This is a genomic window from Janthinobacterium sp. GW821-FHT03A03 (genome assembly GCF_059421435.1).
Genome location: NZ_JBWKUZ010000031.1, coordinates 1 through 41,893, shown reverse-complemented (window position 1 = coordinate 41,893; position 41,893 = coordinate 1). Strand labels below are relative to the sequence as shown.

Here is a 41,893-nt window from a genome sequence, read left to right as displayed (position 1 = left end):
CCCGCGTCCAGGCCGGCGGCGCGCGCGCCGGGCGACAGCGACGTCGCCTTGCTGACGGCGCTGGTGGCGCATGCGCACCGCCAGGAAGGCGCAGCAAAGCCCCTGCGCGACGTCGTCGTGCGCAAGGACGACGAGGAGACGAGCGACTTGCTGCAGCGCTGCAAGCAGCTGGGCATGATAGAGGGCATGCTGTGCCGCGCGCGCATCTGCTCGGGCCGCTGGGACAGCGATCCCGCCTGCCATTGACGGGGGTTGATGCAACTCAGGCGCGCTCGGCCACCTCGACCAGGTTGCCGTCCGGGTCGCGCAGGTAGACGGAGCGGATGGGCCAGTTGGCGCCCGTGCGGGCCACCGGTCCCTCCTCGATGGCCACGCCGGCGCGGGCCAGGTGGGCGATGAAGGCATCGAGCGGCACGGCGGCGATGAAGCACAGGTCCAGCGAACCGGGCGTGGGCAGCGCCGCCTTGGGCAGGAATTCCTTGCCGTATTCATGCAGGTTGATTTTCTGCGCGCCGAACTTGAAGGCCTGGCGCCCGGCGCCAAAGGTTTCCAGCTGCATGCCCAGCACGCGCGTATAGAAATCGATGCAGGCCGCCTTGTCGCGCGTGGTCAGCACCAGGTGGTCCAGGCGGGAAATCATGGCGTCCTCGCGTGGTGCGGCGTGTCCATGCGTCCGTGCAGGAAGCCTTCCATCAGCGCCAGCAGCGCCTGCGGCTGTTCCTGGTGCGGCGTGTGCCCGCACTGCTCGACCATGGCCGGCATGGCGTTGAGCGCCTGCGCCACGATGGTGTCGACCTGGGCCGCGCTGCCATACTGGTCTTCCGTGCCCTGCACCACCAGCACCGGGCATTCGACGGAAGGCAGCAGGTATTCGATATTCCAGAACTGGAAACCGTAGCTGAGCCAGGTGTCGGACCAGGCCTTGAAGATGGACTCTGTTTTTTCTCCGTGGTACTTCGCCAGCGCGCGCAGCTTGCCCGCGCCAAACGCCGCGTCCGCCGTGCGGATGCCATCGAGGGTCACGCCTTCGACGAACACGTGCGCCGCCTCGGTGATGATGCCGCGCAGGCGGGGCGGCTGCTGCGCCGCATGGATCAGGGCGATGCTGCCGCCATCGGAGTGGCCGATGAGAAAATAATCCTGCCCGGGAATCAGCGAAGCAAGCACTTGCTGCAACTCGCGCAGCGCATAGTCGTGCAGGTAGTGGATGTGCCGGCGCGCCGACAGCGGCGAGGACTGCCCGTAGCCGAGACGGTCATACACGAGGCCGCGGCAGCCCGTGGCCTGGCACAGTTGCTCGGGGAAATCCTTCCACATGGCGCAGCAGCCGAGGCCCTCGTGCAGGAACACCAGCCAGGGCCTGGCGGGATCGCCCTCGATCTGCTCGTAATAAATATCGTCTTCGGCGCTCAGGTTCAGTATCGGCATAGGCTAGGCTCGCAACGGTTTTTGCATCGGCAGGACAGGCCGGCCTATTGTGCCATCGTCCGCAACAGCATGCTCGCCGTACACGAAAAAATAGCCACCTGGCAAATACCCGGGGCACTGTCCGCACGCTGTTTGCGTCAGCGCAAATGCCCTCCGTTTTTCCCCGTCCTGGCGGCCCTTTTCGCCACGACACAGGCCTAGAATTGGCTTCTCCCCCCTCGGAGCAGACGGCTACCTTATCAGCCAGGACGTGACACTGGCCGTCACGGCAACAGATAGGGCGTCTTGCCGCACGACGTCAGCTGCGGTGTCCAAACTATCGATCAGGAGTACATCATGGAAATGAAAGTTGAAGACCGGACCGGCAGCAATCTGGCCGAACAAGAAATCACCGACTTGCCCGTCCAGCAGGAAAGCAAAACGGCAAAAGGCACGGCCGCCAAGGATCTGAACCTGAGCGGCAACGCCTTCACCACGTATTACACGTGGCGCGCCAACGGCGTTTTCCACGCGGTGAATTTCGTCAACGGCAACGTGAATGCCAATTCGCGCGTGTTCCTGAACATCAGCGAATTCAGCACGGATGCGCAGCACCGTTTCATCGGCGCTGCCCGCATGGCGGTGTACAACATCGCTCCGTACAACGGCGGCTTCCTGGCCTGGGTAGAAATTTCCTGGGGCAGCCCGCTGAATATCCGTTTCGACGTGTTCGTCGATCCCTGATCCAGGGAAACGGCACGCCGCTGCCGCCGGATACCCTCAGGCGTAAGGGACGGCGTCGTGCCGGCGGTATGTGGCATGGCAAGGTGTAGCACGGAGATTTTGCGCGCGCGCAAAACAAAAGGGCCACGTGTTGCCACGTGGCCCTTTGCTACTACTTGTTCTGGCTCCCCGACCTGGACTCGAACCAGGGACCTGCGGATTAACAGTCCGTCGCTCTACCAACTGAGCTATCAGGGAAAGGAGGCCGAATTATATACGTCAAAATTTTACCTGTCCAGTTGCAATCTGCGCGGCGGCCCAAAACAGGGCGGCCTGGCTCGACGGGGTATTAGCGCATGGACGATGGCGCAGCCGTCTGGCGCGCGTGCACCGGACGGACCGCTTGCGGCAAAGGGCGCCAGCCTGCGGGCAGCGGCTGCGTGCGTCTGCGCGCCGCGACGCAGCACGCAGCACGAATAGAACAGGCCGGCCGTCGCCGCATCGGAGGCGCTGAACGGCATGCCGGCAGCGACGCCCCCGGCCAGCGCCATCGGCATGTGCCCGCACAACTCGTGCTTGCCCCTGGGCGGCGGCTCTTTCCTGACATGAGCGCATCCGGCGCAGCCGCGGCGGCAAAGTCCCGTGGCAGCGCGCCTGATGGGCGAGCACCTGGCGCACGTGGAAGCGGCCTTGCGCTTCGACGGCAGGGCCGGCAAGGCCTGGAAAGACGTGCTGGCCACGCTGCCGAGGCAAGCCGTGCCAAAAGAAAAGGCCGCCCCTGCAGGTGCGCGGGCGGCCTTGTCACATGCTTGCCGGCAAACCGGCTATTCGCCCAGGTAGATGAACTTGAACAGGAAGATGGCGGCGATGATGTAGGCCACCACCGATACTTGCTTGCCCTTGCCCGTCAACAGTTTCAATACGGCGTAGGTGATGAAGCCGAAGGCCACGCCGCTGGCGACCGAATACGTAAATGGCATCATCAGCGCCGTGATGGCGGCGGGAATGCTTTCCGTGCTGTCATCCCAGTCGATGAAAGTCAATTCGCGCAGCATCAGGCATGCCACGTACAGCAGCGCGGGCGCCGTCGCGTACGGCGGCACCGTGTGCGCCAGCGGGGCGAAGAACAGGCTGCCCAGGAACAGCAGCGCCACGGCGACGGCCGTCAAGCCCGTGCGGCCGCCGGCCTGCACGCCGGCCGCGCTTTCCACGAAGGCCGTGGTGCTCGAGGTGCCCAGGCAGGCGCCCGCCGCGATCGCCGTGCTGTCCGCCAGCAAGGCCTTGTTCATGCGTTCCATCTTGCCGTCTTTCAACAAACCGGCGCGGTTGGCCACGCCCATCAGGGTGCCTGTCGCATCGAACAATTCCACCAGGAAAAATACCAGCACCACGTTGACGATGCCGATCGACAATGCGCCCATGATGTCGAGCTTGAACAGGGTCGGCTCGATGGCGGGCGGCGCCGAGACGATGCCGTTGAACTCGTTGCCGCCGAAGAAGAAACTGGCAACGGTGATGACCAGAATGCCGATGAGGATGGCGCCCGGCACTTTCAGGCGGTCCAGCGCGACGATGATGAAAAAGCCGAGGATGGCCAGGATGGGCGCCGCCTTGTGCAAGTCGCCCAGCGCGATGATGGTGGCGGGATTCGACACCACCACGCCCGCGCTCTTGAGCGAAATGATGGCCAGAAACAGGCCGATGCCGACCGTAATCGCCGTGCGCAGCGCTGGCGGGATGCTGTTGATGATCATCTCGCGTATCTTGAACAGGCTCACCAGGATGAACAGGCAGCCGGAAATGAAAACGGCGCCCAGCGCCACTTCCCAGCTCATGCCCATGCCCTTCACCACCGCATACGAGAAATACGCATTCAGGCCCATGCCCGGCGCCAGCGCGATCGGATAGTTCGCATACAGGCCCATGATCAGGGTGCCGATGGCGGCCGCCAGGCAGGTGGCAACAAAGACGGAGTCTTTCGGCATGCCGGCATCGCCGAGGATGGTCGGGTTGACGAAGATAATGTAGGCCATCGTCAGGAACGTGGTCAGGCCGGCCAGCAGCTCCGTGCGCACATTGGTCCCGTTGTCCTTCAGTTTGAAATAGCGTTCCAGGAACTGCATGATTAACCCCTTGTATTGGTAGAACCGGGCGCCCGCGTGTAGCCAGCGCCTCTCTTTTATGACCGTATGACTACTTTCCCGCGGCGCCGGCCGGCTTGAAGGCCCACCAGCGGCTGCCTGCAAAATTCCACAGCAGGCCGATGCCCGTCGCCAGCACCTGCGCCAGCCAGTAGTACCAGCCCAGCTGGTGTACCAGCAGCCACATCAGCCCCGTATTGATGCACCAGCCGATGCCCAGCAGGGTGAAGTATTTGGCGGCCGCCTCGCCGTGTCCCTTGTCGCTTTTAAACGTGAAAAAGTAATTGAGGATGTAATTGACGACCGAACCCATGATGTAGCCCAGGCCGGAAGCGGCGGCGGCGCTGACGCCGGCCAATTCCACGCCGCACCACAGCACGGCATACTGGACGGCCGTGCCGGAAGCGCCGACGGCGGCGAAACGCAAGAATTGGTGATGCAGGGCGTGCGAGGTGGTCGGTTCAGACATAGTCGATTTTCAAATGGGCGGCAGCCGGGGCCAGGCAAGAATAAAAAATGGCTACGATTGCTCGTAACCATTTTTCAGCCTGCATTTTACTGCAAGTTGCGCCCAAGGTTCAGATTTACGCCCGATTTGCCGCGACAGCGCGATGCCGGCGCCGGCGCCGCAGCCACACGAACAGGGCGGTCAGCAGCAGGATGCCGGCGATGCCGCCCGGCAGCATGAACGGTTGCGCCCGCGCCAGCACGGGTTTCTCGCCGCCGTTGCGCGCCTGCGCCACGTAGGCGGGCGTCACCGACACGTCCGGGTTGCCATACTGTTTCAATACATAATTGGCGATCGAGGCGACCTGCTCGTCCGTCAAGGGCTGCACGTAGGAACGCTGGTCGAAACGGGGCATGAACGCTTCATGCTCCTCCCCTTCGATCTTGCGCTCGACGCCAAACAGGATGGCCGATACCAGGTTGGCCGGCGTGGCGCCGCCCGTCGCCGTGTTGTTGAACAGGGCCGGATAACTTTGCCCCGTGCTGCCGGCGCCGCTGGCCGAATGGCAGCTGGCGCAATAAGCGGAAAACAGCACGGCACCGCTATTCAAGGAATGATGCTCGGTGGCGCCGGCCATGCCGCGCAGCGCAACTTCCTCGCTGGCGGCGCTGCCGTGGCTGTAGGCGGCCTTGCTCTGCCCCGGCGTGCGCACGGGCGGCACCGTGCGCAGCCACGCCACGATGGCGGCCACGTCGTCGTCGCGCAAGAACTGCAGGCTGTTCTGGATGGCTTCGGCCATGCCGCCCGCCGCCTGCCCCTTGCCTTCCACGTGGCCCGTCTTCAGGTAAGCCGTCAGCTCCGCATCCGTCCACGCGCCAATGCCGCTGACCTTGTCGGACGTGATGTTCGGTGCATGCCAGGAGCCAAGCGCGGCGCCCGCCAGGGTCTGGCTGCCGATTTCCGCCATCAGCGCGTTGCGCGGCGTGTGGCAGGCGCTGCAGTGCGCCAGGCCTTCGGCCAGGTAGGCGCCGCGGTTGATCTGCGCGCTCTTCGCCGGATCGGGCACGAAGCGTTTATTGTCGAGGAACAAGGTGTTCCAGCCCAGCATGGACAGGCGCACATTGAACGGGAATGGCAGGGCCGTCTGGCGCGCCGGCTCGTCGACGGGCCGGACGGCCTGCATGAAGTAATAATACAGGTCGCCCACGTCCGCATCCGTCAGCTGCGCATAGCTGGTGTAGGGCATGGCTGGATACAGGTGGCTGCCGTCGGCGCGCACGCCTGCGCGCAGCGCGCGGGCAAAGTCGGCTTCCGTGTAGTGCCCGATGCCGCCTTTTTTCGATGGCGTGATATTCGTGGCATAAATCGTGCCCAGCGGCGAATCGATGGCGTAGCCGCCCGCATACGGCTTGCCGCCGGCTGCCGTATGGCAAGCCATGCAGTCGGCGGCGATGGCCAGGTAGCGGCCCCGCTCCAGCCGTGCGTCGGGGCTGGCGGCCACGGGCGCGGCCGGACGGTCCGGCGTCAGGGTGACGGGCGGCGCCGGCGGCACAGGTGGTAAAGCACGCGCGGCCAGCGGCAAGCCGGCCGCCAGGGTCAGGCCCAGCAAGAAACGGCGCATCATGCGGCCTCCCTTGCCAGGGTGCGGGCGATGTCGTCGGCCGCGCGCAGGCCCAGCGCGGCCATGCTGAGGGTGGTGTTGACGACGCTGGCCGACGGCATGGCGCCGCCGCCCGGCAGCCACAGGTTGGCGTGGTCGTGGGCGCGGCAATTGCCGTCGACGACGGAGTCAAGACGGTTGCTGCCCATGATCACGCCGCCCATGATGTGGTTGTTCGCATTCAGGCTGTCGGTGATATGGAATTCCACGGCGCCGAACAGCTTGCCGATGTGTTCCAGTTGCGCATGCGCGGCCTTCGCGCCTTCGCGCACGTAGTCGCCCACGTCATAGTAGATGTCGGGACAGGCCAGCCCCAGCGGATCCTTGCGCGTCTTGCTCAAGGTCAAGCGGTTGTGCGCCTCGGGCAGCGGCTCCAGGCTGATCGACAGGTCCACGCCGAACGCGGCGCGGCGGCGGATCTCGTCGTCGAGATCCTTGCCCACCAGGCCCAGCTTCAGGGATTGCTGGGTGGCAGGTCCGACCCTGGTGATATTGTTCAGGATCATCTTGTTGGCCGAATACTGCGCGCGGAAGGCGCCGTCACGCGGACCCACCAGGCAGCTGCTCTGCGCGGGGCCGCGGCCCGTCCAGATCGGTTCATTGGCGAGGAAGGTACAGTGGAAACCCGAGTGGTCCATCATGTTGCGGCCCACCTGGTCCGAACTGTTGGCGATGCCGTTCGGATTGTTCTGGTTGGCCGCCAGCAACAGCAAGCGCGGCGTTTCGATGCCGTTGCAGGCAATCACGAAGGCCTTGCCGGTCGCCATGTGGGACTGTTTCTTGGCGTCATACCAGTGCACGGCGGTCACGCGGTTGTGCTGGTCCGTGTCGATGCGGTAGACGACGGCCTCGGCCAGCACGCCAGCGCCCTTCAGCTCGGCCCGCTCCACATGGTGGATGCCGTTGTACATGGCGCCGATGGGGCAGATCGGCTGGCAATTGTTATTGCCGCAGCAAGTGGGACGGCCCTGCCACGGGCGCGTCGAGCGCCCCTGCGGGATCGGCACGGAGCGGTAGCCGTGCGGGTTGACCACTTCGGCGAAACGCTTGTCGCCATAGCCCCAGGGCACCATGTCCATCGGGTACGGGGCGCTGCGCTCGCTGGGCGACTGCAAGGCGGGATCGTTGGGGCCGGCGACGCCCATTTCCTGCTCGGCGCGGCAATAATAGGGTTCCAGTTCCTCATAGGAAATGGCCCAGTCGCGTCCGACGCCGTAATCGCTCTTCATGCGCATGTCGGACGGCAAATGGCGCCAGCACGACGCAGCCCAGTGCCAGGTCGTGCCGCCCACCGTGCGCAGATAGCCCTGCTGGAAACTGCTGCCGCTGGGGCCCGACAATTCCACATAGTTGTTCTTTGGAAAGTACAGGGGCGCGGGCGCATTGTCCGCCTGCGGATACAGGCCCTGGAAGTCGGAGCCGACACGGTTCTCGAACGGCATGTTGCGCCAGTTTTCCACGGCTTGCCCCCGCTCGATGCGCAGGCCCGCTTCCAGCATGATCACGGAATGGCCTTGCGCGGCCAGCTGGTCGGCCATCATCGCGCCGACCACGCCCGTGCCGACGATGACGACATCGGCGACGACGTCGCCATTGCTCTTGAATTGCGGTGATTTCATTTTGCTTGCTTGCCTTTCGGTTCGGGAGTGCCGGTGGTGGCCGGGGCCGGTACGGGTTTGGGCGCCACGGGTGCGGAGACGCGCACGGCCGGCGGCGCCTTCAGCCACCACAGGGGGCCGTAATTGCAGTACGTGGGCACGACCTGGCCGTCGGCCACCGTGCGGTACATCAAGGCTTCCGCATAGGCGACGACGATGGACTTGGTGCCCTGCTCGGGATGGCCGGCCACGGTGCCCGTGTACCAGGCGGCAACGATGGCCAGCGCCAGCTCGCGCAAGCCCGCATCGGCGGCGGTGGCGGCCGCCAGCAGGGTCTTCGCCTCCTGCCCGGTGACGAGCAGTGCGCCCAGCCGCGGCAGGCGCTCGGCAAAGCCGGGCACGTTGCTGCGCATGGCGTGTTCGATGCGCGCCGCCGTGCCGGCGGACAAATCGCGGTGGCCCGTGATGGTTTGCGACAGGGTGTAGAACAGCATGCTGCCGGGCGCCGGGCCCGCAGCGGGCGCGCTGGCCGGAGGCTGCATGGCGGCCGACAGCGGATTGCTCCAGAAACCGGCCTGCGCCAGCAGGGCGGCCAGGCCGACCAGGGCGTGGCGGCGGCTGATGCGGGGAATGGAGGGGAATGCTTCAGAGGGGGCGCTGCCTGGATGTTTCATGAGACTCCCGCAAGACTTGTTATTTTGTTGACTACGATGATTGCGTTAAATCACATTTGAACAAATGCAATCCGTGCCGTCATTATCCTACATAAATAAATTGTTTGCCAATGTAGTATTACTACCCTCGCAGCAAGGAAGCCGATAAGCAGGCGCGGCCGCGCCATCCAGGCCCGCCGGCGCAGGCTGCACGCTGATTCCTCTTAAAAAGATTGCAAGCTTGCCTAAAAATTGGCAGCATGGCCCATGCGCAAACGGCCGCAGCAAGCCTGGCGTGCACCTATCAGCTGTCCCCATGCGGCGCGTGATGCGCCGATGCAATCAACCTGAAACTGATGACAAGACCATGATAAAAAAAATGACGTTTTTAGTGCTATTGACCGCCCTGATTCCATTTTCTGCATGCCAGGCGCACAACACGCAGGAAACACCACCCCCAAGCCTCCCCGCCTACGCCAGTACCACTCTGACGCCTGAAATCGGCGGCATAAAACAGGTCATAGAAATCAAAACCGACGACGCCAGCAAACCCGTGCTCCTGTTTTTATCGGGCGGCCCGGGCAGCTCCATGATCAAGGGGGCGGATTCCTTTACCAGCATCCTGAAAGACAGATACACGCTGGTGCAATGGGACCAGCGGGACGCGGGAAAAACCCTGAAACTCAATCCATCCCCCACCCAGCCGTCCGTCGCGCAGATGGAACAGGATACGTATCAGGTCATACAATTTCTGCGAAAGGAATTAAAGCAGGACAAGATATACCTGCTGGGCAGCTCCTGGGGCAACGTGCTGGGCTTTTATATCGTCAAGCATCATCCGGAACTGCTACATGCCTATTTCGCGTCCAACCCTGTCGTAAGCCAGCTGGAGAGCGAGAAGGAATTGCTGCAGGCCTTGAAAGTGCACTTCAAGGACCATGCCCTCGCCAGCCAGGAGCTGGACAGCGTCAGTTTTCCGTTTGCCAGTGACGAAAGCATGTTTTATTTGAGGAAGTGGCTTTTTTACAAGGATGGCAAGGAATTTGCAACGAGTGCGGGTTTCAAGACGGGATTTTTGCAATGGTCGAAGACCTGGTCGCCCGTGTGGAACGAGGTCATGAACATTGACTTGCCCAAGACCTTGAAGAGCGTTGACTGCCCCATCTATTTCTTCGTTGGCAAGAACGATATCCAGACCTCGACCAGGATCACGCAAGCGTATTTTGAGACGTTGCAGGCGCCAAGGAAAGGCTTGTTTCTGTTTGAACAGTCCGGACATCAAATCCATCAGGATGAAGCCGAGAAATTTCAACGTGCCATCATCCAGGTGCTCGATGCGGCCGATCAGTCCTGATATGGGCCGTCGACGATAAGCGGACGGCCCCGGCGCCCGCCACGCCACCGGCGCAGTGCGGGGCGCCGATCGGCCGCCCCGGGTATTTCTTGCCTATGCAGCCGCCGGCAAAGCCTCAACGGCTTTCCTGATCAGTGACGCCACCGCATCCGCCCGGGAGAGGTAGACGGCGTGGCTGGCAGCAACTTCAACCACCCTGGCGCCCGCACGTTTGGCCATGCCCCGTTGCGCCACGGGTGAAATCATCCTGTCCTCGGTGGCCACCAGGTAGCTGCAGGGCTTGCTCTTCCATGCCGGCGCCGTGACCACGCCGGTCAAGGCAGCCATGCCCCACGGCACTTGCGACGCCGCCATGAAGCGCGCCTTCTCCGCGGGGATATCGGCGGCAAAGGCCGCCGCAAATTTTTGCTGATCGAGCAATAAAAAACCATCGCGTGGCGGCAAGATCGGCGGCACCGGCGCACCTGGCGGGGCATGTTTGATCAAAGTATCGACGGATTCGCCTTGATCCGGCACAAATGCCGCAATGTAGACGAGGCTCTTGACCTGGAGATCATTCCCCGCTTCCGTGACCACGGCGCCGCCGTAGGAATGCCCCGCCAGGATCACCGGCCCCGGCGCGGCAGCAATGACCCGCCGGGTCGCGGCCACGTCGTCCGCCAGCGATAGCGTTGGATTTTGCACGATGGACACGCGGCATCCCTGCTTGTGCAGCGCCCTGTAGACGCCCTCCCAGCCCGATCCATCGACAAAACCACCATGCACCAGCACGATCGTTGGCGGCGCAGCACTTGCAAGCTCATCCATTTCAGCTGCTCCAGGAAGTTGAGGGCGATGACAGTGCCGCTGAGGCCCTGCTTCCTCCAGCTTAGCACCGGATGCCTGGCGCTCTGTGCGGTGGATCAAGAATCGGTGACCACGGCGCGCCATGCCGCAACGAACGGCCCCTGAAATGCAAAAAGCCCAAGCGGATGAGGGCTGGGCTTTCTGCTGCTGCATGTTCTGGCTCCCCGACCTGGACTCGAACCAGGGACCTGCGGATTAACAGTCCGTCGCTCTACCAACTGAGCTATCAGGGAAAAGAGGCCGCATTTTATAGGGCAAACTTTCAGATGTCCAGACTTCCCTGGGAGAAAATGCATTTTTCCCCGCGCTCGCCGCGCTCGCCGATCAACCGGGATGGTCTTGCGGGCTGTAGTCAACGACCAGCACCCGTCCCAGCCATGGCTTGAGCAGTTCGACAAAGTCCAGGTGAGCCGGATGGGTCAGGTACACGTCGCGCGCGCCGGCCCCGGCAAAGGTGAGGCTGAAGCAATCGGTAAAACCATCGTCGAGGCCTTCCGGGCTGACGTTCGGCCCCCACTCGAATTGCAGGATGCCGGGAATGTGGTGTTTCAGCTGGGAAAATTCATAGACAAGCTCGGCATGCTTGGCGGAAGTGATGCCATCGAGAAAGTCGCACAGGACGATATGGCGCAAGGCGGAGGTACAAGTCATGGGAAGATGCTCCTGAAGTGATGCCTTCAGGATAGCGCAAAACGCGATCACGCACCGGCCGGCCCCGTGGAAGGGGCCGGAAAACAAAAAAGGCCATGTTTTTCAACATGGCCTTCCGAATTCTGGCTCCCCGACCTGGACTCGAACCAGGGACCTGCGGATTAACAGTCCGTCGCTCTACCAACTGAGCTATCAGGGAAAAGAGGCCATATTATATAGGCCAAACCTGGCGCTGTCTAGATTTCCATAGGGAAATCTTATCCCGGCATCGCGCGGCCTACCGGCGGCGCAAAAAAACAAAAAAGGCCATGTTTTTCAACATGGCCTTTCGAATTCTGGCTCCCCGACCTGGACTCGAACCAGGGACCTGCGGATTAACAGTCCGTCGCTCTACCAACTGAGCTATCAGGGAAAAGAGGCCATATTATATAGGCCAAACCTGGCGCTGTCTAGATTTCCATAGGGAAATCTTATCCCGGCATCGCGCGGCCTACCGGCGGCGCAAAAAAACAAAAAAGGCCATGTTTTTCAACATGGCCTTTCGAATTCTGGCTCCCCGACCTGGACTCGAACCAGGGACCTGCGGATTAACAGTCCGTCGCTCTACCAACTGAGCTATCAGGGAAAAGAGGCAATATTATATGTCGCTTGCTCCATATTTGCAAGACGGATACTGCGTCCCGACAAACACGGCCATCGCCGACTTTCCACTGCCATCAGCGCCGCACTTGCATGCAGCGCCGAAGAAGCAAGATATTAAAGTACTTTGGCGATCGCGTCAATAACGATGTCGATGTTGCGCGAATTCAATGCTGCCACGCAGATACGGCCCGTGTCGACGGCGTAGATCGATTGCTCGCGCAACGATGCCACCTGCTCCTTGGTGAGGCCCGAGTACGAGAACATGCCGATTTGCTGGCGCACGAATTCGAAGTCGTGGCCTGGCGCCTTGGCTTTCAGCTTTTCCACGAAGGCATTGCGCATTTCGCGGATGCGCACGCGCATGCCGGCCAGCTCCTCTTCCCACAGCTGGCGCAGTTCCGGCGTGGCCAGGACGGTAGCGACCACCTTGCCGCCATGCGTAGGCGGGTTCGAGTAGTTGGTGCGCACGACGCGCTTCAGCTGCGACAGCAGGCGGGCCGCTTCATCGGCGCTCGAGGCGACGACGCTCAGGGCGCCCACGCGCTCGCCATATAGCGAGAACGATTTCGAGAACGAGTTCGACACCAGCAGCGGGCCGCCCGCGTCGGCAAAGCGGCGCACCACGGCGCCGTCTTCGGCGATGCCGTTGGCGAAGCCCTGGTAGGCCATGTCCAGGAACGGCACCAGGCCGCGCGACGTGACGACAGCGATGATCTGGTCCCACTGGGCGACGCTCAGGTCGGCGCCGGTCGGGTTGTGGCAGCAGGCGTGCAGCACGACGATGGAGCCGGCCGGCATGGCGTTCAGGCTGGCCAGCATGCCGTCGAAGTTCACGCCATGGGTGGCGGCATCGTAGTACGTGTAGTTATTCACAACGAAACCGGCGTTCTCGAACAGCGCGCGGTGGTTTTCCCAGCTCGGGTCGCTGATGTAGACCTGGGCGCCCGGCGCGAAGCGCTGCAGGAAGTCGGCACCAATCTTCAGTGCGCCCGTGCCGCCGATGGCTTGCACGGTGACGGCGCGGCGCTCTTGAATAACGGCGCTGTCGGCGCCAAATACGAGTTCCTGCACCGCCTTGTCATAGGCAGCCAGGCCTTCGATCGGCAGATAGGTGCGTGGGGCGGCCTGTTCGATCAGGATGGCTTCCGCCTTGCGTACGCAAGCTAACAGAGGCACCTTGCCGTTGTCGTCATAATAGACGCCAACGCCCAGATTGATTTTGGCGGGATTCTGGTCCGCGTTAAATGCTTCGGTGATGCCCAGGATCGGGTCGCGTGGGGCCATCTCGATGGCGCTAAACAGACTGGCAGAAACAGTTGGGTTCGTCATGATAAGATTGGATTCGATTGGAAGCAGGTTCACAGCGGAGTTGTAGACAACAGCGCCCCGAATACAACGCCAGGGCCGCCAGCAGAGCACTATTCTAACAAAGGTCTGATTCACATGCCCGAATTATCTACCGCCAGCGAGGCGGAAAGCGCAATTATCTCTTTCCCGGATTCCCCCTTCAAGCTGCACCAGCCCTTCCCTCCGGCCGGCGATCAGCCCACGGCAATCGCCCAGCTGTCCGAGGGCATCGCCGACGGACTGGCCTTCCAGACCCTGCTGGGCGTGACCGGTTCGGGCAAGACCTACACCATGGCCAACGTCATCGCGCGCATGGGCCGGCCGGCCATCGTCTTCGCGCCGAACAAGACGCTGGCGGCGCAGCTGTACAGCGAGTTCCGCGACTTTTTCCCGCAGAACGCCGTCGAATACTTCGTCAGCTACTACGATTACTACCAGCCGGAAGCCTACGTGCCGCAGCGCGACCTGTTCATCGAAAAGGATTCGTCGATCAACGAACATATCGAACAGATGCGGCTGTCGTGCACCAAGTCGCTGATGGAGCGGCGCGACGTCATCATCGTCGCCACCGTCTCGGCCATCTACGGCATCGGCAATCCGAACGAGTACCACCAGATGATCCTGACCTTGCGCGTCAAGGACAGGGTCGCCCAGCGCGACGTCATCGCGCGCCTGATCCAGATGCAGTACACGCGCAACGAGGTCGATTTCGGCCGCGGCACCTTCCGCGTGCGCGGCGACACCATCGACATCTTCCCCGCCGAGCATGCGGAACTGGCCGTGCGCCTGGAAATGTTCGACGACGAGATCGAATCGATCCAGCTGTTCGACCCGCTGACGGGCCGCGTGCGGCAAAAGATCCCGCGTTTCACCGTGTATCCGGGCTCGCACTACGTCACGCCCCGCTCCACCGTGCTGCGCGCCGTGGAAACCATCAAGGACGAGCTGCGCGAGCGCCTCGAGTTCTTCCGCAAGGAGAATAAACTGATCGAAGAGCAGCGGCTGGAGCAGCGCACGCGCTTCGACCTGGAAATGATGGCGGAAATCGGTTTCACCAAGGGCATCGAGAACTATTCGCGCCACTTGAGCGGCGCGCTGCCTGGCGAACCGCCGCCGACCCTGGTCGACTATCTGCCGGCTGACGCGCTGATGTTCCTCGACGAGTCGCACGTGCTGACGGGCCAGCTGAGCGCCATGTACAACGGCGACCGCTCGCGCAAGACCAACCTGGTCGACTACGGCTTCCGCCTGCCGTCCGCGCTCGACAACCGGCCCTTGAAATTCGAGGAATTCGAGCAGAAGATGCGCCAGACCGTGTTCGTCTCGGCCACGCCGGCCGAATACGAAAAAAGCCATTCCGACCAGGTGGTCGAGCAGGTCGTGCGCCCGACCGGCCTGGTCGACCCGCAAATCATCGTGCGCCCCGCCAGCACGCAGGTGGACGACCTGATGTCGGAAATCGTCGAGCGCATCAAGAAGGACGAGCGCGTGCTGGTGACGACGTTGACCAAGCGCATGTCGGAGCAATTGACGGAATACCTGGGCGACCATGGCATCAAGGTGCGCTACCTGCACAGCGATATCGAGACGGTGGAGCGCGTGGAAATCCTGCGCGACCTGCGCCTGGGCACCTTCGACGTGCTGGTGGGGATCAACCTGCTGCGCGAGGGCCTGGACTTGCCGGAAGTGTCGCTGGTCGCCATCCTCGACGCGGACAAGGAAGGCTTCTTGCGCTCCGAGCGCAGCCTGATCCAGACCATCGGCCGCGCCGCGCGCAACCTGAACGGCACGGCGATCCTGTACGGCGACCGCATCACGGACTCCATGCGCCGCGCCATCGACGAGACGGAACGCCGCCGCGCCAAGCAGATCGCCTTCAATACGGCCAACAACATCATCCCGATCGGCGTGAAAAAGTCGATCCGCGAAATGATCGACGGCGTCTACAGCCCGCAGGAAGCGCGCGAAACCCTGCAAGTGGCGCAGGAAGCGGCGAAATTCGAAGCCATGAGCGAGAAACAGGTCAGCAAGGAAATCAAGCGCCTGGAAAAACTGATGGTCGACCACGCCAAGAACCTCGAGTTCGAAAAGGCGGCGCAGGTGCGCGACCAGCTGCACATCCTCAAGCAGCAGCTGTTCGGCGCACCGGGCACCGACAATGTGGCGTCGATCCTGGGCAAATAGACGGCTGGCCTGGCCTGGGCCGGGCTGTGGCCCGCCTACGGCGCCGGCAGCGAATAGTCGATATCGTAGAAATGCCGGCCGTTTTCAATGCGGATGGCCAGCGTGCCGTTGATGCCCGTCAATTGGCCCGTGCCGGAATGCGGTACGATCACGATGGTCAGCTGCTGCTTGCCATCGGCCATGGTGCCCGCATGCTGCGCGACGAAACTGCCTTGCCTGCCCTGCAGCACGCCCGTGATCGCTTCCATGGCGACATAGCCGGCGGCGCCCTTGGTGTCGGTGACGGCGCTGAGCATCTCGCCCCTGGCCGTGGCGACCAGGTCGCCGGCATAGGCCTTGTCGAGCAACACCTTGCCCAAGGTCGTGCGCCCCGCGCGCTGCGGCGCCGCGGACGGCGTCATGGTAATGCTGAAACTTCCCGTAGCGTGCGCGTGCATGCGATGATCCCCCTCTGCAGATGAAGCGGCGCCGGCTGGCGCCACCGATAGACAACATGCGGCCAGCATCAGGCCCGCCAGGCTGCGTGATTTCATGATTCCCCTTCCATTGATGCGAGAGGACCAGCTTAAGGCCGCACAGGAGACAAATATTGGATAAAGCCGACAGCACGGTCAATCTGCTTGCCGCGCGCGGGCTGGCGCCGAAAGGCATCGTCGACCCGCAGGCGGCGGCGCGCCGCATACGCCTGGCGACCTACCCGCCGGCCGCCGCGCTGGCGCCGTTCATCGACTATTTCTGGGTCGTCGAATGGGACAGGCGGGGCTGCGCGCCGGAGACGCAGCGCGTGCTGCCCTACCCGAACGCCCACCTGGTGTTCGACCTTGGCCGCACGGCCATCCATGGCGTGGTGCGCGGCGCCTTCGACCGGCCCTTGACCGGCGCGGGCAAGGTGCTGGGCGTGCGCTTCGCGCCGGGCGGCCTGCGCCCGTTCATCAGCCAGCCCCTGTCATCGTTCACCGACACGACCATTGCCGCCGATGCCCTGCTGGACATGCCGGTCGCGCAAGCCGAGGCACGGGTGCTGCGGCAAGCCGACGATGCGGCCATGGTGGCGCAGGCGCAGGCACTGCTGCTGGCAAGGCGGCCGCAGATCGATGACGCCGCCCTGCTGGCCGCCAGGCTGACTGCCGCCGCCGCGGCACACGACGGCCCGGCCAGCGTGGCGCAGCTGTGCGAGAACATGGCCATCGGCGAACGCCGGCTGCAGCGCCTGTTCGCCAACTACGTGGGCGTGCCGCCAAAATGGGTGATCCAGCGCTACCGCCTGCAGGAGGCGATCTGGCGCCTGGCGCAGCCCGACGCGCCCGACCTGGCCAGCCTGGCGCATGCACTGGGCTTTTTTGACCAGGCCCATTTCAGCCGCAGTTTTACGGAACTGGTGGGTACTACGCCGCTCGACTATCGCCGCTCGCAACTGGCGACCGCCGCCTAGCCCGTCGCGTACTATGGCCAGGCGGGCCGGCGCATGCGGAACAGGCTGTCGGGTCCGATTTCGAAATAATCGGCCGGACCGCCGCCGCGCAATATCGGCGCGGCGGCAGCCGTGTCGTACACGCCATCGGTCAACAGATGGCGCGCAATATGCACGCCCACCACTTCGCCCAGCACCAGCCAGCTGCCGACACTGTCGCCATTGACGCCTTCGAGCTCGATGATCTGCGTGCGCCGGCATTCGAAGGAGACGGGGCTTTCGGCCACGCGCGGCACCTTGACGATGCGCGAGGCGGCCGGCGTCAGGCCGGCCAGCGCGAATTCGTCGATCTCGGGCGGGGCCGGCGCGCAGCTGGCGTTCATCGCCTCGGCCAGCGGACGGGTCGCCAGGTTCCACACGAATTCGCCCGTCTGTTCGATATTGCGCAGGGTATCCTTGCGGCCGATGCTGGAAAAACCGATCAGCGGCGGCGTGTAATTGAAAGCGTTGAAAAAACTGTAGGGCGCCAGATTGAGCACGCCCTCGCCGCTGCGCGAGGCGATCCAGCCGATCGGACGCGGCCCGACAATCGCGTTGAAGGGATCGTGCGGCAAGCCGTGGCCCTGCGCAGGTTCATAAAAATGCATGTGATCGGCCACGCTGATTCCTGAAGTGAGGGGCGCCGGGGATGGGGCGCCGGGAACGACAGCTTACTGGAACTGCCGCCACAACGTTGCCAGCCACCGGGCGCCAGGTGCGCAGCGCGACAATTGTATGGCGCGCTGCAGCACGCCTCGCTTATGATGGGGCAACTCAACCCTTCTCATTGCGCCACCACCCATGCATACCCTCACGCTGCACCAAAAAGTGTTCTTGCTCCTCTTGAGCATCGTCACCATCGGCTTTGGCTGGATACTGGCGCCGTACGCAGGCGCCGTCTTCTGGGGCATGGTGCTGGCGATCCTGTTTGCGCCCGTCTACCGCTGGCTGCTGGCCAAAACCAAGGGGCGCGCCGGCCTGGCGTCGCTGCTGACCTTGCTGTTGATCATCGTCATCGTCATCCTGCCCTTGTCGCTCATTTCCGTGTCGCTGGTGAACCAGGCGGCGGGCGTGGTGGAAATGGTGCGCTCGGGCGAAATCACGGTGGGCATGTTCTTCAACAAAATCATGGCCGTGCTGCCGCAATGGCTGATCAATCTGCTCGAACGCTTCAACCTGTCCAGCCTGGCGAGCCTGCAGGACAAGCTGGCCGATGGCGCCACGCAGGTCAGCCAGGTGGTGGCGGTAAAAGCCATCAATGTGGGCCTGTACACGTTTGAATTCCTCACCAGCCTGTGCATCATGCTGTACCTGCTGTTTTTCCTCATGCGCGACGGCTCGGCCCTGTCGGCACGCATCAAGGCCGCCGTGCCGCTGAGCCGCAAGTACAAGCAGCGCCTGTTTAACAATTTCACGACGGTGATCCGCGCCACCGTGAAAGGCAACATTCTGGTCGCGATCGCCCAGGGCGCCCTCGGCGGCCTGGCGTTCTGGTTCCTCGACGTGCCCGCGCCCCTGCTGTGGGCCGTGCTGATGGCCTTCCTGTCGCTGCTGCCCGCCGTCGGCGCCGCCCTCGTCTGGGCGCCCGTGGCCGCCTACTTCCTGGCCACGGGCGCCGTCTGGCAAGGCGCGGGCCTGGCGGCGTTCGGCGTCTTCGTCATCGGCCTGGTCGACAACGTGCTGCGCCCCGTTTTGGTGGGCAAGGATACCAAGATGCCCGACTACGTGGTGCTGCTGTCGACCGTCGGCGGCATGGCCCTGTTCGGCCTGAACGGCTTCGTCATCGGCCCCGTGGTGGCGGCCCTGTTCATCGCCGCGTGGGACCTGTTTGTCTCGGCCAGCGAATTCCAGGCCGAGGACTGACGCCTGGCCGCTGGGCGGCAGCCGGACATGGGCCGAAAAAGCCCTCCCCCCCCCCGTCACCGATGATGCGGCGCCCCGGCATGGCGGAAGGCGGCCCGGCATCGGGTCGCCGCCCCATCATGCCCACATAATCCATCAGGAACCCGGTGCCGCCGGCAGTGTCACTTGCGTCGGCCAAAACAGGCTGCGGCAGCCTTGCTGCAGAGTGTCCGACGGCCCAGGCCAGTCACGGCAACTATCCACATGAGACCGCATTTCGCAGCAACTATCATGTTGCAATGGTGCGATTTTAGCAACAGAATCAAAAATATAGTTTTTGACGCAGTTGGCGCCGCGGCGTAGTGTCGGTCCTCCCGACACCCACGTAATGAGGAGCCTCCCATGGCAAATCCACTGTGCTTGATGATGCCGGTGCTACCCGGCACCAATCCGATCTCCATCGCCGCAGCGTTGCAGGAATACCAGGCGAAGATCAATGCCGCCCTCACCGATATCGGTACCGTGCACTTTGCCCGTTTCACCCTGCTTGACCGCTCCCAGGCCAATCTGCTGCCCAACATTGGCTCGGCAGGCGCTTCCGGCACCCTGGTCATCGGCGTGATCACCGAGTATGACGGCAGTTTCAACAGCTACATCGAAGACTTTGTGGCCCAACTGGGCGAGGTATTCGACGCGCTGCTGCAGTTTGTCGTGGGCGGCAAGGCGCTGATGCCCGTTGCCGACCACGTGGCCGCATTTGAAGCCTTCATCACCGCCAACGACGCCGCGCAGCACGTGCCCAATATCGGCCTGTATAGCGCCTATCCGCAGACCGTCCAGCAAATCCTCGCCTCAAGCTGAACCGCACCCCGCGCCGGGGCTGCGCTGACGGCCCCGCCATCTTGCCAGCCCCTGCCCCCGGAGAGACAGCATGGCCGATCCCATCATCGATTACGACGACGTGCAAGGCACGATACTGCGCGGCTACCGCGTCAACCTGGCGCGCCATTTCATCTTCAGCATCACGGATGCGGTACTGGCGCGGCGCACCATCGCGGCCCTGCTCGACGGCAGCGACGGACTGCCGTCGATTACCACCGCGCGCCACATCAGCCCCAAACCGCCGTGCTTCCTGAACCTCAGCTTTACCGCTCCCGGCCTGTCCGCGCTGGGAGTGGGCGCGGCCGACCTGGCCACGTTTGACCTGGCATTTCAACGGGGCGCCGCCGACCCGGCCAGCATCGCCGCCGTGGGCGACGTGGGCGACAGCGCCCCCGAACACTGGCTCGGCAACCTGGGAGCGGCCACCGAGGCCGGCCAGGTGCATGCGCTGCTGAGCCTGTGGGTCAGCGCATCGCCGGAAGTGCTGCAGGCAACGTCGGCCGCCCTACGGCATGCCTTTGCCGCCGGCTGGCGTGAACTGTATGCCCACGACGGCGTGGCCCTGCCAGGCAACCGCGTGCATTTCGGCTACCGCGACAACATCGCCCAGCCGGACGTCGATGGCGCCCCGCAGCGCAAGCATGAGCACGAGCCCGACCCGCTCAACAGCGTCAAGACGGGGGAATTCCTGCTCGGCTATCCGAATGAAAACGGCGGCACCTACCGGGTGCAGCCGCCGCAACTGTCCACCAATGGCAGCTATGCCGCCTTCCGCATCCTGGAGCAGGACGTGGCCCTGTTCGACAGCATCCTGAGCCAGGGCGCGGCCAGTTCCGGACTCAGCACCGAGATGGTGGCCGCCAAGATGTGCGGGCGCTGGCGCAACGGCAATCCGCTGGTGCTCAGGCCGGACGAGCCCGGCCCCGAGCTGCCGGATGCCAGCCTGAACCATTTTCACTATGTCGATGGCGCACAGCCGCAACTGGACGACACGCTGGGCCTGAAATGCCCGGTCGGCGCGCATATCCGGCGCAACAATCCGCGCGACGAAGGCGTCGTGGGCACCTCCGCACGCCACCACCGCATCGTGCGGCGCGCCATGCCCTACGGTAGCGAATATGATCCGGCCGCCCCCATCGCGGAACGCCGCGGCCTGGTCGGCTACTTCATCAACGCCAACCTGCGCAATCAGTTCGAATTCCTGATGGAGCAATGGAACGATGACGATACTTTCGTCAAATCAGCCGTCGGCCCGGCCGGTCCCGAGGCCGGCAATGCCACCTTCAACATCAGCGGCCAGGACGTGTTTTTGGGAATCAATGACCCGTCCGTCAGTTCCTTCACCTTGCCCGGCGTGGGTCCCAAGGGCAGCGGCAATACGACACTGCGGCATTTCTCGCGCAGCGTCATCACGCGGGGCGGCGTATATTGCTTCTTCCCCAGCATCACGGGACTGCGCTACCTGGCGAGCCTGGGCTAAGGATGGCGGCGGCAAGCGAAACGGCAGGTGCACGAACTGCCCGGATCGCTTGCTTTGAGCCTGACATTGCACTATCGTTGCAGCACGCGCGTGTTGCCAACCTAGCAAAATGACAGGAGATTCCAGCGTGTCACTCATACTCTACGGCCATCCCTTTTCCTCGTACACGCAAAAGGTGCTCATCGCCCTGTACGAGAATGCCATACCGTTCAGCTTCCGCTGCCTGGCGCCGGACATGCCCGAGCACCTGCACGAGTGGCTGGAGCGCTGGCCGCTGCGCAAATTCCCGCTGCTGGTGGATGGGGAGCGCAACGTCGCCGAGACCAGCATTATCATCGAATACCTGCAACTGGCCCATCCGGGTCCGCTGCGCCTGCTGCCGGACGACGCCATGCAGGCGCTGGACGTGCGCTTTCTCGACCGCTATTTCGACCTGCACGTCATGACGCCCGTGCAGCATGCCGTCGGCGCCGCGCTGACCGGCGACCCGGCGAAGGCCCGGGAAGGCCGCGCGTTTGCCGCTGAAAAACTGGAGCTCGCCTACGCCTGGCTGGAAACCCGCCTGGCCGGCAAGACGTGGGCGACGGGCGACGACTTTACCCTGGCCGACTGCGCCGCCGCTCCCTCGCTGTTCTATGCGGATTGGACGCAGCCGATTCCAGCCACGCTGCCCCTGCTGCGCGCCTACCGCGCGCGCCTGCTGGCCCGCCCATCATTCGCCCGCGCGGTGGAAGAGGCACGTCCGTACCGCCACCTCTTCCCCCTGGGTGCGCCACAGCGCGATTGAGGTGGATCAGGCAAACACGGGCCGGAAAAAACTGCGTTCATAGCTGACGATGCAGCGCGTCTCTTCGGCATAGCGGAAGGCGGCCTGGCATTCGGCGTCCTGCATCGAATCAGTGCGGTACTGCTCGTACAAGGCCAGGCTGGGGAACGAGAACATGGCCAGCGCCACATTGCTGGTCCCTTCCGATGGCAAAAAGTAGCCGTGGTGCTGGCCGCCGAAGCGTTCGACCAGCGGTATCCACAGCTTGCCGTAGGCTTCGAATTCCCGCAATTTATACGGGTCGATGATGTAGCGCAAATAACAGGTGATCATGCGATTTCCTTGTGAACATTCAACTCCATCAGCACGCCAGACTCCCACGAGCCGATGGCGGCCAGTGGCGAGCCAGGCAAAAAGTCCAGCGCGCAGGGATAAATAAAGTTTTCCTGCGCCAGGACGTTTAACCCGGGCCAGCCGTAAAACAGCAGCTTGCCCTTGCCGATGCGTCCCAGCGCGCTGCCGTCGGGCAGCCAGCGCAGGGCGTCGCCCGTGCCGCCGCCCGCCTCCACAGGCACCGTGGCCAGCACGCGGCCATCGTCCATCGCCTGCACGGACAGATACTCCACGCCGCCGGCGTGGTGCAGCACGGCCAGGCGCGCGCCGTCCGGCGATGGCGCGCAGGACATGATGCCGGGCAGCGACAGCACCACGCGGCCGCCCCCCGCCTGCAGCGGCCAGTCCCACACGCTGCAATAATCGGGCGGCTGCACCTGCCCCTCGGCCACGGATTTGACGCCATGCTGGACCAGCAGACGCCGTCCGCCATCGATGGCGCAGGCATCGCGCAGCATCTCGCCCGGATGCTCCTGCATGAACAGCACCTCGCCCGTCTGCGCGTCGCGCACGCGCAGGCGGCCGTCCCAGCCGCCGTCGGCAAGCTGCTGCCCGCACGGCGACCACGTGGGGTCGGAGCCTTCGCGATCCTTTTTATTCTGGAAGTTGAGCAGCAGTTGCCCCGACTGCGCATCGACCACGGCCATCTGGCCCGTCGTGCTCTTGATGGCGATCCGGCTGCCGTCGGGCGAGAACGCCATGCCCGACATGTGCGCGATGAACTTGCCGCGCCACAGTTTGCTCCGCGCCGCCACGTCCCACAGGACCAGGTCGCGTCCCAGCACGGCCAGGCGCGTGCCATCGGGCGAAAACTGCACGCCGTAGCTGCAGCCCAGCTTCAGGGGCTTCGGCCTTGCCGTCATGGGCGCGCCAGCCGGTACACGACGGTATCGAGGTCGTAATGGCGCTCCATGCCCTCGTACTGCATGCCCAGGCGCGCCATGACCTTGATCGAGGCGGCATTGTCCGGATGCGCCACGGCCACCACTTCGGGCGCGCCGACGACACCGAACGCATGCGCGACGATGGCGACCGCCGCCTCGCTGGCATAGCCCTGGCCCCAGCCCGTACGCGCCAGGCGCCAGCCGATTTCATGCGGTTTATTTTTGTCTCCATCGAGATGCTGCAGGCAAGCCATGCCCACCATCTCGCCGTCGTCGAGGCGGATCAGCGCCCACCACGAATAGCCCCACTCGGCCCAGCGCCCCATGGTGCGCGTAATAGCCGCGCGCGTCACCTCTTCCGACTCGGGCTGGCCCGCGTTCAGGTAGGTCATCACCTCGGGATCGGTGTTGAGCGTGCGCAGGCGCTCGTAGTGGCTCTCGTTGATCGGTTCCAGGCGCAGGCGCGCCGTCGTCAGTATGGTCATCGCATTTCCTTGCACGAAAAAAAAGACGATACACGATCGTCTTTTTTTTGCAAGCGCGCACGCAATTACTTGCCTGCTTCGCCCTTCTTGATCCACGCCGCCAGCTGGTGCGGACGCAGGCCGTCGTAGTCTTCGAACGGCTGATGGATCCACGGATTGTGCGGCAGTTCGTCGAGGAAGTAGTCGGGACGCACGACGGAGCAGCCTTTGAGCCAGATCACGGCCGATTTGACTTCCGTCACATCGGGGAAGTTTTCCTTCAGGTGACGCGTGACCTTGTCCAGCGTGACGCCGGAATCGGCCAGGTCGTCGACCAGCAGGATGCGGCCGGCCAGCGGACCCTTGGTCATGGTCATGTACTTGGCGATATCGAGGTCGCCGCGCACCGTGCCCGCGTCCTCGCGGTAGGAGCTGGTCGACAGGATGGCCAGCGGCAAATCAAAAATGCGCGAGAACACGTCGCCAGGACGCACGCCGCCGCGCGCCAGGCACAATACCTGGTCAAATTTCCAGCCCGATTCGTAGACCTTGAGCGCCAGGCGCTCGATCAGGCGGTGGTACTCTTCCCAGTTGACCCAGAGATGTTGATCGTTCGATTGTGGGGTAGTCATGATAGTGGAATCTTATTATTAGCGTGATTAAAAAAATCCGCCTTGCGGCGGATTGTGTCCAGCAGCTTACTCGAATGGGTGGCGCAGCACGATCGTTTCTTCACGATCCGGACCGGTCGAAACCATGTCCACTGGCACGCCGACCAGTTCTTCGATGCGCTTGATATAAGCGCGCGCCGTTGCCGGCAGGGCCGCCAGCGATTTCGCGCCGACGGTGCTTTCCGTCCAGCCCGGCATTTCTTCGTACACGGGCACGCAACGGGCCGCTTCTTCAGCGCCCGACGGGAAGATGTCCGTGGCGACGCCGTCGATGGTGTAGCCGGTGCACAGTTTCAGCGTTTCGATACCGTCCAGCACGTCCAGCTTGGTCAGGCACATGCCCGTCACGCCGTTGATCTGCACGGAGCGGCGCAGCAAGGCGGCGTCGAACCAGCCGCAGCGGCGGGCACGGCCCGTCACGGTGCCGAATTCATGGCCGACTTGCGCCAGGTGGTGGCCGACGCCCGCATCCGTTGGCAGTTCCGAAGGGAACGGGCCGGAGCCGACGCGCGTCGTGTAGGCCTTGGTAATGCCCATGATGTAGTGCAGCATGCCGGGACCGACGCCCGAACCGGCGGCGGCATTGCCAGCCACGCAGTTCGACGAGGTGACGAACGGGTAGGTGCCGTGGTCGACGTCGAGCAGGGAACCCTGCGCGCCTTCGAACAGCAGGTTGGCGCCGGCCTTGTGCGCCTTGTACAGCGCGCTCGACACGTCGGTGACCATCGGACGCAGACGCGGCACGTAGGCCAGCGCATCGTCGAGGGTCTTCTGGTAATCGATGCGCGGAGCCTTCAGGTAGTGCTCCAGCACGAAGTTGTGGTAATCGAGGTTTTCCGCCAGTTTTTCAGCAAAACGGGCTTCGTTCAACAGGTCGGCGACGCGGATGGCGCGGCGCGCCACCTTGTCTTCATAGGCCGGGCCGATGCCCTTGCCGGTGGTGCCGATCTTGGCCGCGCCGCGCGCGGCTTCGCGGGCCAGGTCGAGTGCCGAGTGGTAAGGCAGGATCACCGGCGCGGCGTCCGACACTTTCAGGCGCGAGGCGACTTCAACGCCGACCGCTTCGAGCTTGTCGATTTCGCGCAGCACGTCCGGCACGGAAACGACCACGCCGTTACCGATGTAGCAGGCGACGCCTGGACGCATGATGCCCGACGGGATCAGTTGCAGCGCGGTTTTGACGCCGCCGATGACCAGCGTGTGGCCTGCATTGTGGCCGCCCTGGAAGCGCACCACACCCTGGGCGTGATCGGTCAACCAGTCGACGATCTTGCCTTTACCTTCATCGCCCCATTGGGTGCCGATGACAACGACGTTCTTTGCCATAATTTTCTTTGACATCACTCAACCTAAGTTTTTAAGAATCCAGCTACTACCATTATCGGCAAGTACCAGCACGCGATCGCACTCGAACTCGTCTTGTTCATTACTGTGACCCGGCATACTCTGGATCACGACCTCGCCCGCCTTGCGCAACTCGGCGATTTTTTCCTTCAATTCTGGCGCGCTGCCCCACGGCGCGCGGATCGAATGCTTCCGTTCCGCGGTCGGCAACAGGCGCGCCAGTTCGCGCAAATCGAGCGAGAAGCCGGTCGCGGGACGTGCCCGGCCGAACGCTTCGCCGACGTGGTCATAACGGCCGCCGCGCGCAACGGCGTTCGGCAAGCCAGGTACATACAGCGCAAACATCGCGCCACTTTCATATTGGTAGCCGCGCAGGTCGGCCAGGTCGATCGCCACTTCGGCGCGGCCCAGGGCAGATCCTGCCAGCGCGGCCAGTTCGGCCAGCGCCTTGAGCACGCCCGGCAGCGGCGGCAGCACTTCGCGCGCACGCGCCAGCACATCGATGTCGCCGTACAGGTTCGGCAAGGCCAGCAGCGCATCGCGCGTGACAGCATCGTAGGATGCGGTCAGGGCGCGCAGGCCCGGCGCATCCTTGGCGCGCAGCAGGGTGTACAGCGCAGCCTCGTCACGCACGGCAGCGGCATCTTGCGCAATGATAGCGCGCAACAGGCCGACGTGCGACAAATCCAGGCGCACGCTCTCGAAACCGGCCAGCGCCAGCGAGGCGAGCGCCAGTTCCTGGATCTCGGCATCCGCTTCCAGGCCGGCGTGGCCATAGATTTCGGCGCCGATCTGCAGCGGCTCACGGGTGGCGTGCAGGCCCGACGGACGGGTATGCAGCACGCTGCCGGCGTAGCACAGGCGGGTGACGGTGGCACGGTTGAGCAGGTGGGCGTCGATGCGCGCCACTTGCGTCGTCATGTCGGCGCGCAGGCCGAGCATGCGGCCCGACAGCTGGTCGACCAGTTTGAACGTGCGCAGGTCGGTATCCTTGCCGGCGCCGGTCATCAGCGATTCCAGATACTCGAGCAGCGGCGGCATGACCAGTTCATATCCGTACAGACGGAAATTATCCAGCATGAGGCGGCGCAGCTCTTCGATCTTGCGCGCTTCCGACGGCAGAACATCGGCAATATTTTCGGGCAAAAGCCAATTCGGCATGAGGGAGCGAGATACGGAAGAAAGTTGAAAAATGCATCATGCGAGGCAGCGGCGGGCGCGCCAGGCAAGAGGCCGAACCTGATATTTTACGCGAAAACGCGGGCCTTTAGGGATAAGTTGTCCGAATCGGTGACGCGCAGGGCTAAAAACACTGCATTTTACGCCTTCCCGCAACGGTGCGGCGGGCACAAAAAAAAGCGGGGCCGGCATCGATGCCGGCCCCGCCGCGGCTGCCACCCGCCCTTGCGGCCGGGTGCAGTGTCGATGCCGCCTTACTTCTTGGCCGGACCGGCTGCGCCGCCGCCCTTGAAGTACTTGAAGAATTCCGAACTCGGGTCGACCACCATCACGTCACCCTTGTCCTTGAACGTGGCGCGGTAGGCTTCCAGACTACGGTAGAACTTGTAGAACTCGGGGTTCTTGCCGAAGGCTTCCGCATAGATCTGCGACGCCTTGGCGTCGCCCTCGCCGCGGATCTTCTCGGCTTCGCGATACGCTTCGGCCAGGATCACCGTGCGCTGCTTGTCGGCGTCGGCGCGGATTTTCTCGGAGTCGGCCGAACCGGTCGAACGCAGTTCATTGGCCACACGCACGCGCTCGGACTTCATGCGCTCGTACACGGAGTTGTTGATCTGCTCGACGTAGTCGACGCGCTTCAGGCGCACATCGACGATGCCCACGCCGATGGCTTCGGCCTCGGCCGCCACCTTGGCCTTGATCGCCTGCATCACCTTGCCACGCTCGCCCGAGATCACTTCGCGCACGGTGCGCTTGGTGATTTCATCGTTCAGCGCGGCCTTGACGATTTGCGACATGCGGTTGCGGGCGCGGCTTTCATCGCCGCCGAAGCTGCGGAAATAAGTCTTCGGATTGACGATGCGCCACTTCACATACGCGTCGACGAGGATGTTCTTCTTCTCGGCCGTGATGAAGCGTTCCGGCTCCGGCGTGTCGAGCGTCAGGATGCGCTTGTCCAGGTAGATGACGTTCTGGAACGGCGGCGGCAGCTTGAAGTACAAGCCAGGTTTGCTGATTTCTTCCTTGACTTCGCCAAGGGCGAAGACGATGGCGTATTTACGCTGATCGACGACGAACACGGTCGAGGAAAGGAGCATGATCGCGATAAAGCCCGCGATCAGGGCGGCAACGATACGGTTCATTAGCGGCTCTCCCGTTCACGCGAAGAGCGGCTGTCGCGGCGCTGATTCACTTCTACTGTCGGCATGGCTTCCTGTGGCAAAACGGTATTGGCTGCGGGCGAGGACGCTGCGGCGCGCGCTGCCGCGGCCGAGGCGTCCGACGCCGCCTGCTGGGCGATCAACTTGTCGAGCGGCAGATACAGCAGATTGCTGCCCGTCTTGGCGTCAACCATGACCTTGCTGGCACTGCTGAACACTTGCTGCATCGTTTCCAGGTACATGCGGTCGCGCGTGACGGCCGGCGCCTTCTGGTACTCGACCAGCACCTGCTTGAAACGCGACGCATTACCTTCGGAGTTCTCGGTCACCATGGCCCGGTAGGCCTCGGCTTCCTGCACCAGGCGGAATGCTGCGCCGCGTGCTTTCGGAATGACGTCATTGGCGTAGGCCTGGCCTTCATTCTTCTGGCGCTCACGGTCCTGGCCGGCCTTGACGGCATCGTCGAAGGCGGCTTGCACCTGCTCCGGCGGCTGCACGGCCTGCATCGTCACGTTGTTAATCAACACGCCAACCTTGTAATCATCAAGAATCTGCTGCATCAATTTCTGCGTATCAAAAGCCACTTTTTCGCGGCCTTCATACAGCACGAAGTCCATCTTGCTGCGGCCGACCACTTCGCGGATCGCCGTTTCGGCGACCTGGCGCAAGGTGTCTTCCTGCTCGCGCACGTTGAACAGCCATTCGACAGGATCTTTCAAGGTGTACTGCACCGCGAACTGGATGTCGATGATGTTTTCATCGTCCGTCAGCATCAGCGACTCGCTGGCCTGCTTGTTGCGCAGCGACGTGCGATAACCGACTTCCACGGTGCGCACCTGCGACACGTTGACGGTTTCATCGGTCTGGAACGGATACGGCCAGCGCCAGTTGAAACCGGCCGGCGCCGTGCGCGTGACTTTGCCGAACGTCAGCACGACGCCGCTCTGGCCCTCCTGCACGATGAAGGCGCCGCTGGCGAGCCAGATGAAGACGGCAATCACGCCGACCACGCCGGCGGTGATGCCGGCGCCCTTCATGTCGGGACGCGGGCCGCTGCCGCCGCCGTTGTTATTGCCGCCGTTGTCGGGACGGTTCTTCTGTCCGAAAAAGGCGTTCAGGCGCTGGTTGAAATCGCGCCACAGCTGATCGAGGTCCGGCGGACCTTCGCCGGGCTTTTTGCCTTCTTGGGCTTTCTTGCCGTCGTCCTTGCGATTGCCCCAGCGGGGATCGTTCAGGGACAACTTCAAGCCTGTTTTTTTGAGTAGGGAGACAAGCATAACTATCGTGTTCCGACTTTGGAGTGGGTGGAAAACCTATCGTCCTCGCCAGGCTCTTCGGCCTGGTCCGGGGCGGCGCCATCGTGCTGGTCGTACTGACCGTCAAACTGATCTTCCTGCTGTGCTTCATCGCTCTGATAGAGGTGGGCCGAACGGGGCGCCTTCTTCGCCATCTCGACGATGGCATCGCGCAGCAGGTCGAGACCGCTGCCCTTCTGCGCACTGACGAACACGCGACTGATCGTAGCATATTCGTCGCGCTCCACCGAAGGCTCCAGCCCGGCCGCATCGATCTTGTTCCACACGAGGATTTGCGGAATATGATCGGCGCCGATCTCCTTCAGGACCAGGTTGACCTGTTCGATCTGCTCCATGCGCACCGGCGACGCGGCATCGACGACGTGCAGCAGCAGATCGGCATGGATGGTTTCTTCAAGCGTGGCGCGGAAGGCGGCCACCAGCTGGTGCGGCAATTCGCGCACGAAGCCGACCGTGTCGGAGATCACCACGTTGCCCACCTCCTGGCCCAGGTAAACCCGGCGCGAGGTGGTGTCCAGGGTAGCGAACAACTGATCGGCGACATACACGCCGGCCTTGGTCACGGCATTGAACAGGGTCGACTTGCCGGCATTGGTATAGCCGACCAGGGACACGGAGAATGTGTGATTGCGGCCGCGCGCGCGGCGCTGCGTTTCGCGCTGCTTGTGCAGTTTTTCCAGGCGCGCGCGCAGCGCCTTGACACGCTCGCCGATCAGCCGGCGGTCGGTCTCGAGCTGCGTCTCGCCGGGACCGCGCAAGCCGATACCGCCCTTTTGCCGCTCAAGGTGAGTCCAGCCGCGGATCAGGCGCGTAGCCAGATGCTGCAGCTGGGCCAGCTCGACCTGCAGCTTGCCCTCGTGGCTCTTGGCGCGCTGCGCAAAGATGTCGAGAATCAGGCTGGTACGGTCGAGTACCCGCACATTCAGGCGCTTTTCCAGATTGCGCTGCTGGGCGGGCGAGAGGGCATGGTTGAAAATGACGATTTCCAGGCCATCATTGACGACGACGTCGCCAATTTCATCGGCCTTGCCGCTGCCGACAAAATAGGCGGAATCGGGGCTGGAACGCTTGGCCGTGATGGTGGAAATCGGGTCCGCACCGGCGGAACGCGACAACAGCATCAATTCCTCCATGCTGGCGGCAAAGTCGCTGTGACCGAAGTCGACCCCGACTAGTGCCGCGCGCATGATGGCATCAGATGAGTTGCGGCGGACGCCGACGCCGACGCCGATGCAAACGCATCAGCGCCGCTGGCGCGGACGGGAGCGGTGGAGGGTGAAAGGCGCCGGGCCGTCAAGCTCAACGCTTTACTCCGCTTCAGATTCAATATTGAGATTGACGGCACGGGCCGGCACCACTGTCGAGATGGCGTGCTTGTACACCATCTGCGTGACCGTATTGCGCAGCAATACGACATATTGATCGAACGATTCGATATGGCCCTGCAATTTAATGCCATTGACCAGGTAGATCGAGACAGGAACATGCTCTTTGCGTAATGCATTGAGGAATGGGTCTTGTAACAGTTGCCCTTTGTTGCTCATAACAGCTCCGTTGTTTATGTTGTTGTATAAGAATTGGAGGCGACTCGCTTGATTTCAAGTGCTCTCACACCTTTCAAAGAGAGAAAGATGCATCACAGCTACTGTAACCTGTTTTCGCGATCGCTGTCGCGCATGGCGCATTAACACTTTATTATTTCCGTGCAAATGGCCATCTTTATTTGCTGTCGGCGCCGCATTATCGCTGCGGCGCCTTAATTGATGCTTAACCCAGCACGATTTTACTTGCTTGGCGTGCGCGCAAACGGGTTTTTGCCCGTACGCAATTCGATGCGCAACGGCGTGCCGACCAGGGCAAAGGTATCGCGGAAATGTTTTTCCAGATACCGTTTGTACGGATCGCCAACGGCGTCGAGCGCATTGCCGTGAATCACGATTACAGGCGGGTTCATGCCGCCCTGGTGCGCATAGCGCAGCTTCGGACGAATCGAGCCCTTGCGGCGCGGCTCCTGCTTCTCCACGGCCTCGATCAGGGCGCGCGTCAGCTTCGGCGTCGACAAATCGCACATGGCGGCCGCATAGGCGGCGTTGAGCGACTTCATCAGCGGGCCGATGTTGGTGCCTTTCAGCGCCGAAATGAAATGCATCTGCGCGAACGACAGGAAATCGAGCTTGCGGTCGATATCGATCTTGATTTCATCGCGCTGGTGCGATTGCAGGCCATCCCATTTGTTCACGGCCACCACCAGCGCGCGGCCCGATTCCAGGATGAAGCCGGCGATATGCGCGTCCTGCTCGGAAATATCCTGCTGCGCGTCGAGCATCAGCACGACCACGTTGGCTTCGGAAATCGACTGCAGCGTTTTCACCACCGAGAATTTCTCGATTGCCTCGAACACCTTGCCGCGGCGGCGGATACCGGCCGTGTCGATCAAGGTGTATTGCTGGCCATCGCGCTCGAATGGAATCTCGATCGAATCGCGCGTCGTGCCCGGCATGTCGAAGGCGATCACGCGCTCTTCGCCCAGCAGGGTGTTGATCAAGGTCGACTTGCCCACGTTCGGACGGCCGACGAGGGCGATCTTGATGCCGCGGTCGGTCTTTTCCAGCTCTTCAGGCTCGTCCGGACGCTGCGCGAACGCCAGGTCCAGCATCACTTCGACCAGATCGTTGACGCCGTCGCCGTGCGCCGACGAGATCGCATACGGATCGCCCATGCCCAATTCATAGAATTCGGACACGACGGCCGTATAGCGCATGCCTTCGCTTTTGTTGACCACCAGCAAGACCGGACGGCCGCTCTTGCGCAGGAAGTCGACGATGGTCTTGTCATGCGGGGTCAGGCCTTGACGGCCGTCCACGATGAATACCACCACGTCGGCCTCGGCCACGGCCTGCTTGGTCTGCAGTGCCATCTGGTGCATGATGCCTTCCTTGGCGACGGGCTCGAAACCACCCGTATCGATGACCAGGAAGGGACGTTCGCCGACACGGCCTTCGCCATAGTGACGATCGCGCGTCAACCCAGGCAAATCCGCCACCAGCGCATCGCGCGAGCGGGTCAGACGATTGAATAAGGTCGATTTCCCAACATTGGGTCGACCTACTAGTGCAATTACCGGCTTCATTGTATTACTCGACCGCAAGAGCGGTCACTGTCCCTGATTGGGTTTGAAAAATCAAATTCGAACCGGCGACAACGGGAGCCGAAACAACCGGGCTGCCGTCGGTACTGATCCGACCTATTAATGCGCCATCTTCCCGTGACAGGAAGTGGATGTAACCTTGATAGTCGCCGACGGCGACGCTGCGGCCGTAGGAGGCCGGCGTCGACAGGCGGCGGCGCGCCAGCGCCTCGTTCTTCCAGGCGCTCTGGCCGCCTTCGCGGCTGAACGCCACCACGGCGCCCTGGTCATCGGCAACAAACACGAAACGCTGGTCGACGGCCACGCCCACATCGGACGAGATCGGCTTGGTCCAGCGCGGCACGCCCGTGACAGCGTCGAAGCAGCCTGCCTTGCCCTGGTACGTGACGGCGCACACTTCGCCCTCGAACACCACCGGCGTGCCGGCGATGTCGGAGACGCGCTCCAGTTCCGTGGCGCCGCGCGGTTCGCTGACGACGATCTCCCAGCGTACCACACCGGTCGCCGCCGTCAGTGCCAGCAGCTTGCCGCCTGGCTGGGCCACGTACACATTCGCGCCGCCCGGCACCATGCCCGGCGCATTGCGCAAGGTCAATGCCGGCGTGGCGCGCTGCACCGTCCACTTGCGTTCGCCCGTCTTGGCATCGAGACCGACGATGCGGTTGTCCACGCTGCGCACCACCACCACGCCCTGGGTGACCACTGGCGGGGTCAGCACTTCGCTCGATGCCTGCGCCTTCCACAGCTGCTTGCCGTCGGCGTCGAAGGCCAGCACGGCGCCTTTCGCGGCGCCCACGGCCACCAGGGTGCCATCGCTGCCGGCGCCGGAGGTGATGTCGCTGCCAGCCTTGATGCGCCACGCTTCACGGCCCGTAGCCGCATCCAGGCGCGCCAGCGCACCGTCGGCGCTGACCACGTACAGGCTGCCGCCGGCCAGGGCCGGCGTGAACGCGTACACGCCGGCCTTGCCGATCGAATACTTCCAGGCGTCGCGCACGGCGATGCTCGATTTTAACTCGACCAGCTTGGCCGGCTCGACTTTCGGATCTTTCGAGGCGAACGGGTTCCAGGACGAGCAACCGGCCATCAGGGCCAACAGACTTGCAGCTACCAGCTTTTCAGTGACACGCATAAGTGTTATCCAACCTTTTTCTTGTACTTGTAAGGGCAAGGCCAGCGGCGGAAAACGCCGCACGGCCGAACCGTCAGTGTTCCTGTCAGGCGGCAGCCTTGTCAGCCTTGGCCTTGTCTTCCGGCACCGTGCCACCGATCGCTTCCAGTTTGACCTGGATCAATTGATGGCCTGGATTGTTCTTGTCCGTCGCGGCTATCGCGGCCAGGTAGGCGGTGCGGGCATCGGCCAGCTTGTTTTGCGCCACCAGGACGTCGCCCTTGCGGTCGGCCACGGCGCCGGCAAATTGCGGCACAGTAACAGCTGCCAGCACTTTCAGCGCTTCATCGTAGGCTTTCTCGTCCAGCAGCACGCCGGCCAGGCGCAGTCTGGCGATGGCCTTGTACTCTTCCGTGCCGTGCTCGGCCACCCATTGCAGCTGGGTCTTCGCCGTTTTCAGGTCATTCGCGTCGAACGCCACCTTGGCCGCGGCCAGGGCGCTCATCTGCGCATACGCCGTGCCGCCGAAGCGCGACTGCATGTCGCCGGCCGCGCGCATCACCTTGGCCGTGTCCTTGGCGGCGATGGCGTTCTGCAGCTCGTCGTACAACTGGCCCGCTTGCGCCGCCTGGGTGCGCTGGTAATACTGCCAGCCGGCCCAGCCGCTGTAACCTGCCAGCGCCACGATCAGGACCCAGGAGGTCAGATTGCCATTGCGCTGCCACCAGGCCTTGAGGGTTGCCAGTTGTTCTTGTTCTTCGTGATCGTATGCCATGGGTCGTCAGTTTTAATGAGTAGTTGATCGAGGGTAGTACGGTCTTGCTTCAAATCAATGGTGGTGATGCACATGGCCGCCAGGACCGTGGTCGTGGCCGCAATCGTGGTCGCCGATGATCTGGTCCACCACATAATCGACGACATCGTCGAACGGCACCGTGTTCTGCTGCGCGCCGGCATCGGCTTCGCGCATGGCTTTCACCGTGGCGACGTTGTTGGCGATTTCATCGTCGCCCAGGATCACGGCAAACGCCGCGCCGCTGGCATCGGCCTTTTTCATCTGCGTCTTGAAGCTGCCGCCGCCATTGCTCGCCGCGCAATGTAGCACAACGTCCAGGCCTGCATCGCGAATCCGCTCGGCCAGCACGAAAGCTTGCAAGCCTGCCTGCTCGCCCTGGTGCACCAGGTAGACGTCGCACTGGGCTGGCTGTTCCGGCTCGGCCGCATCCTTCATCAGCAGCACCAGGCGCTCGACGCCCATGCCGAAACCGACGGCCGGCGTCGATTTGCCGCCAAACATTTCCACCATGCCATCATAGCGGCCGCCGGCGCAGACCGTGCCTTGCGCGCCCAGCTTGTCGCTGACCCACTCGAACACCGTGCGGTTGTAGTAATCGAGGCCGCGCACCAGGCGCGGATTGATGGTGAATGGGATATTGTTGTGGTTCAAGATCTTCTGCACGCCGTGGAAGTGGGCCAGCGATTCCTCGCCCAGGTAGTCGAGCAGCTTCGGCGCGCCATTGACCAGGTCCTGCATGGCAGGATTCTTGGTGTCGAGAATGCGCAGCGGATTGCTGTGCAGCCGGCGCTTGGCCTCTTCGTCGAGCTGTTCGCTGTGGCTTTCCAGATAGGCAATCAGGTCGGCGCGGTGGCGCAGGCGCTCGGCCGCGTCGCCGATCGAGTTCAGTTCCAGGCGGATGCCTTCCAGGCCCAGGTCATCCCACAGGCGGCGCGACAGCATGATGATCTCGGCGTCGATATCCGGGCCCGTGAAACCGATGGCTTCCACGCCGAACTGGTGGAACTGGCGGTAGCGGCCCTTCTGCGGACGCTCGTGGCGGAACATCTGGCCCTTGTACCACAGGCGTTTCGGGCCTTCGTAGACGAGGTTGTGCTCGACCACGGCGCGCACCACGCCGGCCGTGCCTTCAGGGCGCAGGGTCAGGTTGTCGCCGTTCATCGAATCGGTGAACGAATACATTTCCTTTTCCACGATATCGGTCACGGCGCCGATAGCGCGCGCGAACAGCTTCGTTTCTTCCACGATCGGCGTGCGGATCTGCTGGAAGCCGTAGCTTTGCAGCACGGATTGCGCCGTATTTTCAAACAATTCCCACAACGGGGCATCGGCCGGCAGGATATCGTTCATGCCTTTGACGGCAGTGATCTTATCGAGTTTTTTATTTTCGGACATAGTGTTCTTCTTTGCTTTTGATCGGATCAGGCTCAGGCAGCAACCGTTTTTCCGTAGTGACTCTTTACATAATTCAAGACGATGTCCTGGAATTCCTCGACGATGCGTTCGCCGCGCAGGGTAACGACTTTCTCGCCGTCAACAAACACGGGCGCAGCCGGCGACTCGCCCGTGCCCGGCAGGCTGATGCCGATGTTCGCATGTTTCGATTCGCCGGGACCGTTGACGATGCAGCCCATGACGGCCACGTTCATCGCTTCCACGCCCGGATACGATTTTTTCCACTCCGGCATCTGCTCGCGCAGATAGGTCTGGATATTGTCGGCCAGCTCCTGGAAGGTGGTCGACGTCGTGCGGCCGCAGCCGGGACAGGCGATCACCATGGGCGCGAACTTGCGCAAGCCCATGGTCTGCAGGATTTCCTGGCCGACGATGACTTCGCGCGTGCGGTCGCCGCCCGGCTCGGGCGTGAGCGAGATGCGGATGGTGTCGCCGATGCCTTCCTGCAGCAGCACGGACAGTGCCGCCGTCGAGGCGACGATACCCTTGCTGCCCATGCCCGCTTCCGTCAGGCCCAGGTGCAGCGGATAGTCGCAGCGCCGGGCCAGTTCGCGGTACACGGCGATCAAATCTTGCACACCAGAAACCTTGCACGACAGAATGATCTTGTCGCGGCCCAGGCCCAGCTCTTCGGCGCGCACGGCGTTCTCAATGGCCGACGTCACCAGCGCCTCGTACATGACGGCTTGCGCCGGCCACGGTTCGGCGCGGCCCGCGTTTTCATCCATGATGCGCGCCAGCAAGGCCTGGTCCAGGCTGCCCCAGTTCACGCCGATGCGCACCGGCTTGCCATACTTGCAAGCCGCTTCGATCATCTGCGCAAATTGCGTATCGCGCTTGGCGCCCTTGCCCACATTGCCTGGATTGATGCGGTACTTCGACAGCGCGCGCGCGCAATCGGGGTAGTCGCTCAGCAGAGTATGGCCGTTATAGTGAAAATCACCCACCAGCGGCACGTCGATGTCCATCTTGTCGAGCTGCTCGCGAATGTAGGGCACGGCGGCGGCAGCTTCAGGACGGTCCACCGTCAGGCGCACCAGTTCCGACCCGGCGCGTGCCAGTTCCTTGATCTGGATCGCCGTGCCGACGGCGTCGGCCGTATCCGTGTTCGTCATCGACTGCACCACCACGGGGGCGTCGCCGCCCACCCAGATCTGGCGCTGGCCGTGCGCGATCAGCACCTTGCGGCTGTCGCGCCGGTCGGAAGGGCCGGAACCGATCGCTGTTTTCGAGGTAGCCATAATATTATCTTGTGAGTTTGCTTACTTAAACTGCCGGTTTATACGCTGCTTGATGCTTATTTGATACTTACGCGCGAGATCGTACCGCCCGCAACGGTCGGCAAGTCCAGCTTGGCGCCGCGCAAGGTTGCCTGCACGACACCCGGCTTGCCCACCACCAGGGTGGCCGGGCCCGTGATATCAAAGGTTTCCGTGCTGCCGGCCTTGACCATGCGCGAAATCAGCGGCTTGGTGCCGGGGCGGCGAATCTCCACCCAGGAATCCTGCTCCACTTTCAGCACCAGCGCATTCGCGCCCGCGGCGACGACGGGCGGCGTGACGGCGGCCGCCGCCGCAGGCGCTGCCGCCGGCGTCGTTGCCGGCGCAGCGGCGGGCGTGGCGGCAGGCGGCGGCACGGCGGCGGCTGGCGCCGAAGCGGCGGCGGAAGCCGGTGCGCCCGTCTGCGTATCGTTGCCTGGCGGCGGCGGTACGGAAATCAGGGGCACGGACGGCGTCTGCACGGGCGTCAAATCCTGGCCCGGCTTGATCAGGGTCGTTTCCACGGGCCCCACTTCCGCAGGCGCGCTTTCTTTTTCCACGTGCGCAGACAGCAGGCTGGCCGGGACATAGCCGAGCTTGTAGGCGCCAAAGGCGGCCGCCACGACGACAGCCACGGCGCCGGCGATCCAGAGGGGAGTCTGGTTCGACGAGCGCTGCGTCATCGACGGGAAGCGCGATTCCGAGAACGTGGCGGAAATCTCGCGCCGCACGGGCGCGGCCGGGTCTTGCGCCGGCGCCGGATGGACTTCGATCATGGCCACCAGCGGCGCCGCATCGATACGCACCACCTTGGCATAGGCGCGCACGAAACCGCGCACCACGGCCAGGTTCGGCAAGGCCGCCATGTCGCCCTCTTCCAGCGCGATGACCTGGCGCGACGCCAGCTTGAGCTGGTCGGCCACCTGTTCCACCGGCCAGCCCAGCGTTTCGCGCTGCGCCTTCAACTGTGCGCCTGCCAACGCAAGATTGCCCTGGGGCTGCTGCTGAGGCGTTTCTGCCCACTCTGAATTCATTGGTATCCCTGTTTCACTCATCAAACGCCCCATTTTGATAAGCAGCATATTCGGGGGAGCCGGAATGGTGGTGGCGCAAATGCGCCCCCAGGCCAGCTTCCGCGCCCGCATCCCCGAGCTTATGCTGCACCTTGATCCCGAGCCACAGCACTTCGGCCGTCTGGCTCTCCATTGTCGCCACTTTACCGAGCCGCTCAAGATAATAAGCCGCTTGCCGGTAGTCTTGCTGTTGGTAATACACGCGCACCAGGCCGGCATACGTGATTGCCGCTCCAGGTGCAATGCGCTCCGCCTTGAGCCAGTAGCTGGCGGCGCGCGGGTAATCTTTCATGACCAGGCTGCAGGCCGCCGCATTGTGCAGCGCAAGTTCAGGCGTGCCATAGGCTGCATCTTGCAATGCGGCATCAAAATACGCCAGCGACTGCGCCGCGCGCCCGGTCTGGCACAGGAACAAGCCATAATTATTGCTCAACTCGGGATTGTGGGGTGCCAGGCGCAATGCGTAAAGAAAATCTTTTTCAGCAGCCACAGGTTGGCGCAAAGCAGCAAAAATCAGGGCGCGCATGCCGCGCACCTGGACGTTGTCCGGTACCAGCTGCACCGCCTGCTCCGCCTCTTCCAAAGCCACCACAAACTGGTCTTGCATATAATAGGCGCTGGCCAGCTGCAAGCGCAAGGCGGCGCGCTGCTCGACCAATGCAGCCTGCCCCTTGTCCGCGGTGGAAGCACAGCCGGCCAGCAGCACGCCCAGGCCGACAACAGCCGCGGCCAGTGCGCCAGGATAAGCCATGCCTCCCCGCATCAGGAGCGGATCTCCACGATCTTGCCGAAATTGGCGCCGAATTTTTGTTGATACTCAGTCATCTTTTCCATGCGCTCCTGCACCCGCGTGCGGTCCTTCACTTCGCCGGCCAGCTGGCCGCAGGCCGCATCGATATCGTCGCCGCGCGTCTTGCGCACGGTGGTGATGATGCCGCCATCCATCAGCACCTGGGCAAAGGCCTTGATGCGCGGGTTTTTCGAGCGGAACAGGCCCGACTCGGGGAAGGGGTTGAATGGAATCAGGTTGAACTTGCAGTTCACGCCGAACTCGCGGTCTTGCACCAGCGCCAGCAGTTCGCGCGCGTGCTCGTCGCTGTCGTTGACGCCGTCGAGCATGCAGTATTCAAACGTGATGAAATCGCGCGGGGCAAATTCCAGGTAGCGCTTGCACGCCGCCATCAATTCCTTCAGCGGGTATTTCTTGTTCAGTGGAATCAAGCCGTCGCGCAAGCTGTCGTTCGAGGCGTGCAGCGAGACGGCCAGGGCCACCGGCACTTCCTGCGACAGCTTGTCCATCATCGGCACCACGCCCGACGTCGACAGGGTCACGCGGCGGCGCGACAGGCCGTAGGCGTTGTCGTCGAGCATCAATTTCAGGGCCGTGACGGTCGGCTCAAAGTTCAGCAGGGGCTCGCCCATGCCCATCATCACCACGTTGGTGATCTGGCGCTCGCCTTTCGGGCCCGGTTCGATGCCCTTGGTACGGCGCAATTCGAATTCCGCCATCCACAGCTGGCCGATGATTTCGCCTACACTGAGGTTGCGGTTGAAGCCTTGTTTGCCCGTCGAGCAGAAACGGCAGTTCACGGCGCAGCCGGCCTGGGTCGAGATGCACAGGGTGCCGCGATTGTCTTCCGGAATGAACACGGTTTCCACGGCATTGCCGTTGCCGACATCGACCAGCCATTTGCGCGTGCCGTCCGTCGACGTATGGTCGCTGATGATAGCCGGGGCGCGCACTTCGGCGCGCGTGGCCAGCTTGTCGCGCAGCGACTTGGCCAGGTCCGTCATGGCGTCGAAATCGGAAGCGCCGAACTGGTGTATCCAACGTTGCAATTGTTTCGCACGAAACGGTTTCTCTCCCAACTCGGCGCAGTAGGCAATGAGTTGCGCGGGATCCAGGTCCAGCAAGTTGGTGAGGGGCGTCGTATTCATGATCATGTCTATTCTAAAAATCCGTCCCCGCGCGCATCCGGAGCGAAAACTCCACAGCGCAGCGGGAACAGGGGGTGATAAGTTATTTCACAGATAACGCCAGGAAATAACGTTATCTAAGGCAATTAAGCCTTCAGTTCTGGGAAGAAGTAAGCGATTTCCACTTTAGCAGCTTCGACAGCGTCGGAACCGTGTACGGCGTTGGCGTCGATCGAATCGGCGAAATCGGCGCGGATCGTGCCTTTTTCTGCTTTCTTCGGATCGGTCGCGCCCATCAGGTCACGGTGAGCCAGAACGGCGTTTTCGCCTTCCAGGGCCTGGATCATGACTGGACCGGAAACCATGAAGTCGACCAGATCCTTGAAGAAGCCGCGTTCCTTGTGCGCTGCGTAGAAGCCTTCAGCTTGTTCGCGCGACAGTTGCGTCATGCGTGCTGCAACGATTTTCAGGCCAGCGTTTTCAAAACGGGTGTAGATTTGACCGATTACGTTTTTTGCAACTGCGTCTGGTTTGATGATCGACAGGGTGCGTTCGATTGCCATGTGTGAAAACTCCAATAAAAAGAAAGGTTTAAAACGATAAATTGATAACTCAATCAACCTTTGATTTTACCATACTCCACCCCATATCACCCAGACAGGCCGGCGGCCATCTTCTGCCCTTGCCTGAGTTTAATTAAATCTTAAGCTGGTTTTTTTGTAAAAACCGGGGTCCATGCTATCCTTGGGCAAAGTAGTAATTTGAATTGACAACACGGAGGCACTATGAATCAGAACATGCAACGCACCTATGACCTGTCCGGAGGCATGCAGCAAGTCCGCCACCAGGTCTTGCGCAACACTTACTGGCTGCTGGCACTGTCCATGATACCGACCGTGCTGGGCGCCTTCATCGGCGTGCAAATGCACTTGCCGATGCTGACCGGCGGCATGGGTTTCATCATCTTCATGGCCGTCGCATTCGGCTTCATGTACGCGATTGAAAAGACCAAGAACTCGGGCCTGGGCGTCGCCGTCCTGCTGGGCTTTACCTTCTTCATGGGCCTGATGCTCACGCCCATCCTGACGCGCACGCTCGGCTACTCGAACGGCGGCATGCTGATCATGACGGCGTTCGGCGGCACGGCCACCATCCTGGCCGTGATGGCGACGATTGCCACGGTGTCGAAGCGCGACTTCTCGGCCATGGGCAAATGGCTGTTCGCCGGCGTGATCGTGCTGATCCTGGCATCGGTGGCGAACATCTTCCTGGGCCTGTCGGCACTGTCGATCGTCATCTCCATGGTCGCCATCGCCATCTTCTCGGCCTACATCCTGTATGACGTGCAGCAAATCATCAACGGCGGCGAGACCAACTACATCTCGGCCACCCTGCGCATCTACCTGGACGTGTACAACATCTTCACCAGCCTGTTGTCGCTCCTGGGCTTCGCCGGCGGCAGCCGCGACTAAGCGCTGGCGCAAAAACGCCCAGGGCGGCGTTGCAGTGCCTCGCCGTACTAGTCGTACTGTCTTCGGCACCGCGCCTTGCCCTGAACGTTTTATGCGCTGCGCTGTCCAGTCCTAAAATAGGTTGACAGTATTTATTGCTGCACAAACGCCCGATGCACCGCATCGGGCGTTTTGTAC

At 62.8% G+C, this 41,893-nt stretch carries 41 protein-coding genes, 5 tRNA genes and 1 pseudogene; 11 read left to right on the top strand and 36 right to left on the bottom strand.

Features of this window, described 5'->3' with window-relative positions; genetic code table 11:
• Positions 1-246: pseudogene (locus tag AC07VI_RS28430) on the top strand (hypothetical protein); the annotation flags it as partial.
• A gap of 16 nt (positions 247-262) precedes the next feature.
• Here the strand turns inward: AC07VI_RS28430 and AC07VI_RS28425 are convergent.
• The gene (locus tag AC07VI_RS28425) at positions 263-640 is read right to left on the bottom strand and encodes a VOC family protein (RefSeq protein WP_086147745.1); all 378 of its coding nucleotides are present in this window, start codon (positions 638-640) and stop codon (positions 263-265) included.
• Entirely contained in the window at positions 637-1,428 is a 792-nt protein-coding gene (locus AC07VI_RS28420; RefSeq protein WP_086147746.1) for an alpha/beta fold hydrolase, read from the bottom strand. Before AC07VI_RS28420 ends, AC07VI_RS28425 begins: the two co-directional genes overlap by 4 nt.
• 336 nt (positions 1,429-1,764) lie before the next feature.
• On the opposite strand from AC07VI_RS28420, the gene AC07VI_RS28415 reads away from it, so the two are divergent.
• Positions 1,765-2,151 (top strand): hypothetical protein, encoded by a 387-nt coding sequence (locus AC07VI_RS28415; RefSeq protein WP_226935842.1) that lies wholly within the window; start codon positions 1,765-1,767, stop codon positions 2,149-2,151.
• Between the two features lie 161 nt (positions 2,152-2,312).
• Here AC07VI_RS28415 and AC07VI_RS28410 read toward each other — a convergent pair.
• Positions 2,313-2,388 (bottom strand) — tRNA-Asn (locus tag AC07VI_RS28410).
• Between the two features lie 384 nt (positions 2,389-2,772).
• Here AC07VI_RS28410 and AC07VI_RS28405 point away from each other — a divergent pair.
• On the top strand, positions 2,773-2,970 hold the full coding sequence (locus tag AC07VI_RS28405) for a hypothetical protein (protein ID WP_086147747.1): 198 nt from the start codon (positions 2,773-2,775) through the stop codon (positions 2,968-2,970).
• On the opposite strand, the gene AC07VI_RS28400 is transcribed toward AC07VI_RS28405, so the two are convergent.
• The 5 genes from AC07VI_RS28400 to AC07VI_RS28380 form a co-directional block, all read right to left on the bottom strand.
• Complete coding sequence (locus AC07VI_RS28400; protein WP_086147748.1) at positions 2,955-4,253, bottom strand: NCS2 family permease; 1,299 nt, start codon at positions 4,251-4,253, stop codon at positions 2,955-2,957. The two genes, AC07VI_RS28405 and AC07VI_RS28400, sit on opposite strands and share 16 nt — an antisense overlap.
• Positions 4,254-4,323: 70 nt before the next feature.
• Entirely contained in the window at positions 4,324-4,740 is a 417-nt protein-coding gene (locus AC07VI_RS28395; protein WP_086147749.1) for a GtrA family protein, read from the bottom strand.
• A 115-nt stretch (positions 4,741-4,855) separates the two neighbouring features.
• Positions 4,856-6,343, bottom strand: coding sequence for a c-type cytochrome (locus tag AC07VI_RS28390; RefSeq protein ID WP_492995108.1), 1,488 nt, complete (start codon positions 6,341-6,343; stop codon positions 4,856-4,858).
• Complete coding sequence (locus AC07VI_RS28385) at positions 6,340-7,998, bottom strand: GMC family oxidoreductase (protein ID WP_086147750.1); 1,659 nt, start codon at positions 7,996-7,998, stop codon at positions 6,340-6,342. Before AC07VI_RS28385 ends, AC07VI_RS28390 begins: the two co-directional genes overlap by 4 nt.
• Positions 7,995-8,651 (bottom strand): sugar dehydrogenase complex small subunit, encoded by a 657-nt coding sequence (locus tag AC07VI_RS28380; protein ID WP_086147751.1) that lies wholly within the window; start codon positions 8,649-8,651, stop codon positions 7,995-7,997. Before AC07VI_RS28380 ends, AC07VI_RS28385 begins: the two co-directional genes overlap by 4 nt.
• A gap of 220 nt (positions 8,652-8,871) precedes the next feature.
• On the opposite strand from AC07VI_RS28380, the gene AC07VI_RS28375 reads away from it, so the two are divergent.
• Positions 8,872-9,984, top strand: coding sequence for an alpha/beta fold hydrolase (locus AC07VI_RS28375; protein ID WP_492995111.1), 1,113 nt, complete (start codon positions 8,872-8,874; stop codon positions 9,982-9,984).
• Positions 9,985-10,077: 93 nt separating this feature from the next.
• Here AC07VI_RS28375 and AC07VI_RS28370 read toward each other — a convergent pair whose 3' ends face one another.
• From AC07VI_RS28370 to AC07VI_RS28340, 7 genes are all read right to left on the bottom strand, one after another.
• Positions 10,078-10,791: an alpha/beta fold hydrolase gene (locus AC07VI_RS28370; RefSeq protein ID WP_492995113.1), complete on the bottom strand. Its 714-nt coding sequence runs from the start codon at positions 10,789-10,791 to the stop codon at positions 10,078-10,080.
• A gap of 196 nt (positions 10,792-10,987) precedes the next feature.
• Positions 10,988-11,063 (bottom strand) — tRNA-Asn (locus AC07VI_RS28365).
• Positions 11,064-11,154: 91 nt separating this feature from the next.
• Positions 11,155-11,481 (bottom strand): Dabb family protein, encoded by a 327-nt coding sequence (locus AC07VI_RS28360; RefSeq protein ID WP_086147754.1) that lies wholly within the window; start codon positions 11,479-11,481, stop codon positions 11,155-11,157.
• Between the two features lie 123 nt (positions 11,482-11,604).
• Positions 11,605-11,680 (bottom strand) — tRNA-Asn (locus AC07VI_RS28355).
• Between the two features lie 137 nt (positions 11,681-11,817).
• Positions 11,818-11,893, bottom strand: a tRNA-Asn gene (locus AC07VI_RS28350).
• Positions 11,894-12,030: 137 nt separating this feature from the next.
• Positions 12,031-12,106 (bottom strand) — tRNA-Asn (locus AC07VI_RS28345).
• A 131-nt stretch (positions 12,107-12,237) separates the two neighbouring features.
• Positions 12,238-13,452, bottom strand: a complete 1,215-nt coding sequence (locus AC07VI_RS28340) for an amino acid aminotransferase (RefSeq protein WP_172404865.1) — start codon at positions 13,450-13,452, stop codon at positions 12,238-12,240.
• Between the two features lie 114 nt (positions 13,453-13,566).
• Between AC07VI_RS28340 and uvrB the strand changes: the two genes are divergently transcribed.
• Positions 13,567-15,654 carry an excinuclease ABC subunit UvrB gene (uvrB, locus tag AC07VI_RS28335; RefSeq protein ID WP_086147755.1) on the top strand — a complete coding sequence of 696 codons (2,088 nt, stop codon included), beginning with the start codon at positions 13,567-13,569 and terminating at the stop codon, positions 15,652-15,654.
• Positions 15,655-15,689: 35 nt separating this feature from the next.
• Here the strand turns inward: uvrB and AC07VI_RS28330 are convergent, their stop codons facing one another.
• Entirely contained in the window at positions 15,690-16,187 is a 498-nt protein-coding gene (locus AC07VI_RS28330) for a DUF3224 domain-containing protein (RefSeq protein ID WP_492995116.1), read from the bottom strand.
• A gap of 56 nt (positions 16,188-16,243) precedes the next feature.
• Here AC07VI_RS28330 and AC07VI_RS28325 point away from each other — a divergent pair, with 56 nt between their 5' ends.
• Positions 16,244-17,086, top strand: a complete 843-nt coding sequence (locus tag AC07VI_RS28325; RefSeq protein WP_492995118.1) for a DUF6597 domain-containing transcriptional factor — start codon at positions 16,244-16,246, stop codon at positions 17,084-17,086.
• Between the two features lie 11 nt (positions 17,087-17,097).
• Here the strand turns inward: AC07VI_RS28325 and AC07VI_RS28320 are convergent, their stop codons facing one another.
• A complete protein-coding gene (locus tag AC07VI_RS28320; RefSeq protein WP_216356401.1) occupies positions 17,098-17,712 on the bottom strand; it encodes a flavin reductase family protein in 615 nt (204 codons plus the stop codon).
• A 193-nt stretch (positions 17,713-17,905) separates the two neighbouring features.
• On the opposite strand from AC07VI_RS28320, the gene AC07VI_RS28315 reads away from it, so the two are divergent.
• From AC07VI_RS28315 to AC07VI_RS28300, 4 genes are all read left to right on the top strand, one after another.
• The gene (locus tag AC07VI_RS28315; protein ID WP_086147758.1) at positions 17,906-18,967 is read left to right on the top strand and encodes an AI-2E family transporter; all 1,062 of its coding nucleotides are present in this window, start codon (positions 17,906-17,908) and stop codon (positions 18,965-18,967) included.
• Positions 18,968-19,348: 381 nt separating this feature from the next.
• Positions 19,349-19,807 carry a hypothetical protein gene (locus AC07VI_RS28310; RefSeq protein WP_099374970.1) on the top strand — a complete coding sequence of 153 codons (459 nt, stop codon included), beginning with the start codon at positions 19,349-19,351 and terminating at the stop codon, positions 19,805-19,807.
• A 70-nt stretch (positions 19,808-19,877) separates the two neighbouring features.
• A complete protein-coding gene (locus tag AC07VI_RS28305) occupies positions 19,878-21,308 on the top strand; it encodes a Dyp-type peroxidase (RefSeq protein ID WP_086147760.1) in 1,431 nt (476 codons plus the stop codon).
• 127 nt (positions 21,309-21,435) lie between these two features.
• Positions 21,436-22,095 carry a glutathione S-transferase family protein gene (locus AC07VI_RS28300; protein WP_492995121.1) on the top strand — a complete coding sequence of 220 codons (660 nt, stop codon included), beginning with the start codon at positions 21,436-21,438 and terminating at the stop codon, positions 22,093-22,095.
• A gap of 6 nt (positions 22,096-22,101) precedes the next feature.
• Here AC07VI_RS28300 and AC07VI_RS28295 read toward each other — a convergent pair whose 3' ends face one another.
• The 19 genes from AC07VI_RS28295 to ndk all read right to left on the bottom strand — a co-directional run bounded on the left by AC07VI_RS28295 (position 22,102) and on the right by ndk (position 40,807).
• Positions 22,102-22,407 (bottom strand): NIPSNAP family protein, encoded by a 306-nt coding sequence (locus AC07VI_RS28295; RefSeq protein ID WP_086147762.1) that lies wholly within the window; start codon positions 22,405-22,407, stop codon positions 22,102-22,104.
• Positions 22,404-23,330 (bottom strand): WD40 repeat domain-containing protein, encoded by a 927-nt coding sequence (locus AC07VI_RS28290; RefSeq protein ID WP_492995123.1) that lies wholly within the window; start codon positions 23,328-23,330, stop codon positions 22,404-22,406. The genes AC07VI_RS28295 and AC07VI_RS28290 overlap by 4 nt, the downstream gene beginning before the upstream one ends.
• Entirely contained in the window at positions 23,327-23,836 is a 510-nt protein-coding gene (locus tag AC07VI_RS28285) for a GNAT family N-acetyltransferase (protein ID WP_492995125.1), read from the bottom strand. The genes AC07VI_RS28290 and AC07VI_RS28285 overlap by 4 nt, the downstream gene beginning before the upstream one ends.
• Before the next feature lie 65 nt (positions 23,837-23,901).
• On the bottom strand, positions 23,902-24,447 hold the full coding sequence (locus AC07VI_RS28280; RefSeq protein ID WP_034752020.1) for a phosphoribosyltransferase: 546 nt from the start codon (positions 24,445-24,447) through the stop codon (positions 23,902-23,904).
• A gap of 66 nt (positions 24,448-24,513) precedes the next feature.
• Positions 24,514-25,827: an adenylosuccinate synthase gene (locus AC07VI_RS28275; protein WP_086147765.1), complete on the bottom strand. Its 1,314-nt coding sequence runs from the start codon at positions 25,825-25,827 to the stop codon at positions 24,514-24,516.
• Positions 25,828-25,830: 3 nt separating this feature from the next.
• A complete protein-coding gene (locus AC07VI_RS28270) occupies positions 25,831-26,991 on the bottom strand; it encodes an ATP phosphoribosyltransferase regulatory subunit (protein WP_492995128.1) in 1,161 nt (386 codons plus the stop codon).
• 272 nt (positions 26,992-27,263) lie between these two features.
• Positions 27,264-28,151, bottom strand: coding sequence for a protease modulator HflC (gene hflC, locus AC07VI_RS28265; protein WP_086147766.1), 888 nt, complete (start codon positions 28,149-28,151; stop codon positions 27,264-27,266).
• A complete protein-coding gene (gene hflK / locus AC07VI_RS28260) occupies positions 28,151-29,446 on the bottom strand; it encodes an FtsH protease activity modulator HflK (protein ID WP_086147767.1) in 1,296 nt (431 codons plus the stop codon). The genes hflC and hflK overlap by 1 nt, the downstream gene beginning before the upstream one ends.
• Positions 29,447-29,448: 2 nt before the next feature.
• Positions 29,449-30,672, bottom strand: a complete 1,224-nt coding sequence (gene hflX / locus AC07VI_RS28255) for a GTPase HflX (protein ID WP_086147768.1) — start codon at positions 30,670-30,672, stop codon at positions 29,449-29,451.
• Between the two features lie 120 nt (positions 30,673-30,792).
• On the bottom strand, positions 30,793-31,029 hold the full coding sequence (hfq, locus tag AC07VI_RS28250; RefSeq protein ID WP_008450615.1) for an RNA chaperone Hfq: 237 nt from the start codon (positions 31,027-31,029) through the stop codon (positions 30,793-30,795).
• A gap of 239 nt (positions 31,030-31,268) precedes the next feature.
• Positions 31,269-32,615 (bottom strand): ribosome biogenesis GTPase Der, encoded by a 1,347-nt coding sequence (gene der, locus AC07VI_RS28245; protein ID WP_070221915.1) that lies wholly within the window; start codon positions 32,613-32,615, stop codon positions 31,269-31,271.
• Between the two features lie 4 nt (positions 32,616-32,619).
• On the bottom strand, positions 32,620-33,765 hold the full coding sequence (gene bamB, locus AC07VI_RS28240; RefSeq protein WP_086147769.1) for an outer membrane protein assembly factor BamB: 1,146 nt from the start codon (positions 33,763-33,765) through the stop codon (positions 32,620-32,622).
• An 85-nt stretch (positions 33,766-33,850) separates the two neighbouring features.
• A complete protein-coding gene (locus tag AC07VI_RS28235) occupies positions 33,851-34,519 on the bottom strand; it encodes a YfgM family protein (RefSeq protein WP_086147770.1) in 669 nt (222 codons plus the stop codon).
• Positions 34,520-34,573: 54 nt separating this feature from the next.
• A complete protein-coding gene (gene hisS / locus AC07VI_RS28230) occupies positions 34,574-35,935 on the bottom strand; it encodes a histidine--tRNA ligase (RefSeq protein ID WP_086147771.1) in 1,362 nt (453 codons plus the stop codon).
• Between the two features lie 32 nt (positions 35,936-35,967).
• Positions 35,968-37,236 carry a flavodoxin-dependent (E)-4-hydroxy-3-methylbut-2-enyl-diphosphate synthase gene (ispG, locus tag AC07VI_RS28225; RefSeq protein WP_099419460.1) on the bottom strand — a complete coding sequence of 423 codons (1,269 nt, stop codon included), beginning with the start codon at positions 37,234-37,236 and terminating at the stop codon, positions 35,968-35,970.
• A gap of 56 nt (positions 37,237-37,292) precedes the next feature.
• Positions 37,293-38,219, bottom strand: a complete 927-nt coding sequence (locus AC07VI_RS28220; protein ID WP_494808831.1) for a helix-turn-helix domain-containing protein — start codon at positions 38,217-38,219, stop codon at positions 37,293-37,295.
• Between the two features lie 82 nt (positions 38,220-38,301).
• Positions 38,302-39,078, bottom strand: coding sequence for a type IV pilus biogenesis/stability protein PilW (pilW, locus tag AC07VI_RS28215; RefSeq protein WP_157792293.1), 777 nt, complete (start codon positions 39,076-39,078; stop codon positions 38,302-38,304).
• A gap of 11 nt (positions 39,079-39,089) precedes the next feature.
• The gene (rlmN, locus tag AC07VI_RS28210; RefSeq protein WP_086148218.1) at positions 39,090-40,265 is read right to left on the bottom strand and encodes a dual-specificity RNA methyltransferase RlmN; all 1,176 of its coding nucleotides are present in this window, start codon (positions 40,263-40,265) and stop codon (positions 39,090-39,092) included.
• A 125-nt stretch (positions 40,266-40,390) separates the two neighbouring features.
• Positions 40,391-40,807 carry a nucleoside-diphosphate kinase gene (gene ndk, locus AC07VI_RS28205; RefSeq protein ID WP_070223377.1) on the bottom strand — a complete coding sequence of 139 codons (417 nt, stop codon included), beginning with the start codon at positions 40,805-40,807 and terminating at the stop codon, positions 40,391-40,393.
• Between the two features lie 222 nt (positions 40,808-41,029).
• Here ndk and AC07VI_RS28200 point away from each other — a divergent pair, with 222 nt between their 5' ends.
• Positions 41,030-41,716 (top strand): Bax inhibitor-1/YccA family protein, encoded by a 687-nt coding sequence (locus AC07VI_RS28200; protein ID WP_086148205.1) that lies wholly within the window; start codon positions 41,030-41,032, stop codon positions 41,714-41,716.
• The last annotated feature ends 177 nt before the right edge of the window (positions 41,717-41,893 follow it).

Excerpts from the sequence above, each read along its gene's own strand:
- AC07VI_RS28425 (WP_086147745.1), bottom strand. The coding sequence starts at position 640 with ATGATTTCCCGCCTGGACCACCTGGTGCTGACCACGCGCGACAAGGCG.
- AC07VI_RS28420 (WP_086147746.1), bottom strand. The coding sequence starts at position 1,428 with ATGCCGATACTGAACCTGAGCGCCGAAGACGATATTTATTACGAGCAG.
- AC07VI_RS28415 (WP_226935842.1), top strand. The coding sequence starts at position 1,765 with ATGGAAATGAAAGTTGAAGACCGGACCGGCAGCAATCTGGCCGAACAA.
- AC07VI_RS28400 (WP_086147748.1), bottom strand. The coding sequence starts at position 4,253 with ATGCAGTTCCTGGAACGCTATTTCAAACTGAAGGACAACGGGACCAAT.
- AC07VI_RS28395 (WP_086147749.1), bottom strand. The coding sequence starts at position 4,740 with ATGTCTGAACCGACCACCTCGCACGCCCTGCATCACCAATTCTTGCGT.
- AC07VI_RS28390 (WP_492995108.1), bottom strand. The coding sequence starts at position 6,343 with ATGATGCGCCGTTTCTTGCTGGGCCTGACCCTGGCGGCCGGCTTGCCG.
- AC07VI_RS28385 (WP_086147750.1), bottom strand. The coding sequence starts at position 7,998 with ATGAAATCACCGCAATTCAAGAGCAATGGCGACGTCGTCGCCGATGTC.
- AC07VI_RS28380 (WP_086147751.1), bottom strand. The coding sequence starts at position 8,651 with ATGAAACATCCAGGCAGCGCCCCCTCTGAAGCATTCCCCTCCATTCCC.
- AC07VI_RS28370 (WP_492995113.1), bottom strand. The coding sequence starts at position 10,791 with ATGGATGAGCTTGCAAGTGCTGCGCCGCCAACGATCGTGCTGGTGCAT.
- AC07VI_RS28360 (WP_086147754.1), bottom strand. The coding sequence starts at position 11,481 with ATGACTTGTACCTCCGCCTTGCGCCATATCGTCCTGTGCGACTTTCTC.
- AC07VI_RS28340 (WP_172404865.1), bottom strand. The coding sequence starts at position 13,452 with ATGACGAACCCAACTGTTTCTGCCAGTCTGTTTAGCGCCATCGAGATG.
- uvrB (WP_086147755.1), top strand. The coding sequence starts at position 13,567 with ATGCCCGAATTATCTACCGCCAGCGAGGCGGAAAGCGCAATTATCTCT.
- AC07VI_RS28330 (WP_492995116.1), bottom strand. The coding sequence starts at position 16,187 with ATGAAATCACGCAGCCTGGCGGGCCTGATGCTGGCCGCATGTTGTCTA.
- AC07VI_RS28320 (WP_216356401.1), bottom strand. The coding sequence starts at position 17,712 with ATGCATTTTTATGAACCTGCGCAGGGCCACGGCTTGCCGCACGATCCC.
- AC07VI_RS28315 (WP_086147758.1), top strand. The coding sequence starts at position 17,906 with ATGCATACCCTCACGCTGCACCAAAAAGTGTTCTTGCTCCTCTTGAGC.
- AC07VI_RS28310 (WP_099374970.1), top strand. The coding sequence starts at position 19,349 with ATGGCAAATCCACTGTGCTTGATGATGCCGGTGCTACCCGGCACCAAT.
- AC07VI_RS28305 (WP_086147760.1), top strand. The coding sequence starts at position 19,878 with ATGGCCGATCCCATCATCGATTACGACGACGTGCAAGGCACGATACTG.
- AC07VI_RS28295 (WP_086147762.1), bottom strand. The coding sequence starts at position 22,407 with ATGATCACCTGTTATTTGCGCTACATCATCGACCCGTATAAATTGCGG.
- AC07VI_RS28290 (WP_492995123.1), bottom strand. The coding sequence starts at position 23,330 with ATGACGGCAAGGCCGAAGCCCCTGAAGCTGGGCTGCAGCTACGGCGTG.
- AC07VI_RS28285 (WP_492995125.1), bottom strand. The coding sequence starts at position 23,836 with ATGACCATACTGACGACGGCGCGCCTGCGCCTGGAACCGATCAACGAG.
- AC07VI_RS28280 (WP_034752020.1), bottom strand. The coding sequence starts at position 24,447 with ATGACTACCCCACAATCGAACGATCAACATCTCTGGGTCAACTGGGAA.
- AC07VI_RS28275 (WP_086147765.1), bottom strand. The coding sequence starts at position 25,827 with ATGTCAAAGAAAATTATGGCAAAGAACGTCGTTGTCATCGGCACCCAA.
- AC07VI_RS28270 (WP_492995128.1), bottom strand. The coding sequence starts at position 26,991 with ATGCCGAATTGGCTTTTGCCCGAAAATATTGCCGATGTTCTGCCGTCG.
- hflC (WP_086147766.1), bottom strand. The coding sequence starts at position 28,151 with ATGAACCGTATCGTTGCCGCCCTGATCGCGGGCTTTATCGCGATCATG.
- hflK (WP_086147767.1), bottom strand. The coding sequence starts at position 29,446 with ATGCTTGTCTCCCTACTCAAAAAAACAGGCTTGAAGTTGTCCCTGAAC.
- hflX (WP_086147768.1), bottom strand. The coding sequence starts at position 30,672 with ATGCGCGCGGCACTAGTCGGGGTCGACTTCGGTCACAGCGACTTTGCC.
- hfq (WP_008450615.1), bottom strand. The coding sequence starts at position 31,029 with ATGAGCAACAAAGGGCAACTGTTACAAGACCCATTCCTCAATGCATTA.
- der (WP_070221915.1), bottom strand. The coding sequence starts at position 32,615 with ATGAAGCCGGTAATTGCACTAGTAGGTCGACCCAATGTTGGGAAATCG.
- bamB (WP_086147769.1), bottom strand. The coding sequence starts at position 33,765 with ATGCGTGTCACTGAAAAGCTGGTAGCTGCAAGTCTGTTGGCCCTGATG.
- AC07VI_RS28235 (WP_086147770.1), bottom strand. The coding sequence starts at position 34,519 with ATGGCATACGATCACGAAGAACAAGAACAACTGGCAACCCTCAAGGCC.
- hisS (WP_086147771.1), bottom strand. The coding sequence starts at position 35,935 with ATGTCCGAAAATAAAAAACTCGATAAGATCACTGCCGTCAAAGGCATG.
- ispG (WP_099419460.1), bottom strand. The coding sequence starts at position 37,236 with ATGGCTACCTCGAAAACAGCGATCGGTTCCGGCCCTTCCGACCGGCGC.
- pilW (WP_157792293.1), bottom strand. The coding sequence starts at position 39,078 with ATGGCTTATCCTGGCGCACTGGCCGCGGCTGTTGTCGGCCTGGGCGTG.
- rlmN (WP_086148218.1), bottom strand. The coding sequence starts at position 40,265 with ATGAATACGACGCCCCTCACCAACTTGCTGGACCTGGATCCCGCGCAA.
- ndk (WP_070223377.1), bottom strand. The coding sequence starts at position 40,807 with ATGGCAATCGAACGCACCCTGTCGATCATCAAACCAGACGCAGTTGCA.
- AC07VI_RS28200 (WP_086148205.1), top strand. The coding sequence starts at position 41,030 with ATGAATCAGAACATGCAACGCACCTATGACCTGTCCGGAGGCATGCAG.